Below are 57671 nucleotides of genomic sequence, written 5' to 3'. Positions count from 1 at the left end.
GGTTATTGAGGATACGACTGGAGCTTCCATCTTTTCTCCTTCGGGAACCACCCAGGTCCCTTCACGGGTTTCAAATGTGGAACGCAGGTGGATTTTGACCTTGTATTTGGCTGCCAATTCAACGCTTCGAAAATGAAGCACCTTGGAACCAAGGCTAGCCATTTCCATCATCTCTTCAAAACTCAACAGCGGAATCTCTCTGGCCTCCGGAACCATCCGTGGATCGGCCGAATACACGGCTGGAACATCTGTATAGATCTCACAGGCTCCCGAACCGAGAGCTGCAGCCAAGGCCACGGCAGTCGTGTCAGATCCACCTCGCCCCAATGTGGTAATCTTATCCCCCTCCGTTACCCCTTGAAAACCGGCGACAATGGGTATGACGCCTTCGTTCACGTAGGACAGGAGCTTATCTGTATTGACGCTCGTAATACGGGCCTTGGTAAAAATCGAGTCCGTATGAATGCCCAATTGGTGGGCTAAGAGGGGAACGGCTTTGGCTCCACGCTTTTCCAGGGCAATGGCCAGCAAGGCAATCGACACCTGCTCTCCTGAGGCGACTAACATATCGTAGGCTGGCCCACGGTAAAATGGGTCGATGTCGTTCGCGAGGCGAACAAGACGATTGGTTTCTCCCGACATCGCACTGGCGACAACAATGGGCCTCTGCCCGGACTGGGCATCAGCCAATACGCGTTCGGCCACAGCTTCAATTCTTTCGATAGAACCAACCGATGTACCGCCGAACTTCTTGACCATAATGGGTGAGTGAGCTTTCATGATCTCGGTACCCTATCATGACGGAGCCCTGCGTGAAAAGTTTTATATTTGGCCATAGTCGGCAGAACCTACCCCTGGTCGCCTATCAGTTTGGTAACTCCGGTCCTAATGTTTTGATCCTCGGTGGTGTCCATGGGGACGAATGGGAAGGGGTAGTTGCTGCCAAAGCACTTTTGGCCCGCCTCGCCCAGGGGTCCCTCCCTAAACTGCAATTGACGTTGATTCCAATGTTCAATGTCGATGGTGTTCTATCCTGCCAAAGGAAAAATTCGGCGGGCGTCGATCTCAATCGAAATTTGCCCACTCAGGATTGGTCAGATGAGGTGGCCAGTGACCGCTACGACCCGGGGACTTCGGCCAACAGTGAACCGGAGAACCAAGCTCTGACTCAGTGGCTGGAAACCCATAACCCGCGCCTCATTATCAGCCTTCACTCTTGGAAACCCATGCTCAACACCAATGGTGATTGCACTCGAGTGGCTGAGGTGATTGCCAAACACACCGGTTATGAAATCCATGAGAGCATCGGCTATCCCACCCCGGGCTGCCTTGGTACCTACTGCGGCTTGGAACGGGATATGCCCACCATAACCTATGAAATTGAGCGCGGCTTGCATCCGGACAAAATCGTTGGGATACATGTACCTGCTATTCTGGAGTCCTTAAAAATCGTTGAGTCTGCTGGTTAATTGCGAGGGTATCAAAAATGAATGTGTCACAAATGCAAAGTCTCATTTCTCAAACTTTCGAGGAAATGGATTCAATTAAGAAATTTGACTCTCTTGAAGAAGATCGAGTCGAAGCAATTAAAAAAGCCGTTAAGGGTCTGGACTCTGGTGAATACCGGGTTTGTACCAAGGAAAAAGGCGAATGGGTCACTCATCAGTGGCTTAAGCAGGCCATCCTTTTGTTTTTCAAGCTAAAGAAAATGAAAACCATCGAAGCCGGGGACTTCCGTTTTGTCGACAAAATTCCTCTAAAGAAATGGGAAGGCCACGAGGGCGTTCGAGTTGTCCCTCACGCTCTTGTTCGCCAAGGCGCTTATATCTCCCCAGGCTCCATCTTGATGCCAAGTTACGTTAACATCGGAGCATGGGTGGGGCCAGGGACAATGGTGGACACCTGGGCCACTGTTGGCTCCTGTGCACAAATCGGTGCCAATGTTCACCTCTCTGGTGGTGTCGGCATTGGTGGGGTTTTGGAGCCCGTCCAGGCTAGCCCAGTGATTGTCGAAGACAATGTTTTCGTCGGCAGCCGCTGTATCCTTGTCGAAGGCGTAGTGGTCGAGGAAGGCGCTGTCCTGGGTGCTGGTGTGACCATTACATCGAGCACAAAAATCGTAGACGTCAGAGGATCTGAACCCAAAGTCCTCAAAGGCCGGGTCCCCAAAAATGCTGTAGTCATTCCTGGGACCATTTCAAAAGAATTTCCGGCGGGAAGTTTTGGCGTCCCTGCGGCCCTGATTATTGGGGAACGGAGCGCTTCGACCGACAAAAAGACCTCCTTGACAGAGGCCCTCAGAGATTTTGAGGTTTCGGTTTAGGAGCCACCGGGATCTATCTTTTTGCTACTCAGCAGGTGCCAGTAGCTCTTCCAGAGCCGCCCTTAAGGTTTGGACAGGAACACCCCAAAAAGTAGAGCTGTCTGGAGTGACTTCTTCGTCTTCAGCAGGCAATCCTGTCGTCGCGACGCCAACGACTTCTCCCTGGGCATTCAGAAAAGGAGAACCGCTAAAGCCATATTTACCATCGTTAGTCGTATAGAGACAGGATTCGTTGCTGGAACACCCTCTCATTTGCGAAAACATTCCGCCCATGATGGATCTGGGTCCCGGCATCATCCCGCCGGAAAATCCCACGCCGACAGCCGGAGCACCGTACAAACGGCCATCCACGGCCGAAGGGTCAAGAACTTGCCCCACCGTCATAAAAAAACTCTCACCATCAGAGTTTGCTTTGCCAAACTTCTCTCGCCCTTGTGTCTCGGCTGGAAATCCGGCCACAAACACCTTTTCACCGATTGCAGGCAGAGAGGCTGCCAGCTTTAGTGGCTTGCCAATAGGATGGCTCAATTGAAACAATGCCCAATCATCTTCTGATTTGAGATCATTATCCAGGTGTTTCTGATCCAGCACCTTCCAGTTCATGACCATCTTAATGGTCTTTTGATCTGCCAATTGACCCCAGACCACCTCGCCCTTGCTGTTTACCAAGGCAAAGGGGTGATTCATCTTCCCATACATGGTTTTTTCGATGGAGACATTAATGGGACGTGAAAACTTCGCAAAATATTTGCGGATGGTGACCAAATGGAAATCCACGTTGTGAAAAACTGTCGCCAGGACGTTATCGCGCTCCAGGACAAAGGCAGTTCCTCGGACGTAGGTGGCATCAATGATACAAGGTTCAAGTTTTAACTCCAGACATCCTCTCAATTGAGAAACAATCACAGCCTTTTCATGTTCATCTACACCCGTCATTTTGGAGACTTCCTCAATGGTGGCCGAGGGATTTTCGAACAAACGAAATTCATGAGTCCGGGGAGCAAAAATCTTAAAGACTGATTCTTTAGCTGCTTCAACTTGGGGGAACTCAGGCAAGGTCTTCAAAAAACCAACCTCTGCAAAAGCCAACTGACTCGAAATCATGATGCCCAAAAACAAGATCGCACGTGATGTAAGAACAGAAAATAGCATGGCCAATCCTTTTAATTTAAAAACTGAGAGTGTCATCGAGTCAGGTAATCAGCAACCTGGGTGCCACCCAGGCTTGACCCCAGATGGAATCTAGAGGTTTTGAGACCGCGCCTGTGCCCCAAATCGGCCAAATGACCAATTTTACGACCTATTTCCGCCCATAACGGAGGAGCTCTGAGGACTGGTAGGAGGTATTGACCCGAGCCGGGAGGTAAGAACTCAAAAAAGCCACTACGACAGCCACGCCAAGAACAAAATAGATCAATTCAGGAGTCACTTTTACCGGAATTGAAGAGTCATAATAGATGTCTGGAAGCATCTCGATAGGATATTTGTCGAGCAAATAGCAAGCTCCCAAACCAAGTGCCAAACCACCACCCATTCCGAAAAAACTCAGAATCATTCCAACCCGGGTGAACACTTGCCGCGTTCGCGCCTGACTCATTCCCATGGCCATGAGAATTCCCAAATCACGACGTTTTTGGGTCAGCAACAACACTAACACTGTGACGATGGAAAAACACGTGATCAGGGCACTCAAGGCCAGAAAAATGGTCATGGCCAGCTTTTCCATCTTGAGAGCAAAGAACAGAGCTTCGTTACGGGAGACCCAGGTGTCCACGTCAAATCCACGCTTCCGATATTCCTCTGCCATGGCATTAAAGTCGTAAGACTCCGGAAGGCGAATTTCCAGAGCCACCTCGCGACTCACAGACTTGCGAAAGCGATTGAGAGTGTGAGCCGGATTATAAAACATCATCTTGCCGTCCACATCAGCCACCCGTGAGGAAAGAAGAGCTCGAACGGTGACCTTCTCATAGACAGGTGTCTCCCCTGCCGGTGCCAAAAGACTTTCTGGTGGGATCACTAGAATCTGATCGCCCTCAAAAATCCGCAGGGTGTGAGCCAAATCCACCCCCAAGATCACTTCCCCCCCATCCAGATGGGCGAGCCTTTGCACCAGCTCCTTTTCACTTTCCGCTTTAGCTTCTTGTTTTTTTTCAGTCTCGTCAGGATTACCCTCAATCATGACAAAATCTGAGTAGGGACTCTTGCGCTTTTTGCCGGCGTTTTGAATATCGAGAAAGATTTTCTCCAGGGAATCCCCATCCATTCCCTTGGCCACGGCACCACCAAAGGTCCCTTCAAGAGTGCGCAAAATGACATCCTGACTTTCAACAATGGCGCCATGAGCTCCAGGAAGTTGACTGACTTCAGCCCGAAGGGCGCCAAGGTCCTCCCGATTTTTGCCAATGCCCTCATGTAGACTGCGGGTGGAAACCACCAAGTGAGGTTCGACTGCCAGCAGTCTCTCACGAATGGTTCCATTAAAGCCATTCATGACTGAGAGGACGACGACCAAGGACAGGACTCCAAGGCCGATTCCAACGATACAGATCCAAGCAATGGTGCGTACTAGGGACCCAGCCCGTTTGGAAAAGAGATATCTGGTAAAGAAGTTCCAGGTCATTGCCTTCCACTATCTCTGACCTGATGGGTTTTTTCAATCATTGACTAGGATTTTGATCTACTTTGGCCCCTTTTTGAACCAGGCCATCACCCGTGACCACCAACTCCCCGTGGACGGATGTTGCCCCTTTGGTCCGTAGAGTCGAAGAAACTCCTCCGGCGGCAGATGGTCGGTCACCGGCCCCTTGTTAAAGTTCGCCAACAGGAGCTTTCTATCCTCTTCGGTCAATGCGAGTACGTGACGAAGAACTTCAACTGCCTGTTTGACGGATGCCAGCTGAGGGTCTTCATCAAAGCGAACAATCTCACTACCCTCCACTCCGCCCGAGTGATTCTCATCCTCAAGGACTACACCCGTTTTGACTCCCTCAAGAATGTTCCATTCAACCACCTGTCCACAAAAGCTGATTTGTTGCTTGATGATGTTTTCCCGTTCATCCAACCAAATAAAAAGATCTGCCTCCTTCGCACTATGAAGCCAGCGGCTGGTCACATTTTGGCTTTCCGTCTTGATGACGTCGACAGCCACTTCTTCCAGACTCTCGCCGATGTCCTGAGCGTTGAAAAACAAGATGGTGGGACGGCCCTCAGATTCACCAGACATTCAATTTCGCCCTTCTTCTACTTTGCCTTCTCACCGCCGGCAGGCTTACGGGACTTGGACTCCTCTTCCCGCACATCTTCCACGTTGCCGCGCAGGAAAATGGACTTCTGCATCGCCTTGAGCAATACCACAGCTTCATCCAGGGCTTCAACCGCGCGACGGCTGGTGCGTGGCAAGTCAGGTGCTACCTCCTGAATTGCAGGAGCCAATTTTTCGAATTCCTTTGCCAAGGTACTGAGGCTGGCAATGAGTTGGCCCATCTGCTTACCCATTTGGGGGGCTTCCTTGGCCATTTCAGGCAAAATCACCTTCATCTCGCGGGTCAAATCAGTCATGCCCACCACCATCGACTCGAAGCGATCATCGCGATTAAGAGTGACCGTCATTTTGGTCATCTCTTTGGCCATCCTGTTCAAATTAACAACAAGAGGCTCCATGCGATCGAGAGTTTTGATGAGAGCCTCTGTCCTCTTAGGATCAGCAAAAGCACTTGAGAGCACCTTAAGACTATCCACCATCCCGCTAAAGCTAGAGAGAAAGTCATTCATGCGCTTTCCCGAGACCAGATCCATCAAATCCATACTGGGTTTGGAAGGAATGATTCCACCCTCGGCCACCTCAGTTTGATCCGACCCAATGGACAAATCCAATACCTTTTCACCAATAATAAAGGGCCGCACCACCTGAATGCGGCTATCGGTTCGCACCCGACGAGAGAACTTTTCCAAAATCCGAAACCGCACCAATACCCGATCGGAAGACACCAACTCCACATCACTCACTTCCCCAGCGCGAAGACCTGACACCTGGACCACAGTTCCAGGATGAATTCCCTCAGCATTGTCGAGAGAGGTTTCATAGAGAACCTTCCGCGAGAACCAGCCCTTTTTAATGGCCACCCCGACAGTGACGGCAATGGAACCAACAACTGCGGCCAGTAGAAAAATCCCCGCTGCTCTTTCAAACCTGTTGAGCTTAACCTTCATGAGGATGCCTTTTTGTGAGTGATAATAAATGCATTCTGAACCACTTCCGTTTCTTCAATTCTCTGACTTCTCATTTCCAGGGTTTTGGTCGCCACTTTGCGGGCAAAGGTCACATCATCGGTGGCCGTGATCACAATGTGAAACTGCCCTGACTCACGACCATCGTGAACGAGTTTACACAAAGCATCTTTTCGCGACTGAGAAAGACCAATCGTCGGTTCATCCAATATCAGTACTCTGGGTTTCATCACAAAGGCACGAGCGACAACCGTTGCTTTTTTGATACTCCCCGACACTCGACTCGGTCGGGAGTGCAGGTGCTCTGAGATTTCAAAAATTTCGGCCAGCTTCTCAACCCATGCCGTCGCCTCATTCGGCGCCATCAGCTTGTGGTATTGGAGAGGAAGCATCAGGTTTTCAAACAGAGTCTTGTTGGAAATCAAACCACCCAACTCAAAACTGTAGCCGATCTGCAAACGATAAGGGAGAAACTCCTCAAAGGACATCTCTCTTGTACCCACACCGTCTATCTTTAGATCTCCTGCTGTAGGAGTCACGAGGGCGGCCAAAATCCTAAGCAGGGAGCTTTTGCCCCCGCCTGAGGTGGATTTGATCCAATAGGCCCCGCCTTTGACGAACTCATAATTGAGACCGACAAAAATGGGTTTGATTTTAGGCCCAAAGGAAAAGCCTAAATCCTCAAGGCATATTGATTCAATCGCACCTACTGTAGCCAACCTAAATGACTCCCAATTGTATGAGTTGGTTGAGATAAAACAAAGTCGTTACACCCAAATTGAAAATCGTTACGTATATGATGCTGTTCATCACCGCCTTGGTTGTGACCTGGGGTACTTCCTCGGGGCCACCCTGAACCAGCATTCCCTGGTGACTACAGACCACAAAAATAATCGCCCCAGAAAAGGTGTTCTTAGCTAGAAATAGCAACACGTCCTCTGCGGCAAAGGCCTGAGCCAAAGACTCAGAGTAAAAGGAAAAGGGAATGTCGTGAATTAAAGAGGTGACGAGAAAACCACCGATGAGGGCGACAACAATAAAGTAGAAGGCCAAACCAAGAACGCTAAGAATGCCACCCACAAGACGCGGAAAGACAATGTAGCTCAGTGGATTGATCCCCAAGACTTCAAGGGCTTCGGTCTCCTTATTGACTTTCATGTTTCCCAGCTCTGAGGCCACTGCTGTTCCGCTACGGGCAATGACGACAAGAGCTGTGAGCAAAGGAGAGATCTCCCGAACAATGATCACCACCAAAAGATTACCGATCATCTCTGCGCCGCCAAGAATACTGAGCTGAAGATTGGATTGCATGATCACAATACTTCCCGAGGCCAGGGCCAATACTGAAATCAGCGGCAAAGCCTGCACACCCGTAAAGTAGATTTGTGCCGAAATCACTGAGATTACGGAACGGATTCCCTGGGATTGATCATAGACAGCGGCACGAACGGCAAAATAGATCATCGACAAAACGCGGATTGTATAGCGAATGATGGCCAGGCCCCACTCCCCGAGCGAATCGATTCGGTTGGCAATGTAGGTGCCCACGACTCTGGCCATATTTACCCCTCACAGTCTCTAAATAAATCGGAAAATTAGGGGCTTATCTTGACCGGGCAAGGGAAGATCAGGACCTGAAAACGGACAGGGGCAAAATAGAATCTGTAGAACTGAGTCAGGACTTTAGTAGGCCCAAAGAGAGTAGAACTCACTCTTAACAACTTCGACCAATAACTCCCCGAAACTAGGCTCGAATCCACCCTGAACAATGGCCCGAGGATAAATGGTCAGGTCCGGAGGGAATACGGAAGAAAAAATCTTAAGCGATCGGTACATGTGGAGACGAGATGTGACCAGGATCAGATCGCGACAATGAAGGGCCTCGACTAAAGGCAAGGTCTGTTGGGCGTTCCCGTAAGTCGTTCCCGAGCGTTTTTCCAAAATCACATCTCGCTCATCAAGAGCTCCGTAGAACACCCACTGAGGGAAGATTTCCTTAAGCGTGGCATGAGGATAAACTCCCGAGATGATCAACTTCTTGATATTCTTTTGCGCCAGCAGATCAAAGCCTTCACGGACCCGACCGGCCCCGCCGGTCAATACCACAGCACAATCGGCCTTGTGATCTTCTTCCCAGGCAGTAGCCGGCTGAGCTTGAATGCGCTTCGACTCCCGAAGAAAGGACCAGGAGGTGAGACCCAGAACCATCAAGCCGGCCACCATCGACCAGGAACGCCAGTTTCTCAGCATTGCAGTCAACGCCGAGCCAGAACCTCAACCTCCACGTTCACACCTTTGGGAAGTGAGGCCACAGCAACACAGGAGCGAGCCGGAGGTTCGGCAGTAAAGCAGCTGGCATAAACTTCGTTAACCTTGGCAAAGTCAGCCATGTCGGTGAGAAAAATCGTGGTTTTCACCACATTGCCAAAGGTCATATCCGCTGCAGCCAACACGGCCTCCACGTTTTTCATTACCATCTGAGCTTGTTTTTGAATGTCGCCGGTGAAGACTTCGCCCGACGATGGGTCAATGGAAATCTGTCCAGAGCAATAGAGGGTGCCATCGACTTCAATGGCCTGAGAGTAGGGCCCCACCGGAGCAGGAGCTCTATCTGTCATAATCACTTTTTTCATTTTCGACTCCTCAATCAATTAAAAGTAAAATGCGATCCCCGCCTTGACCGGATGATCCCCCAAGGTTCGGAAGCGCACCTCACTGGAGATGGATGTCACACCGACCCCGGATTCAAACATAAAGGCTAAGCTGTCAAGACCATAGAGAAAAAACTCCGCGCCAAAAAAGCCACTCAGCTCAAATCCCGATTCGTTTTTACCTGCGGTTTCCACACTGAGGATTCCGGCTCCCGCCCCCATGTAGAAGTTCAAATTGGCTTCCATAAAGATCACCCTGTGCACACGGGCCATAAAGCCAAATCGGGAATTATCCTTGCGAGTATCCACACCCAGGGATGCCGAAAGCCCCAGTTGGGAATTCGGATAATAGCGCACAGCTAGGCTGGGCAGACTTTCGCCAAACTGATCCGAGTAACCGACCCCCAGACGATTCGTCAGTTCTTTAGCTTGAACCTGGCTGCCAACCAGGAGTCCCAGGCCCACCAGTCCCCCTGCCAATATCCGCTGCCACCGTCCCAGATGTTTGATCTTCATTGGTCCACCTCCCTGTATCCCCATTAAAGAGCCTAACTATTGAGTATTTCAAGTTATTTATTGCTTGCCACCGAGGGCCAGGTAGAATATCAATGACTTTCTTGAAATTCCGAGGGCCTGTAGCTCAGTTGGGAGAGCGCCACAATGGCATTGTGGAGGTCGCTGGTTCGATCCCAGTCAGGTCCACCAAAATTTAAAGCCATACGTGTAGTCATAAATTCCTCAGAGTTTAAATTTTTCTAATATTGCGGATTCGCTGTGGCGAATCCTGTGTGGACCTTCCCGATCGAACCAGCGACCGTAAAGGCCGTTAGGCCTGGAAAAGAAGATGACCGAAGATAGCGCGCGCGGATCATTCGGCCGCCGCGATATCGAGGGAAAGTCAATGTGAGCGACCCGAAGGCGCCTAGGCGCATGCCGACAACGGGGCGGTAACAAGCGAAAGTCCTTATTCCAAGAATGTTCCCTTGGACCGGTGGATTTGATAGCGAATGCTGATCATCTCAAATATGTCCTGATGGGAACTTCCCTTAACGCCTATAGGCCCCCCATTCATTTCAAAGGAAAACATCTGGGGCTCACCCGTCAAACCGGCCGGTCCTCGCGGATCGCCACTACCTTGTTCATATGGTTTTTGGTCTTGGCCATCGCCATCATCATTAGATGGCTGGGTCTCCTGCTGATCTTCTTGCGCGATCTCTTCATTGGCCCGCCCTTGGGCCTCACCATCCTCTGGAGATTTTTGATTCTCATCCTTGGATCCATCTGATTCAGCAGACCCTTTTCTAGAACCCAGGTGATCGAGCTCGGCCTTAGCCTGCTCGGTGACGTCCCTTCCAATGGCGTTTTGACTCTCAATTCCGGCCTGAACACCAGCCTGAACCCCCTCCGAGGAGAGGCCCTTGCTTTCCACAACTTTGGAAATCAAGCTGGACAAGGAGGATGAATCCATATCAAGGGGAATTGTACCAATGGGTGATGTCAGGGACTGCCGATCTGCACTTATACCCATACCATACTTGGCAAGAGTCTTTTCAACCTGAGGAAGGTGAGGACTGGAGTTGTTGGCATAATGCTGGATCTGCCCGCGAGAAAGATTTCCATACTTCTTTGTGATATCGACGATTCCCGAGTTGTCACCAACGCGCAGGGACTCTATCGCCGCCTGTCCATTGGCGCGAGATTGATTATCGGCCTTAATGCCAGACATAGTCTGCACCAGGGCTTTAGAAAGTAAGCCAACATTAGGTGGAAATTTGCTGATCGCGCGGCGTTCATCATTGATGGCGTTTCGAAACAAGTTGTCAGCAGCCCGCCGATTGGCGACAGCTCCCACGGAACCCACCGTTTCGATGCTACGCCCAGAAGCATCGATGATTCCTTGGCCTTGTGAATCTAAAGGCTGCAACAACCCGAACAGCGAAATTCCCACCAACCATTGGGAAAATCGAATTCGTGACATATCAAAGGGAAAAAGAGCAATCCGGGCGCCAATCAAAGGTTTGCCGGCAGTTTAAAATCTCTTAATTGTTTCGGGATCTTCGCTATCCTGATCCCTACAGGGTGTGATTTGAAGTTTGCCAAAGGTTTACACCCCTGACTGGTCACCCCAGGAGCGAGGCCGAAGTTCAACAGCTGTCAAAATTCAGAGTTGACGTCAGTTTCGTTGGCAGAGGAAAGGTTTATTGACAGGAAGAACTGCCGTCACACTGGAGGTTGAATGTGTGACGGCAAATTTTGACTATATTGATGTTCCCGAGGAGGAAAACCCGGGCTGTCGCTCAGCTTGAGCGGGTCTTGCAAAATGAGGATCTCTCAATCCCCACGACCTAGGATCATTCAAGCGGGGAATGTAGGATTCAAGCAGGTACTTTTGAAGTTGAGTGACCTGGGCATCCTTTTCGCCCCTGACCTCGACGGCCAGTTCCTGATGTCGAGACATATACTCAAGCAGTGCCGCCGAGTACACAGTGAGACCGTCAGATGCGGAGCAGGGATCGAGAAGGCTTTCCAGTTTGTTGATCTCCATCGACACGATCTCCATTGCCTGCTCAACAACCTCCTGCTCCTTACGAGACGTGACTTGAGTTCGCATCTGATAGAGCTTGGCAAAGTCCATTAATAGCTCACGCAGATGAACTGCTGTCTGATGTAAGCCCTTTCCCTCTAGCGCGAACCTGTATGAACTGCCCTTAGGCTCATTTACTCCCTCTAGCCGACTCCCCTTGCCGAGAACGGCCTCGATAAAGGATTTTGTTTCCTCCCGTTTGCTTGCGACCCTTTGGGACTTGTCGTCCAAAAGTCCCTTTGCTCTAGATTGCAGTTGAAGGTCGCCCTTAAGGTCGGCCTTTAACTCAGCGAGATTTCTCTCAAGCTTGTCGATGTCTTCCAGTTGTTTACCTACCATTTTTTCGGTGTTAGCCAGCAACCCACTCTTTTTACGTTCCATGGTATCGATAATTTTAGCCAATGGCTCTAGGCGTCGGATATTAATCTCCAGGACATCCTTGCCTTCTACTGCAAAGCCCTTCTCCTTACAGACGACGGGTTCTAGCTCCATGCCCATGGCAAAAGAGGCGATCGCAGCGAATACTCCGCAAATAATGATTTGCATAACTCTGATTGTTTTCATCGTTTTCTCCTTGGTTCTGGTTTGTTTGATGAAAGGGCCCGGTGGAGAAAACGATCAAGAGGCGGGCCCAAGTTCATTGAACCACCTTCCTGTTCAGGCGATGTCACGCCCAGGTCAGCCCTTTGTCAAAACTCTGCTAACTCCATTATTTCAGGCACTTAAGCGGTTATTTTAATGAAATCTCGTGCTCTGTTGAGAAAGAATGTCTCCGGTCCTCGCGCTGAGAACGATGCGCACCGTATCCCGAGGAAGATTCAGATGAAAAACATAAGCCAATTGATGGGGGCTGCCATCCGCCCACACCACGGGCCCCTGACTTGAGTAGATTTCTATATGCCCATACGGGCGAAGTTGCTCTAGCAAACTCTCTTGAGCCTCGATCAAGGTCATCTCGACGGCCAATTGAATCTCTGACTCAATAGACTTCAGGTTATTGTTGAACAGAAATCCAGCGCCCGAGTGTTTATTAGCCAGCACCCTCAACCAGGCCTGGTAGACGGGATAGCCTTTGTAAGTCTGCTGACTATCAAATATCAAAAATTGTCTGGTTTCATCCTGAACCGGGAGGCTTGCCACCTGCTCAGGTGGAATTCCCAGCTCGGGGACCAATTTTTGGATGAATCGGCCCATCTGCTCCCGGCTATTACCGATACTCGCCACTTCACCTCCGAGAATTCGCATCACTTTCCCTTTGTCATCCATGCGCACCCTCCATTGCCCCGGCCCCTGGGCGCGAAAGAATGCGGCAATGGATCTCTCCGTGGGATTAGACGAAACCCTTTTGCCAGGCATTTGGACGTTGGATTTACCGCCCATTCCTACCTTCTTGCCATCCTCTCTCCACGTGAGTCCAGATGGCGACTTTAAGGCGTTTGGCTCCCTCTCGGGATTGGACCCTGTGCTGGCTCCTGAGCTGTTCACACTCTGAGTATCTCCCCGCTCCTTTCGCTCGACCTCTGGTGCCTGAAGTCGACGGATGCCCCACAGGACGAAAAGCGTGAGAAGAAATAAAAGGACGAGTTTGATTCGACTATTCATGGCAAATCGACTTCCATTCGTTGGTACTCTTGACGGAATTGATCGACAAACTTTTCTCTTCCACTCTGATTGGCCATAGCCTCAATCACTTCAAAGGCCGAGGTGAATGTGTCGCGGGCGTCCAGACCTGAGAGGTGATCAATAAACAATCCCTCGACATCCTTCTCGATCCCTGCTGCCTTGGCATTGGCGTAAACCTCCCACCAAATTGAGGCATAGACGTTTCCCATGTCGTGGATTTCACCACCGGCCCGCTGATAATAATCGCGGGCTGTCAGATTGCGTTCCTTGGCATTGCCTGGGGCTCTGAGCCCATCAAGGCTATTGACGAAGTACTCGCCAATAATGCCCACTTCACCAAAGATCATAAAGGCATGGATATCCCCACCCCCTTCGTGAATCGCCCCGAGGCAACCGTTTTTGCTGGCACAGTTGCCGCCCACCCCAGCTCCGCGAGTGGCGGCAGCAATGTTGCCATGCCCGGCCTCGTGAACGGCGACGGTGACGTCCATGGCCAAGAGACTTCTGCCAGACGAGGAACCACTGTAACCCAGGGTGATACCCCGCCCATCAAAGTAGGCGTTATTGGACAATTGGGATTGGTAGACGACCACTGGGGCGCGAGTATCGGCCCAATAAAATTTGCCGGCCCTTTCTTGAAAGTGGCTCACCTGTCGGTTCAACCAATAAAAGCTCTGGATCTGCGCCAACTTTTGATCTGCATCTCCGGCAAATGGAAACTTCCAACTTCCGTTTTCAGCCTTTGCCAAACTCCTCGGCGCAACAATTCGAAAGTTCTTGTTACTCAAGGTGGTGTCCTCTGGAATCTTAAGCCCATACTGCATGATCTTGGCTTCGTCGGCAGCTTTGGCATTTGATATGGTTAACCGTGGAGAAAAACTCCCGCCATTGGCAAATACCGGGTTCTTGTAGACCAGGCAGACATTGTAAAGATCGTTTTCCAGGCAATCTGCCGCCTGGACTCCAGCTGGAACCGGGTCATCCCAGTTGAGAATCTCAGGCACAGCTGGGGGCGGCGGTTCTTCAGGGGGCGGCTCAACAATTGGCACCGGAGCGGTTGGACCTTGAGCCGATGACAACATCCCTGAGCCCTGCACCGGCTTGAATCCTTCCCCGCAGCCCAGACTGAAACCAGCGAAAAAAACAAAAACAGTGACCTTCCAACATTCCATGTTTGACCCCCTTTGGCCCCTATTGAGCCAAAGCCAAAGCACCCGCACTTGCCGTGTTCCTCTGTTTAGATTTTAGGATTTTAGATGGGGATTTGGTCCTGATAAATTCTGGGAGATACCAAGCCAATGGCCAAACAGAAGCGGACGGGCGAGCACATCAAGGGCCGGGAGTGGCGCACCGGGGAAGATGGCGTGTTAAACCACTTCATCCGATGGCTCCGCTCCCCCTTGTTAGAACCATCCATTGGGATTTCCCCAGAATGGCTCAGGAGCTGGCATTCAAAAAGGGCCTTTACCCATTCCAGATGTGATTAAGCTCTTCTCCACGCGTACTCACACCTTGAACCGACAAGTCCAATTTCTATTTTTCTCCTTCCGAAGAAAGAGAAAAGCACCATTAAAACTCAACTGATCGAAACCAGAAGAGTTCCACTCCAGAGATCCTCGCCCCGATTTGGGGCTTGGCGATCTCATCCGCCCCGCTTGTGAGCTTGGCGATTGGTTTCGTTGAGAACCTCAACTGAAAACAGCTGACGCCCTTAACTTGTCCAACCACTTTTGCTAAGGCTGGAGTACCTTACCGACACACAAGTGGTTCCGTGCTTTCATCATCACTCACTCCCGACATGTTATCCTTCCGCCCTTATAAAAGACTGCTGACCGCACTTGCCCAGTTCTTCGTCAGCAGGACTCGCCTTCGCCATCGTTCAGCTGGCTCGGCCCTTTTATGAGTCTCCAGTCGTTCGTTCTCAACTTTCGTCGACTCTTGGGTTTTTGAGGTTCGCTTTCGCTATAACCTGCCGGGTTGCCAAGTGTCCAATACGAACCCCTTGAACACTTTGTCGATCAGCCTCTCTCTGAGTAGTCACCTCCCCAAAGAGTGATCCAGGCTAAAACAGCAACCGAACAATTCTGTTTGCAGAGCTTTCATCTGCTTGAGTTCTGACTAGCTTCGCTGCCGTAGAACGTGAGCAAGAATCTAGTCTGCTTTCCCGAAAAAATCATGGCGGATGTGTCAAGTAAATGTGGTGATTTCGCCACAGAATTCAGATCCGTCAGCTCAGATATTCAAGCTCGTGATTAACTCCAATCGTCGGGACTCAACTCGCTGCCGATCGTGAGCTTCCACAAATACCAAGGGTCCGTCTCCTTGAAGGGCAATGGTGCACTTGAAGTAGGGATCTCCCTCTGAGTCGGTTGTCTCGATCACATCAGAGACGGCAACCTCTTGGACTGAGGCCCTGCGAGCTTCCACCCACCATAGGTGACGCCTGAAAATGGTGACACCTTTCGAATCGACAACCACAGTAATCAGGGGCTGAGAAAAGGCCCAACCGCAACCACCCAAGCCAAAGACCCAGAATACAAACAAAAGGGAAACGGCAAAGGGCTCTTGTCCGGGAAAGCCCCCATCGCGATAAAAGACGTAGGTGAACAGAGCCAGCAAGCCCATCCACAGGGCCATAAAAATTTGCGCAAATAATGGAACCCGGTTTGCGATTTTCATGCAACATTAAGCCTAGCAGATCTCTTTTTGGTTTCCAGCTCAGCCTGATCCCGACCCACGACAGCAAACCTGATCCTAGATGCCTCTTGCCCATGAGACCACTTTAGGAAAACCTTTCCCATTCGGAGAGATCGAATTGGTAAAAAAGTGGAACTGAAGATCCTAGTTGATTGATGCGTCACGCTTACAATAGAGCGGTGAATACGTCATACCCATGACCCCACCAAAAGGAGAATCCTATGTCTATGCGCTCGATCTCAACCTGGCTTATTTCACTCACTGCACTTTTGACCCTCTCATTGCCATCTTGGGCGAGCAATTACCCACCAGATTACCCCTTAAGTAGCGACTGCCAATCCGACGGGGAGGTTGAAGTGTGCCGATCGATCGGTTCTGATTGGGTGGCGATGAAGGTTTACTACCGTGGCCCTTTGACTCAACCTGGCTTACAGAGTGGCCTCTCGGTTTGGGCCAAACTCAATGGCCATGATGGATTTTTTAATATGGAAGTCTACCCCGGTTCCGCAAGTATTCACCCTTTGGCCAAGGCCACCATGTCCCAGTCGGGTTACGATTGCAGCCTTTTGCCCCGCACTTCAAGTGTGTGGAACTGCAAACAGCCAACCCCGGAAATGCAGCACCTATTGTTTTGGGCAAAACCTGAGCACGGCACTCTAAACGCCAATGCCTGGGATGTGGAAATTGCCATCAATCTCAATGGTACGGAAATCTGGGACAATAACGGCGGAGCAGGAAAGAACTATCGTTTCCGTTTCGAACCCTACGGATACACTTGGTGAGAGACTCCGCCCGACGCCCCTCGGCTAGCTAGCCTTGAAGTCCTCTTTGCGCAGGCCGTACTTATTCATGAGTTTGTTGAGCTGCCGAACGCCAATCTGGGCTCGTTCGGCAGCAAGGTTGATTTTGCCGTCACTTGATGCCAAGAGCTCAATCAGGTATTGACGTTCGAAGTTCTCCACGGTTCGATGGCGGGCTTCTGCCAAAGGCAAATCCAAATTCAGGGGCAGAATCGCCTGTTCTTGATCATTTTCGAACAATTCCTTTGGGAAGCTCTCGGTAGTGATCAGATTGGACTTCTCAATAATGTAAGCCCTCTCCACCAAGTTCTCTAACTCGCGAATGTTCCCGGGCCAGTGGTACTTTTGCAGAGCCCCAATCAGTTCAGACTGAAATCCCGCAATGTTTTTCATATAGGCTCTTTGCAGTCGCGCCAAAAGGGTCTCCAACAGGGCCGGCAAATCCTCCACCCGATCCCTTAGAGGGGGGATCAGAATGGGAAACACGTTCAATCGGAAGAACAGATCCCGACGGAACTTTCCCTGAGCCACCATTTCTTCCAGGTTTTCATTGGTGGCCGCTACAACTCGCACATCCACGCGAATATCAGACTCACCGCCGACCCTTTGAAAGATACCGTCCTGGAGAACCTGCAGAAGCTTGATCTGTGCGTTTGAAGAAAGAGTTGAAACCTCATCGAGGAAGATCGTTCCACGATCGGCCAACTCAAATTTGCCCATCTTCCGCTTAACGGCACCGGTAAAAGCCCCTTGCTCGTGTCCAAACAATTCACTTTCAACTAAACCTTCGGCGATGGCGCCACAGTGAACATGGATGAACTGTTTATCTTTGCGGCTACTATGCCGGTGAATCAGGCGAGCGAGAACACCTTTCCCCACTCCAGTCTCACCCGATAGTAAGGCCGTTGAGCGAGTGGGTGCCACATCGCGAATCTTTTCAAAGACTTCAACCATGACTTCGCTGGAGGTTTTGACGAGCTCCAAGGAATCAGGATCCCAGAACTGATCACGCAGGTAGTTCAGTTCTGCCAGACGGCGCTCCTGCCGCTGGATTTTTTCAATGAGCAAATCCATTTCGATAGGATCAATGGGATAGGTTAAATAGTTGTCCGCCGATGCCTTGACCAGATCCACCACTTCACGAACTGAGTCCGCACTTGTGAGCAAGACAAACTTGGACTCAGGCTGATGAGCCCTGATTTCCTCCATCATGCCGCTTTCGTTGGCTCTGGGATTGCGCAGGAACTCCATATCAAAAAAACAAATGTCGAAGCGACCGACCTTCATCTCTTCCATGGCCGACAGGCGATTGCCGGCAAGGACCACCTCATGTTTTGTAGCTAAACTCTCACGGGCAGCCCCAAGAGTAGCGTCATCCGAACTGGCGAGTAAAAACCGCATGAAACCAAATCCTCCCTGACCTGGATCTCCATTTTACTCCCGGCCTGATTGCCCTGACAATGAAGTCCCCCGTGACCCCCTAGATCTAGGTCCTGGTTTTCCGCAGAATTCGGAATTCCCCGTTCCCGATTCACCCCAAAAACCAGATCTCGTGGTTCCGATTGACCCTTCTTCTCCAACGAGATCAAACCTGCCCATGGCCCCAACTTTGCTGATGTCTCTCATTGATGCAAATTAAACCCGACCTCCAATCCATTCAAGGTCTCGTTAGCGGTTTTCGCTGGAACGAAAAGGGTGACGTGATCGAATTCCAAATATGTTCCCCCAATGAAACCGACTACCGGGTTATCCCCGAGGGACCTGGCCTCCATCTCTCCCCATTCCTGCGACAATGGGTCCAAGTCATTGGCGAGGTCATCCAGGATGAGAACGGGGTCCTCATTCGAATTCATCAGGTCATCCCTGGGAAAACCCGCGTGTCGAGGCAAGTCCGATGAGACGAACACCTGACGGCGTATCTATCTACCCTAGGAGATCGGAACTGCCAGTTCCGAAGTTTCCAGTGAGGCCCGAACTCAATCGATTTGAGTTGGCATTACAATTGAAATCAATGTTTGTTGACGAACCCATACACCCAACCGGAGGACAGGAATGAAGATTTCCAAACTTTGTGCATTAACACTTTTGTTGGTGGCCTTTTGCACACCTAACGTTTACGCCCAGGATGAGGGCGATGACCCCTTTGATGATGGCGGAGCGGCGGTGGAAGAGTCCGCACCGATGGACGGTGGGGAAGGCGAAGACGCATTCGCGGAACCTGCTCCTGAAGAAGAGGCCCCAAAGCCAGTGGCAAAGCCTGAACCGGCAAAACCCAAGCCTGCGGCCAAGAAAAAAGAAATGAAAAGAGCTAAAAAGGAAGGCAAAAAGAAAAAGGTCGCCAAAAAAGGCAAAGGCAAGAAAGCCGGCAAGAAGAAAAAAGAAAAGAAGGACATCTGATTCTTTTTGACGCTTCGGGACCTGCCATCCGGGCACTGTTTAAGGTAAGAACTCCCTATGGAGTTGAACCCTTTTAGCTTTGCGCGGATGGAAGCCCAGGCTCTGATCAACCTGACTCAGGGCCTAAAAAAACTGGTTGCAAAACACCTATGGGCCAAGATTCTTTTTGGCCTTTTTCTAGGCCTGGCGGTGGGCCTGCTTCTTAGCCCCAACTTGAACCTCGTCTCACCTCGCATGGCAGAAGTGACAACCTCCTGGCTTGCATTGCCGGGTCAGCTGTTTCTGAGTCTTGTACAGATGGTGGTCATCCCATTGGTTTTTGCCTCGGTGGTTCGCGGGGTCGCAGCAGGCGATAGCATTGAACAACTCAAGTCTCTTGGACTCAAAGTGGGGCTCTACTATTTGTTCACCACAATTGTGGCGGTCTCGATCGGCCTGGCGATTGCTTCGGCGATTCAGCCCGGACGCCATATGGACAAGGAAACCGTAAGTAAGATGCTGCCCCAGGACTCCAAACAAAGTGGCCCTGATGTCACAAATGGAATTACCACCCCAAGCCTCAAGGAGATTATCCCCTCATTGATTCCGCAAAACCCGCTGGGAGCTATTGTCGGGGGCGAAATGTTGCAGATTGTGCTTCTCGCACTCTTTATGGGTATAGCCTTGATGAGTCTTCGTGAGGATGTGGCCCGTCCTCTTTTGGAACTTCTCAACTCCCTGCAACAGGTTTCAATGGTCGTTATCCATTGGGCGATGTACTTGGCCCCCATCGCTGTTTTTGGTCTTATGACTCGACTCATGTATCAAGTGGGCCTCGATGCCTTGCTGGGATTGGGAATCTATGTGGGCACAGTCCTACTGGGACTGGCCTTGGTGATGGTTTTCTACATGGTTTTGCTTACCTTTATGAGCCATCAAAATCCCTGGAATTTTCTCGGTCAGATTCGTGAGGTTCAGTTGCTCGCTTTCTCAACTTCGAGTTCAGCTGCGGTTATGCCGCTGACGATCGAGACTGCGCAAAAAAAGTTAGGCATCCGCCCCTCGATTGCCCAATTTCTTATTCCTCTTGGAACGACGATTAACATGGATGGAACTGCACTCTATCAGGGAGTGGCCACTGTTTTTTTGGCGCAGATTTTCCAGATAGATCTTTCTTTTGGTCAAATGATTCTGGTGGTCGTCACCGCGACTGCGGCATCGATTGGCGCACCTGGTACACCGGGCGTGGGCATTGTGGTCTTGTCCATGATTCTTTCCAGTATTGGTGTTCCACCTAGCGGAATCGTTCTCATTATGGGAGTCGACCGGGTCCTAGATATGTGCCGAACCATTATCAACGTCAGTGGGGATTTGACCGCCGCATCCATCATGGACCGATTGGTTCCCAAGATTCAGGAGTCGGGCCAAAGGTCACCCAAGAACTCCTGAACAATCTCCACGTCCTTACCCGTTGCCAAATGAAGAATGGCGTCGCCCTGATTGACCAATGGTATACTGGTCACCCCAATAATGACTCCAGGTTTTTTAGCCACAATCTCTTCCCGATCCCGGTCAAAGGGGTCAGAAACCACACCCAGGATTTCCCCCTCCTTCACCAAATCACCCAAATGTTTTTTCAAACGCAAACAACCACTTCGCGGCGCCCTTAGCCAGTGACTGGCTTTGGCGAGAAAGGGCTTTTTGCGGGGTTTTGCATCGGGTAGCGGCGGCAGCATGTCAATCGCCCGCATGACACGCATGCATCCCTGAAGCCCAGAGCGGATCACGTGCTCTTCAAAACGCAGGGCTTCACCGCCCTCAAATAACAAAATTGGAATCTTGTTTTCGAAAGCCATTTCACGCAGAGAGCCATCCCGTGACTCGGAATGAAGAATCAATGGGGCACCAAACACTTCGGCCAATTCCATAGCTTTTTGGTCACCGAGACTGGTACGGATATGGGGCAGATTTTGTCGATGAATGGCCGCCGTGTGCAGATCAATCCCATGGGTGGATTGAAGGATGATCTCATTTAACAAAATGTGAGCCAACCGCGCCGCCAATGATCCATCCTCGTTGCCAGGGAAAGAGCGATTAAGATCGCGACGATCCGGAAGGTACCGAGACTTGTTATTAAAGCCAAAGACGTTGACGATCGGAACGGCAATTAATGTGCCTCTCAAATGCGCCAGATCCTTTCGTCGTAACAATCGACGAATAATCTCCACACCATTGATTTCGTCGCCGTGAATGGCTCCTGTCACAAACAAGGTGGGACCCGGCTCCTTGCCGCGAATCACCTCTACCGGCATCCCAACGGTGGTAAAATCGTAAAGGCGCGCCACCTCTATGACGAACCGCTTGCGTTCACCTGGATTAATTTCTTTTTCCGCAATCACCAATGGTTTCATCTGCGTCAGGCCCCAAAATACTTATTGCCGGTGGAATGTCCCAGCAAATAGGACTTCCCCGGGTGAACTAGAAAGCCCTTGCGAATGGCCTGCCGGCCTAAAAGCATACGGAAACCCATGATGTCCCGATTCACCAGCGTAATTTCAATCATCCATTCCACATCGCCCAGGCGAATGGGGGTTTCAATCACCGGTCGCACAGAAGATGTTCCCGTTGAACTGGTCACTCTGCGCTCCTCGATCAAATGGGCCCGACACCGTCGAACAGGCTTTGAACTATGCTGCTTGGGGTGAATATTAAATTCCACATATTCCTGACGACCGACGCGAATCTTCTTGATGTCGGTCACATGCAGTGCCGATGTCCGAGCGCCCGTATCCACTTTGACTTTGATTTGTCTGACTCCCAGTTCGGGAAGCTCCAGCCATTCCCGCCAACCAATAATGGGTCTATTTTTCACTGGACGCGCCAATTATCCTCCCAACTTCGACCTTCAAAGGGGCTGTTGCCGAAGTGGGCTGCGCTGGTTCTTTGACAGGTACTTGTCTGATCAATCTAGGCCGCTCTCCCCTCCTCGGTCACCTTATAACTCATGGCGTCGCCAAGGGCATCCTCATAATATATTGAAATGAAAGGCCTAATTCCATTTGCTTTTCATTCTAATATTTTTTAGAATATTAGAATGAATGCTGGTGAGCATGGATTCAAAAGTCAGATCTACGACCAACTCTCGCGTATTGGCAAGGCCGTGGCTCACCCAGGAAGACTTGAACTGTTGGATTTGCTCAGTCAGGGCGAGAGGTCAGTTGAAGCTCTCTCCCAGCAGTCCTTGCTTGGGCATAAGAATACCAGCGCCCAACTCAAAGAGCTGCGCACCGCTCGCCTGGTCCGGTCGCGAAGAAAAGGTAAACACATTTATTATCGTCTCGCCGATGACTCCGTGTTGGCTTTCATCCATTTACTTAGGCGGCAGGCTGAAAAGCAGTACCCCGAGTTGGATTCTCTGATTCGCAGTCGCCTGCCTGAAAACCAGGATCTTCTCCCTACTCATCGGCAAAAGGATATGGTGGCAAAGGCGGCTACTGGCAAAGTTGTCTTAATAGACGTGAGACCTGAGGAAGAGTACCGCGCCGGACATTTGCCTCATGCCCTCTCCATTCCTATCAAACGACTGACTGAGAAAATTGCTGATCTCCCCCGGGGTAAAGAGATGGTGGTTTATTGCCGCGGCCCCTATTGCGTGTGGGCGGCTGATGCGGTCCAGCTCCTGCTTGAACGGAGCTTTAGTGCCTACCGAATGGAAATGGGCGTGGGAGAATGGCAGCTAATGGGCGAAGCACTTGAGATCTCAGAGGACAGCGATGAATAGCGAAATCCTAGTCGCCTACGACTGGATCATCCGGTTTGGGTTTTTTCTCAGCATTTTCCTGGTGATGGCCTTTTGGGAGTGGCTCCGCCCCGCCTTGAATCGTAGCTACGGTCGCTTGCTCCGTTGGCGATCCAACTTGGGAATTGTCGCGCTAAACACCTTGATATTGAACTCTTTGGGGGTGAGTTCGGCTCTGGCTTATGCATGGACTCTAGAAAAGACGGGGCTTGGCCTCCTCAACAAGGCCGCCTGGCCCCTGTGGGTGACTGTTCCAATGACCGTCATCTCTATGGACCTGGCCATCTACCTTCAACATTTGCTTTTCCATCGCGTGCCAATTCTTTGGCGCCTCCACCGCATGCACCACGCTGACTTGGATTTTGACGTCACAACAGGAGCCCGCTTTCATCCTATAGAAATCGTCTTGTCCATGGGTATCAAGCTAACTGTTATCTCTCTGATTGGCCCCCCGGTGCTCGGGGTTTTGGCCTTTGAGGTGATTCTTAACGGGATGGCCATGTTTAATCATAGCAACATCACATTACCAAAGATTGCAGACGGACTTCTGCGCCTGATCGTGGTGACTCCTGATATGCACCGTATTCACCATTCGGTAAGAGTCAGGGAAACCCACAGCAACTATGGATTCAATCTTTCGTGGTGGGATCGGATTTTCCGAACATATATTGACGAGTCGAAAGACAAGGCGAACATCAGCATTGGCCTGCCCATTTTTCGCCATCCTAAATACCTGAAACTGCGCTGGATGTTGGCCATTCCGTTTATGAACGAGGTACCTCTCCCAAACCAAGAGATTCACGAAACTCCGAAGGAGTCTTACCAGTCTGGCGCTTAAAGGCTGAATTAAAAGTGGACTTAGAGTTAAATCCCACCGAGTAAGCGATGTTCAAAATAGACTGGCCTTTGAACTCATCACTCTTAAAACGACGAATCACTTCGTCGACTCGATAGCGATTAAGGATTTCATAAAAACTCATCCCTAATCCCAGATTAAGAACTTGAGACATATGATGGCGAGGAACCTGAGTGGCCTTAGACAGGGCGCTCATTTGGAAATTCGGGTCCAAATAATCATCTGAGCTGGCAAAGAAATTCAATGTCCTTTCAACCATCTCTTCCAGATGCTTTTGGTTGAGCTGAGAAAACTGGTACTTTGAGGAAGGAACATCATCATGAACTGCCTTTGAATCTAATGCGTGTTGGTTTGATTGCTCCAGCTGAACGTAGGAAAGAAGAAGCTGCTCCACCAGCTGTTTTCTCTGCAGCAGCAGGAAGTCAACAATAGGAATGGCCAGCCACGGCACTAAGATGGCGGGCACCATTTCATCAATGCTGGTTAGGCCAATCCTCTCCAATGGCCGGGCCAAAACAAAAACGTTAAACAACACACCGGCAGAATTAATGGTCGCCAAGAAGACTGCCACTCTTTTGTAGCGACGGCGATCCAGTATAAGGGACAACCCCACAATCACCAAAACCAGCCAACGATAAGCGATTGGGTGCCCGATCACCACCGTCTGCATAAATATCACAACCAATGTTGAACCGAGAATGAGTCGATCCACCCAGGCAAAGACCTTGCGCCGAGACAAGGGGATCGCGATCAGGAAAGACGATAAAATCATCAGGTCCGCCCACATATCCGAGTTTTCAACTGAAAGAGTCCCCGTCACGGACTTGAAAACCAGCTGCAAGGAGGACACAAAGATGCCCACTCCAAGAATGATTCTATAGGCGCTGTCTCTGGCCTGGTCGATTTTCCCTTCAAGGCTCATGATTTACCCCGAACATCTGAACCCCAAACTAGGACTCACATTGACCAAGGTCAATTGAAGTTTTCTTTACAAAACGAAGACTCTTTACTGGCTGAGGAAATCCTGAACAAAGGGAGTTGCTGGATGGGCTTTCACCTCGCCGGGCGAACCTACCTGGACGACCAGCCCGTCTTTCATGATCACCATGCGATCACTCATGGAGGTCGCTTCAATTTGATCGTGAGTAACGTAAACCACCGTGGTCTTGGTTTCCTGTTGGATGCGGCGAATGTCCTGGCGCATTTTTCCTCTCAGTTTGGCATCTAGATTCGACAGCGGCTCGTCCAACAGCAGAACTCGGGGCTTCATCACCAGCCCTCGGGCCAAGGCGACTCTCTGTTGCTGCCCACCGCTCAGTTGGTTGGGCATACGCTCCTCCAGCCCGCCCAATTCGACCATGGTTAAAACCGCGTTCACCCTTTCCGCGATTTCACCTTTAGCCACACTTGCCACCTTTAAAGGATAGGCCACATTAGCGAATACATTCATGTGAGGCCAAACCGCGTAGCTTTGAAAGACCATCCCCACATGGCGCTTCTCCGGAGCAACGAAAATTCCCTCGTCGACCGAGGAAACGGTTTCGCCATCAATGAGAATCTTTCCTTGGGTGCTTCTCTCCAAGCCTGCAATCATCCGCAAGCAGGTGGTTTTTCCGCAGCCCGAAGGCCCGAGAAGGGCGACAAACTCCCCATCTGCGATCTCAAGGTTCACCTGACTCACCACTTGAATTTTGCCATAGGACTTACCTAAATCCTGCAAGGACACCGAACTCATAATCCGTACTTCCCTTTAGAAACTGTTTTTACAATCACATTGACGGCTGTTACGCTCATGACAATCACCAGGGCCAACACTGCGGCCCCACCGCCCGAAACGTCAGCGTATTCCTGAAGTTGAAAGAGCAAAGTCCCGACTGTTTCCATCCCTGGCCCTGACAACATCACCGTCATGGTCAGTTCACTAAATACTGGCATAAAAACCAGAAACCAAGCGGCCACCAAAGAGGGTTTAAGCAGTGGCATCCAAATGGTCCTCAGACTCTGAAACCAGCTTGCTCCAGAGACCCGCGCCGCCTCGCCGAGGCAGTCATGAATCTGACTGAAACCATCGCCAGCCGTGCGCACTGAGAAATTCAAATACTTGGTCACATAGGCCAACCACAACAAGGCCAGAGTATTGTAGAGGCTCGGCAAAACTCCGAACAGACGACCGGAAAAAGTCATGATCAAAGCCAGGGCCACCACGGTGCCCGGAATGGAAAAGGGAATGGCGCTCATCACTTCCAAGAGGGACCTTCCCCGCACCCTCGTCTTCTGTTGGATATAGGCAATGAGTGCTCCCAATAGAGTGGCAGCCGTCGCCGCACCGACACCTAAACGAAGGGAGTTCCAAAGGGCACGGCCGGTTTCATCCATCTCCAAAAACACCCGACCAAAGTTGGCCAGACTGAAGTTGTCTGCGCTCCAAACTCCAGGCACACGAGATAGGGCCGTGAGGAGAACACCTCCCACCGGCAAAACAAACAACACAAAAAGTCCGCTGATCATCATGATGATGATGGGCCCCTTCCATCGGTCTAACTCGATGAGGCTTGCTCTGGCTGCCTTCCCCCCCACCATTTGAAAACTCAATCGGCGATTTAATGCCTGGTTGAAAACCAAAACGGCAATGGCCAACACCAAAAGCACAAGAGATAGGGCGCCCGCCTGATAAATGCCGTTGAGCGATCCCATTTTCTGGAGAGTGTAGATTTTCGTCGTCATTAAAAAGATCCGCGCCGGACTGCCAATCAAGGCCGGCACCCCGAAACTAGCGGCCGAGGCCAGACCGACGAGCAGGGCTCCGCTCAAGAGCGAAGGCAAAGCCAGGGGCAACATGATTTGGCCGAGCACCCGTAAGGGCGATGCACCTGAAAGGCGCGCGGCCTCGATCAAAGAACTATCCATGCGATCAAAGGTGGAAAGCAGACTGAGGAGCACAAAGGTGTAGAGAAAACTGGCCATCACCCAGATTAAGCCCGGATAGGTGTAAATATTCAGCGACCCTTGACCAAAGATTTGGGTCAAAAAGCCATTAGTGGGGTTGGCCAAATAAATCCAGGCTATGGCGCCAATGTAGGGAGGAATGGCGTAGGGCAAACAGTAAAGGGAACGGAACAAACTCGCCTTTGGGAGATCGGTTTGGGTCATCAGCCAGGCCAGGGGCAGAGCCAGCAGAACACTGATCCCCGATGTGGCCAGACTCACAAACAAGGTGTTGCTGATGGCTTTGAGTGTTGAACGGTTTTGCACAACGTAGAGAAGGGGCTCTAGATCAAGTGTTTGGTCAGGTCCCGAAAACAGCACCTTCCAAAACAAGGTCAAAAATGGATACACACAAGTGAGAACCAAGAGTAGGACGCCGAGTCCCAGCACCACGGGTGCCGACAACAAACTCTCACTCATCCTGACTCTTAATCCCCTCATTCCATTCCCTTAGTCGAACATAATTTGCGAGAAACGCTCTTTAATGTCCTGGCGCTCTTTCACAACTTTACTTAAGAACTCCTGAGTCCAGGGGAAGGCACTTTTGCTGATGTCAGAAAAAGGCGGAGCCCCTTCTGGTGGTGCCACAGATGCAAGCGGAGAGTACATATAAGACCGGGTCATGGCCTCCTGCCCTTTTTTGCTGTACAGCCAATTCGCCAGTTTTTCTGCCCACTCGCGACTTTCTCCTGGTTTCTTGGTGATCGCCATCACATTGGATTGGATGACCACGCCATCTGCTGGATACAGCGTCTTAATCCTTTTATCCTTCTTTTGTAGGCGCAGCAGATTCTCCATTAGCACCCAGCCGATGGGCCTTTCTTTACTTTGGATGCGGCGGAGGACACCGCTGTTGCCCCCTTGAGATATAGTCTCATTCCGCCTTAAGGCTTCGATGTACTCCCAACCATAGGCATTTTGCAACATGGCCACCGTGGTGAAGTTGGTCCCCGAAGCCAATGGACTTCCCGTCGTCAACTTGCCCTTCCACTTGGGATCAGCCATTTCTTTGAAACTCTTGGGAACCTCATCCTGAGAAAACACCTCACCATTATAAACCATCACCATAACGGGAATACTCACCGTCGAGTAGAATCCCTGGGGGTGCCTCAAGGTATCAGGAACTTCCGAACCATTTGGCGGCCGATAGGCATGAAGGAATCCGCGATCCGAAAGCTCCTCATACCAAAAACGATCAGAAGAAATCAGCACATCGGCCTGGCAGTGCCCAGCAATCAACTCTGCATTGACCTTTGCCGCAATCTCTTCAGATCCGGCCTGATACCACTTGATTTCCACGCCGGGAAGATCTTGATCCAACTGCGTTTTCAAGTCCTGAATAGTGTCTTTGTACATAGAGGTATAAACCCACAAGACTGGTTTCTCCGGCTTGCCCCACTCACAACCCGTGATCACCACCAGCCCACAAAGGAGAATCTGAATTCTCAACCAAATCCTGGCCAAAGCCCTCACCTGACACCATCCCTTTTGCATCACCCAATTAACCAGCCCAGGACATGGATGTCAGCAACAACCCCTCACCAACGCACCTCGTATTCGCACCCTGCGCCATTACAGGAATCCTTTGCCCTCTCGCTGAAGGGACCCTAAACTTTAGGCATGAAACGCATTTTAATCGTCGCCGTTATAGTGGGGGTCGCTTATTTTGTCCTTCAAGACTTGGGCGTTCTAGGCTCGGCCGTAAGGCCGCCGGCAAATCTCCCCGCCAATACCCGCCTGGTGTTTCTCCATGGTGGACCCGGGTTTGACGACTATATGCAAGAGATCTTCTCCGAGCACTTTGCCAATTACGGCATCTTTTACACTCAATCGAAGGGGCCCAACATCAAAGTGAGCCACCTAGTGGGTGAATTGAATCAAAAAATTCAACCGAACTCCAAAACCATTCTTGTCGGCCACTCCTGGGGCGGAGTGTTGGCTCTCGAGGCTCTTCGCTACCCACAGATTGCTCAGAGGGTATCGGGTCTGGTGATCATTAGTTCTCCTCTGCTTGCATCCCAAGAAGCCGAGTTTCAAAGGGCTCTTGCCCAACTGTCTGAGCCCAGTGTGGCCAATATCTTTTTGTCGATTGCTGAAAAGGAATCCTGGCAACCCTTTTTGGCCAAAGTCATGAAGACTTTTGACCGGGAGTTAGCCAACCGCTTTCGCGACTCCTATCTCAATAAGCTCAATTTGGCACCTGTGTTGTCCAGCCTTAGGATTCCAGTGCTGCATATTTACGGTTCTGATGATATTCGAGTCCCCGCTGCGGGACAGAGAGCCTATACGAAGTTCCGTCCAAACTTGCAGGTTTTGGAAATACCACACGGGGGTCACTTTCCATTTCTCATCGATAACCACCGCGCCCAGGTTTCACAGGCCATCTGGGATTTTGTCGGCCAGATTAAATAGGGACTTATTTCCACCTAAAATGCAACCGAGGTGATCGATCCGTTGTCAGCTGACAATCAACTGTTCACTCTCAAATCCAAATGAAAATTTTCTCTGTTAAGAGCTCACTCATCGGTGACATTTTGTGTTACACTGAGCCCAGCTAGATGACTTCCACGATGCGCTCCCGTCACTGGATATCTTGAGGCCTTCCTAGCTGGGTTGGGTTTCTTAGGAGCTGCTCTCGTCTGTTAGGACCCTTGCGGTCCCCATCCTCCAACAAACCCTTTGGGATTCATAGGTTGTCTCATAATGAGACGGCCATGAAGTGCTCTGTTAAAAATGGGATGTCACACAACCGGCGACATGCTGCTAGGGAGGAAAACCTATGCGCAAGCGAACAGTCCACCTGTCCTTGATAATCGGACTGAGTCTCTCATTGTTTTCATGTCAGGACTCATTTGATAAAGTCAGTGAAAAAACCTCTGCCTCGCGAACACAAAATCTTACGATCCAAAAATCAGAAGGCGTAAATGTCAACGAGGCCGACGCTATTTGGATTTCAGCCATGAAGCCGCACGATCCGGCGAGCGACACCCGTGTCGTCAAAATCCACCGCTTGTCACTGAACCTGGAACGCAACTATCCAGTAACCTCCTTTGACCTGGTCCTCGAAGGGCAAGCCGGAAGAGCCGGATCAGGAATTCGCACCTATGTGATCCCCGACGGCTTTTTGATGGGAAAAACATCCGAAGGCATCGTCTCCCTGTTTTTGGCCAGCAAGGACAAAAAAGTGACCAAGATCTTCCAGGAAGGCGGCCATTATGCATCCGGACGGGCCACACCCTTTTCTTATCGAGTGAAAAAGAATGGACAGACATATGAGTTTATCGCCATCTCCTACAGAGAGGCCGGTGACCCCGCGGTCTTCCGAGTCGCTCGTTTTCTAAAGAATGGTAACGACTACCAACAAGTGCGCACCTATCGCTTCCCCTTCGCCACTCAGTATCCACATGGCGTGTACACTGGGGCCTTGGACCCTTGCTCCAAAAAGCAAAACAGCGGAGACTGTGCTCCCCGATTTTTTGGCGGCCGCGTAGACGAGTTCTTCGGCATCGACTTAACCCAAGACGTCCCGCCATCTCCCTATCAGGCCGGCCAGTATGCTAATATCACGGCCTTCCGACCCGACAACGAGGGATGGACTTCTACGAGCCATGCGCCGGGAGGCGGATACGGAACAGTCAACCGGGCAGTTTACTCAATGGCCATCGATGAATTTGGCAACCTTCTTCGCGCTCACTACCCCGACACCAGTTCAGGAAACAACTTTTTGTCTTATGATAAGGTGAATCAGCTGGCCTTTCATGCGCACCGTGCGACTCGCCTGGAGCCCGATGGCACATTGGGAACCAATAATCGAAGTCTGCTCACTGTTTACAAACGAGAATGTTTTAGTTCTGAGCCCAACTGTGATCCAACGGCTACCACCAACGTCCGAGCACGGCTCTTTCGTGATGTGGGAGAACAATTAGGGCCTACTTCAGACTTGGGTAACGGTTGCGTCGCGGTGTTGAGTTTTAAACGCCCCCAAGAAGAAGGCGGCAATACCTGGTTCACAAAGGTCTACAAAGCCTGCATCCGTGACAGCGCCGACCTGGACCGAGGCCTAACAGTCAGCCTTCTCGGCAGTGTTGAGGGCGCCGCCTACATGTATAACGACTTCACAGGCGCCACCTTATTCGATCGCCCGGTCTATCTACTGTTTGACTTTGCTGAAAAGGGGTACCCCAGCATTAAGGATGTGAAATACCATTGGGCTCCGCGTGTTGGGTTTTCTTCGTCGCCGGTGGGATTGCTCGCCTATTACCGTTGCTACGCCAAAGGCAATAAGCCAGCCGGAGACGTAGGGTTCCAGGCTTTTACAATTGGCAAGGGCATTCAACAGCATGATCTCCCTGGCTGTGGCGGGTCTGGCATCAGTCAGGTGGAGTTTAAACTGGAGCGAGACCCCTCAAGCTCGGTCCGTTTTACTCGCTTCCAAAACTTTAACGTCACGGCTAGCGACAAATAGCATTGCGGTGGAGAAATTGAAAATGACAAAATTGAAAGTTACAATGATGTTCACCACCATGGGCGCAATCGGATTCGCCATGGGAGCTTTGTTCGGTTCACCGTGGGTTCAGGCCTCCAAATCCGATCGCTCGCCGAGTTCGATCGTCATCGCCGAAAAGAGCATTCCAGTTGCAATCCCTGAGTCTTCAGCCAAGGCCTTGCTGGCAAAGACTTACCATTTCAATGATACTGGTGATCTTTATCTCAACTTCTGTGCCGTCTACCCTGATTACGTGGTCAAACGCTATTTCAAAAATAACAATTTTATGTTTGAAGTCTCTGAAAAGATCGCATTAGGACCTCGCGTTCCAGAAATGGTCAATAACCTTTGGGACGCAAAGGAGGGTGATTTGTCCTCCGGGAACTACAGTTGGGCCTATCTTCGCGGGCAGGTGAAGCGCAATCTTCCTCTGGATCACATTGAGGGCAAAGAGGCCAAGACTCTGCGTAAAATTCTCGGTTCCATTTGTGGAAGCTGAACTTTACATGACATGAGACTGAAGTGGAAAGGATTTCTGGGACTCTTCCCCGCCCCCCCTTCCCTCTTCCTCACCCTGACCGTCATGACCGGAATGACCCGCCTTTTTATCAATTAACGACTGAAGCTCCTGAGAGGCGAGGTTGCCGTTTTTGATACTAAAGACGTAGGCGTGCTTTTCGGTCTCCACCCACAGGCTCTTCTGCCAAATGAAGGGGTGAAAAACGAAATGACGCCAACCCAGCTTCCACAGCAAACCCGGACTCATCAGCACCAGCCAGTAGGGCACGGCTTTGACAGCTTGAATTTTATCGAATGGAATCAGGAACGAATAATAGGTCAGACTTTTGACCACCAGATTGTCCCCTTCAACCATTAATTTGCGGGGGAAAAAGCTGAGTGTTCCAACAAACAAACCAACGCCAATGAGAACCTCAGCCCAGGGTAATAAATAGCCGTTAAAAATCACGTTGTGCCGCCATTCCACCAACTCCGGGAGATAAGTGAGAATTACGTGGCGAAGGTGACCAAAGACAAACAAAGCTGTACCCAACGCACAAATTTCAATCACCTTTAATCCAGGGTACCTCACCTTGCGAATCCACCGAACCCCTGCATGATCAAAGGGCTTCAACAGTACCCAACGGCAAATCCAAAGACTGATGAGCAGCAAAGCAAAGCCAAATACCCACTCGTCGTAGCGAAAAAGGACATTGGGAACGTCCAGATATTCAAGCCTTCGCTCCTTCGCAAAATGCTTCACCAGTGCCTGATTCATGGTTTCACGGGTCATTTCGGTCAAAACCCGGTAAGGAGACGCAATATCCTCACCATAACGCTTCTTGTATTCCCGCCAAGAAGCCGCCAAGTAGTGGAGCGACTCGCTGTCCGACTCCACCAAACCTAACTGGCGCATTGTTAAATCCTTGGCTTTGCGAAACTCCTCATCACTCAATCCTTCATTGCGGACCCTTCGGAAAGCCTGGCGAACGGTATTGCGGATTTCCTTGTAGCCTTCACGTGGGGCCTCCAACTCAACACTGGCATAGCCCACTCCCCACTCCGTGAAATAGTTAGGGAGCACTGTATAGGTTTGTCCCTTGCGGTTGCGGATCTCCTTCATCAACTCATTGCCGATATACTTAATAAAGACATTGACGGCAATTTCTTCTACATAGGTGGTATCATACAAAAGAGATCCCATCTGAATATTGGGCGTACTCCCAGAGGCCAAACTGTGAATCAGATGAGGTCGCCCACGCGGATGGGGCACCCCCGGGCGAGGAGGCATGATGCCTTCCCTATCCTTTTCCTTTTTCCAACCCTCGAGCAGGCTCTCTTTGACAAGAGTCGGATCAAAGGCTCCCGACAATATCAGTCGAGCATTCCTTGGATAATAATAATTATCATAGAATTTCTGTACCGACCTGAGATTCAGCTCCTGATTTGCCAGACGCACCTCTTCTTCACTAAAAGGATTGGAGTTCAAGTCTAGGCCAAAGTTGTATTCATAAAAGTCCTTGGACTTCAGGTAACTCAAGGTCAGGTAATAGCTCACATCAAAACCCAAAAAGGCATGAAGGGGGTGGGGCTCGCCGATTTCCAGCTGCACTTCTTGCCTCGACTTTTCCAAATCCTCCGGACGAAGACTGCGGTTGAGCATCATTTTTGCGAAAGTTTCCACCAACCAGGGCCCTTCCGCTTGAGGGACTGTGGCGAAATAGTAAGTTTTTCGCTTGGAGGTGACGCCATTACCCTCTCCCCCTCGTTCCTGAATAACTTCCAAAAACGACATATTTTCCGAGAGATCGGGGTGACGAAACAAACTATGCTCCAGCAGGTGGGCCACACCTAGATTTCTCTTGCTCTCGACACCGTAGCCCACATCCACTTCGTAATAGATTTTCACTGTGCGTGCCGCCGACCCTGGGGCAAGAATGATTTCCAAGCCATTTTCAAGGGTCATGAACTCAATTTGGGAATAGGGGTCTGGCTGTTGAGGCATTTCGTCCTGGGCCAAACTTAAAGATGAACAAAGTCCGACGACGAGACTCATGGTCATTCGAATGAGCATATCCCAATTACTATAATTCTTCACAATTACCCCTATGCGGCCTCTTGGCCTTCTCCCTCAGTGCATTTGCGTCGCGGAAGCTGCAGACAAAAACATGTCCACTCTTCATCTTCCCGGTAATGAAACAATACGCCCTTGTGTTGATGGGCGATGCCCATGGAAATACTCAATCCCAATCCCGTATTGCCAACGGGTTTGGTGGAAAAGAAGGGATTAAAGATCTTCTCCTCCACTTCTGGCTGAATACCCGGCCCATTATCCATGACCTCAATGGCCACCACCTCTGAGCTGCTTTCGTCGACCCGAATCTTGATTTGCTTATCATCCTGATCGTTAAGAGCGTCATGCGCATTGTTCAAAAGATTCACCAGGATTTGTACGATCTGCACCGGGTTGCACTTGAGTTGCGCCTGATCAGTAGGGGGAATATGTTCAATGTGGATTTCGGCTTCGCGAAAGCGAAAGAAACAAAGGTCCAATGCTTGATCAATCAGCTCGCCAGCGGTGGTCTCTTGATGTTCCAGACCTCCTCCATCCCGGGCAAAGGTTCTGAGCCCCTTGATCACCTTAGCCACCTGTTCAACTGTCTGTCGGGATCTTTCCAGTTGAAATTTCACCTCAGTCATTGGGATAGGATCGGAATCCAAGTAGCTTTCAATCAGATCAGCGTTGACCATAATGGTCGCCAACGGCGTATTGATTTCATGGGCGATGCCTCCGGCCATTTCACCTAGAGCGGCATATTTGGAGCTATTAACAATCTCGCCCGTGGATACCAGTTCCATTTCCATTTCTCGAACATGAACCAAAAGAGAGTTGAAGGATCGGGTTAAAGCACGGATCTCACCTGCCCCTTGCTCCGGTAACCGACGATTCAGGTCTTTGCTGGTCTTCATATCTTCAGCAAATTTACGAAGCTCTACGAGAGGACGAATGACAAAGCGATAAAGCCAAACCCCGGAAGCGAGAGAAAACAAGGTCAGGCACAAAAATGTGCCGGAAAAAAAGACAACGAAGTTACGATTGACCTCACTGCGAAACATCTCACCTTTTAGGCTGGCCCATTCCAATTGATCGGGAACGATGTAATCATGGCCGACAAGGAAGGCGATCGCCACCAAGACCAAGGGAATAAACAGGCTCCAGATCAAAACCCGAATACTAAATCGACTACCTGTAGGGCTGAGAGTCTCCTCAATCAGTCCAGTCAGATCTTTGGTCAAGTCTCCTGAGTGCTTCATATCACTTGCTTTTCGGAAAAATCACCGCTTCAGGCAAGACCGGGAATTTCAAAACTTGCTTTGTTTTGAGTGAGACCGAAGTCCAGGGGACAAATCAGGGACTGAGCTTGAGCTTACGAATGATGTGATTGTACTGATCGGAGATATAGAGATCCCCATTGGCATCAAAGTCCACTCCACCGGGGTAGTACAAGGTTGAGTTGATTCCAGGAACACCCTCCTGCTCGAAGCCGGAAGGGGAACCTGCTCTTGGCGTTGCTTCCAATTGACCGGCCACAGTGCGGATCTTTCCGGTGGTTAGATCCACACAACGCACATTGTGGCGCCAGGTATTACTAAAACAAAGCGAATTTCCATCAGGACTGAGGTCGAGTCCCATGGGTCGATAACAACGGGCGCTGGTCGAGAACACGTCCTCAGAAGCGCTTCCCGTCAGGCCATTGTTGCAGACCAATGTACTCACCTTGCCGGGGTTTACTGTCACAATTCCCACAGTCACCGGAGCCACAGTACGATTCCAGTAGCGGATCTTGTTGTTCCAAGAGTCGGTGACAATCAAGTTACCAAGACTGTCAACCGTGACATCATGAGGCCGATCCATAAGTAGCGAAGCCTCATCGATATTGGTTGGACCCGAATCCCCAGACGTACCGCAGGTTCCAAGAATCGCCGTCATGTTGCCCGCTTCATCCAGCTGGCGTATGCAGTGATTCTGGGTGTCCGCCACGTACATGTACTTGTTGGCCCCGTCATCATAGTAGGTAATGCCGTTAGGATAATTCAATTGGGCAGACAAAGCCGGCCCATCCGGACCGTTGCCGGGGCCATTAGATCCTCCCAATGGATCTCCAGCAACTGTGGAAATCCGATCGTTGAGAATAAAGGTATTAAAGAAGGCTTTAAGAATTCCGGAGCCATTCCAAATGCGGAAGTTGTGCCCATAGGTATTGAGGTTCACGACACTACCGTCAGGCAAAATCTCTAAGCCATTGTGCATGCTATTGTTAGAGTTGAAGGCTGTGCGCAAATAGGCGTTGGTGGGGACATCATCCTCAACCGTTGTGTCACCGTTACCTCGACCAATGATGGTTGAAATCAAACCATAGGGGTCCACATCGCGAATGCGGTAATTACTGCGGTCAACAAAATAGAGATGTTTGTTGGTGTCGTTGAATGCAAGACCACCTGGGTAGTAGAACAGGTGTTCCAAAGTTGGCTTGGCCACATCTCCATAAAACCCCCAGCGCGCTTTTCCTGAACCAAGGCGATCCACCACTTTTTCATTCACCAAATCAAAACTTCGTAGGCGATAATTGGCATAGTCACTAAAATGAAGGATCGTATTGTCTAACACATCCACACTGATGTCATAGACATCATTAATTCGTGCATTACTAAAAGTAATGTTCGATCCATTGTAGCCACCAGAACTGAAGAGAATATTGGCCGCCTGACCATTGTTGACTGTCTTGCCATCGAAGACCTGAGCCACACCCGTATCGTTCGCTACCATGAGGCGCTCGCGCCCATTGTAGCGCATGGTAAAGTAATAGAGATTACCAATTACAGCAATATCGGAAAGGGAGCCCAAGGCCAGAAGTTGTGGCGCATTGTTCTCCTGATAGTTGTTTCCTCCCGACCCAATGATTGTGCGCACGGTGTTGGCGTTCACCGTGACTGGGGTCGATCCGGCCCAAAAGGTTTTGCTCGCCCCGGTGGTGTTGATAAAACGAATTCGATGGTAGTCCGAGTGAACGACATATATGCCATCGGCATTGACGAATAGGTTCCAAGGCCGATCAGCTCCGGCGGCTGTGGGAGCACCTCCCTCGCCGTCATAATTGTTTCCGCCATCTCCGTAAACTACCGTGGCTGTGTCGGTATTCAGGTCCCACTCTCGGACCTGATCATTGCCATAGCAGGCAATGTACAGCTTGTCTCCATAGAGATGCATCCCCATGGGGTTGTTGCAGTCATGGTTATAGGCCGTATCTCCCGGAACCGTACTCGTTCCATAACCCATACCGCCAAATATAAAACCATTGGCATCCACATACTTGACCCGACTGCCCGAGTACTCCGAAATAAACAATCGACCGGAGGAATCATGGTAAGCACAGCCTCGTGGCGAATAAAGGCCCTCAGAAAGCGCCAGGCCATCATTGCCACTTGCCGCCTCACCTGATCCCGCCACCACCTTCATGGTCCCAGCTGCGATTGTGACACCATGTCTGGTAATGTCGGAGCCCGAAACATTGTAAAACCACATAATGTGATTGTTGTAGTCAGCCAGGTAGTAGTTCCCGGCCGAGTCTTGACAGTGGGCGATGGGTTGAATCCTCTCATCATAAGCCGAAGTCGTTGGATTGATGCCGTCACCAATGTTGGGATTCCCCGCATAGGTGCAAATTTCCCCTTGCGCCAGCTCATTACAGGCCATAGGAAAGTGATTCACTTCAGCAGTAAATGTCACCGAGTCCGTCGCCGACCCATCGCTCGCCTGGACAATAATGGTTTTGGCCCCCACATCGGCCGATGCCCCGGTAAGAACAGCCGTCGCTCCGGAAGAAACTAAGTTTGGCGATACCAGTCCATTGAGGAGCCAAGTGTAAGTGATCACATCACTGTTGGGATCAGTGGCACTGACAGCCAAATTAATACTGGAGCCCACTGACACCTTGGGGGTTCCGGTCACCAGATTGGTCAACACCGGAGGTCCATTGGACTTCACCGACCAGGTCACTGTTTCGGTTTCCACCCCATCATGGACACTGACCACGAGAGTATGGTTGCCCAAATTCCCGTCGTTAGCAGCAAAGTTGTAGACCTGCCCATCCCCGGACTGCATTGTGGTGCCATCTAGGATCCAGGTGTATTTGATCACCCGACCAGCTGGGGTTTTGGCCGAAACGAAATAATCCTGGTTATTGCCCTTCTCCACCACTGTAACTGAAGAGGTAGGAACCGAATCGATAATCACCAATCGATCCGTGTCTACCTCCACCGTGTTGCCGGAATCGTCATCGACAAAACTAAAATCATCTTTTGAACGTTTACAAGAAAGGGCGACCGAGGCAATAAGGGTTGCCCCAATAAACCACCTCAAGTGGTGTGACATTTTCAATTTCCGGATACGCCCCATTTCGATCCTCGTCACATGTCTGGTCTAGTTAATTATCGGTTAGTTTCCCCCAAAATTAAAACCTTAGACGGGACGGTGTCGTCTTGGATTCCCAAATTGATCCGCCCTTTTCCCGTCTTAGACGAGCTGACCTCTCACATTGAGAATGTGGACGAAAAGATGAAGTTTCCCTAATAATTACGGCCGAAAAATCCGCCTTAAAACGGATAGATGAGGCCAGCCACCACAGTCATTTCCGTGGCCTTTGCAATCCCCGCGCCCTGAAGTTCCACAATGCGCAGCTCAGCTTTGAAGTCAAATTCACGCATGAGGCTACGCTCCACTCCCCCATACATGGAAAATCCGGCGTAAGTCGACTGCACAGATTGGAACTGTCTTTGGGAAAAACCCAAACCAATATAAGGCCTCCACAGAGAGTCGATCACCATACGCGAATTTTCAGCGGCGGCCTTTACTGGAGTGCTTCCTGAGACCGGGTAGTAGGTCACCCCCCCATCGACTCCGTAACCTAAATCCCCGCCAAAGGTGTCACTCATAAGCAGACTGTAGCCCACAGTGAGATCAAGCTGCCGAAACACAGGAATAAAATAATTAATTCGATAGGCACCAAAGTTGGAGAGCTCTGAGCTCCCAGAGTTGGTTTTCGCTGAAATGGAAAACCACCCAGCCATGATATCAAGTTTGGAGGCAGAGGCAGAAAACGAAAGGCTGACGGCTGAAGCCACTAACGCGATTCCAACAAAGAGGTTTTTGCCCCTAGGCCACATCGCGCTTATCGTCCTTTTCCTCAACTGTTGTTTTGTCTTCCGCTTTCTCTTCAGCCTCAGGGCCTTCCTCTCCAGGAGCCACGGAACCCCGGGCCGCCAGAATAGTTCGCTCAAAAAGGAAATCCGAATAATAGCGGGCAACCCTCTCTCGAGCCTGGCCCACAGCTCTTGGATCCAACTTCCCAGAGTCCAAAGCTTTCAGCTTTTCGATAAAAATAAACTTCTGTTTACTGGAAAAGTGCTGATCCACATTGCTCCTGTCACCTCGGGCAACATTGAACAAAGCGAGCGCCCAGTCATCCAAGTTCACACGAGCAACAAAGTCTTCCATATAGTCGTTTTCATCGAGAAGAACTCGGTAAAATGGAGGGCGAATCTTATGGATCATGGCGTCTTCCGGAGAAGCACGGTAGATTTCTCTCTCCGCCACCACGTCCGAGGTGTTCAAGTATGCAATCAGATCCTTCTCTTGTTTGTACTTCTCCAGGATTTCAAACTCCACGGGCGGCACCAGTTCGGTTGCCTGCACCAGGAGCATTTCAATGTGCTCTTGATCGACTCGGGTCGGCTTGTATTTCGGATCCAACACCGAGGCCCAACTTCCCGGAAATGCCTGCCGTGCAGTTGGCACCGAGATATTTTTGGGCATGGGATGCACAATGGCCATGGCTATCTCTTGATCGATCTGACGGAGAAAGCGAATGCGCGTTTGTTCTTCCATGCGCCACACCTGAATCAACAAATTCTCCCAGTCCTTGCCTTTTTTAGACCTCTGCACCCGACACAAACGCTCAAGCATTTGCAAACACAAGGGAGTCAATTCTCCGGGATCGGTAAAGGCCTCCATCCAGTAATCGCCCTTGCCAAACGAGAAGAGCTTTCGCTGCATATCCATGGGAAACTCCGCAAGCAGAGCTCCCAGGGCCTTGTGGTCCTGCTGGGCAAAACGATCCAACGTCACCATATCCTCAAGCCGTGGAAACTCATCTGAATAGAGAAGCTCATGTACACGGCTACCAATGACTTCACGAATTTTAATGGGGTCGGTGAACCTAAAGTCACCACCTGACCCTGAGCCACCAAGAGTGTCTGATTTCTCCACCACCGCGGTTGAGCTCGGTGGAGCCACCGTGGGCTGCTGGTTTTGTTTACCCAAGGATGCCTGCAAATCGGAGAACACCCGAGTCATGCGTCTCAACGAAAACCGGGTGATTATGTATAAACCAAGAAGGAATACCACAATCGCCGCAAGACCAATGGCCGCATAGAGTGAAAAATTGGGGAGCCCAGACCAGGTTCGCCGGCGGATTTCCACTGTGTCCCGCGCTGGGATCAGGCGCAAGGTTGAAGTCAGAGTCTCCTTGATCTCAGAGAGTTCTTCTTCCGTCACCGTCGAAGGCACGGAAATGATTACCTGAACGGACTGGATTCTCTTACTCAGTACATATAGGCTGGCATTAGGATCATCCCATTCATCGCGGATTTCCTCATCTTCAAGCAAATAGTAAGGCAAAGCTTCTTCTTTGGCCGAATAATTCTCCCCGCCCGCTCGGCGTAGAGGCACAATACTGACCACCACGGAGAAGGGAACATGAGGAAACCGGGCCTTTAAAAAGTCCATGGCCTGGGTCTTATACTGGTCTTCAAGCTCTGCGACACGGGGATGTCGAGTGTCGGTTTGGGCAAGAAGGATTTGCGGCAGTAGAAGTGCGCAAAGAACCAAGACTTTAATTAAAGTTTTGATTGTCTTCATCCCTTGCCTCCATCTACTTTTCCTTTTGCTTTACCCACTGTTTTTGTGGCTGGCTCGATGACCAACACTACTTTTCGAGCTAAATCCCTTGGGTCCCGATTGCTCCAATCGATACCGGCAGCCTTTAACTCCTCTGGAGTGATCTCAAACTCACCAAGACCCGAAAGCTTCATACGGTGAAGAGGAATCCCCCGTGTTTGCAACACCCTCATGGTGGCCACTGAGCGCAAGGCCGACAACTCTAGATTGTCCGAAAACTTTCGCGATTTGTAAGGGATCACCGGCCGATTGTCCGTAAATGCTCTTATGCCCAACAGGTACTGACCCGCAAAAGGAGTGTAGAGCTTAGCAAACGCTGTCAGGGTTTTTACTGCATCTTCACGTACAGCAATCTTTCCGACCTCAAAGAAAGAGATCCCAGGGAACTCGACAATGACCCGTTGCCCGACCTGATGAACCTTAGCTCCCAGTTTAGCCAGCACTTTTTCATCCACATCGCTTGCTTGTTCTTCCCCAATATGAAGTCGAACACCCTTGGAGGATTCCTCTTCTGATGGCTGAGCCATGGCTTCCAGGTTAGTGATCAGGGACTTCTGCAGACGTTCCTGCTGTTCGGCCTTGGGATCTACAGTGAAATACAGAACGAAGAAGCTCAAAAGCAGGGTAATCATATCGCCATAGGAAATGGCCCACGTTCCTTCCGTGTCCACTTCTTCTTGCTGGCGATGTAAATTTCGCTTAATCGTTCTCATTTTACACTTCTTGTCTTTTCACTTAGGCTGCCTCTTCAAAAACAGCTGCACCAAACCCTGAGGTCAAATCAATACGCTGGTCCTCATCAACAAATGAGTTGAGCATCTCCTGGGCCTCAAGAATCGGAGTTCTATCAGCAGCCAGCAATACAGCCTGAATGGCAAGCTCTGCCAAGCGCTCATCCATTTTCCCATAGCGGTTAATCAATTCACCGGCAGGATTGACAAACAGGTTGGCCACCATCAAACCGTAAAGTGTTGCCACCAGCGCAATTGCCATGCGCACACCGGTTTCCTCGGCCGTCATTCCTTCAGACACACCTCGCATCAGGTGAACCAGACCAAAAACCGTTCCGGCCAACCCGAAGGCGGGAGGGTACTTGGCCAAGGATCTAACCATGGCACTACAGCGAAAGTTGCGCTCGTTGGCTTGGTAAACTCTTTCCTTTAGGATGGGTTCAATCTTGTCCGTCATGAATCCAAGGGAGATCAACTCCAAGCCATCTCGTAAAATCCGCTGCTCAATGCGGGACGGATCTGCCTTGAAATCTTTAAGCCCATTGCTATGCTTTCCAATGATGTCCAAGCATACCTGCAAAAAGTCTCTTTGCGAGGGTGTCACATGTACTATCAATGACCTAAGATTGCGAAAAAAGTCGCGACGAATGTCCCAAGGGGCGATGATAGTGGCCACAGACATTGTACCACCCAAAACCATCCAAAAAGCCACAAAGTCATAGTAGCTGGTATAGGCCTGCTGCAGGTGAATAATCACCGCAACAACACTGGAAGTAGCTATGAGTAGGCCTAATACATAATACATACTTAATTTCCTGCCGGCGCTCGAATTGAATAGATCGACTTTAGCTTATTCACCATTCTTTGCGTTTCAGAGTTATTAGGACTTAGCCGCAAAGACTTCTCGTAATTACCTAGAGCCGACTCCAAATCCTTCATCAAATAATAGGCATTACCTAATAAATCGTAGACCACGCTGGAGTTGGGAAAACGATCCGAAAGGTTGAGCAAGATTCTCACCGCTCCCTCATAGCGCTTGGCCTGAATAAAGGACTGGGCCTGGGCCACATTGCGGGCCACTTCTTCCACAGCTGCGTCTTGTTCTGTGCAGGCGACTGGCGCCTTATTTTCTTTCATCGCGATATCAAGTTTAACATTGGCGGCGAATAGGGACTTGGGAACCAAAAACTGCTCAGTAAAAAAGCCTTCTTTTTGCACCAAAAGTTTGAATGAATCACCCGGGTGGGCAAACAGGGCCTGGCTTTCTACTTTTAAGGGTGTTTTCCCAAGTTTCGCAGGTTGTTGTCCCGGATAGACAGCAAAGACCTCGGCTTCGTCGGGACTGGTCTGCACATTGAGTGTGGCCGTCTGACAACCAAAGAACACCGGCACCACTCCAATTAGTAGATAGAGCATTCGCGATCTGAATGAAGTTAAACTCATTTTATTCATCCGCATCACTGCTTTCCAGTTGATATTTCTGCACTTTCTCAATGCAACCTTTCGGCCTTCCTGATGAGCCGGTTAAATCCAGATCAAGAAACTGGACCAAGGCCCAAGAGTGGGACACAATTGCCTCGGTTCTACCTTGGCCAAGGTCGGGGCCGGATGCTAGACTCCCCTCATGGTGAAGAATATTGTTTTTGATTTAGGCGGCGTCCTGGTTGATTGGAACCCCAGGTATCTCTATCAGCAGGTTTTCAAATCGGCGGACGAAATGGAGTATTTCCTGCAGTATGTCTGCTCCTCGGAATGGAATGCCCGACTGGATGCCGGACTGTCATTTACTGACGGCATTGAAGAACGCTGCCAGGCCTGCCCCCACTACAGCCGTGAGATCAGACTCTATTGGGACCGCTGGCCCGAGATGGTCCAAGGGGAGATTGCCCTTACAGTGGAGCTCTTTCGCCACTTTCAAAAGGTGGGCTCATTCGGCCTCTATGCCCTTAGCAACTGGTCTTCTCAAACCTTTCCCCTGGTTGAAAAGCGCTTTGGTTTTTTGGGCGAGTTTGATGGGCTTATTTTAAGTGGCAATGAAGGTGTGGTAAAACCTGACCCAAAAATATTTGAAATTCTTCTGAACCGATACGATCTCAAAGCCACCGATTGCCTGTTTATTGACGATAGCCTGGAAAATGTAAAAACTGCCCTGGACATGGGCTTTCTCGCCCTTCATTTTCGCGACCCCGGCACCCTCAAGATCCAACTCAAACAGATGGGATTACTGGGTTCGGTCTGAAATAATTCCACAGACCCGAGGCTTCCTGTCTAACTTTTATAAGCACAAGAACCTGATTTGACGCTATGAATCCGGGTCCATTACTTTCGGGAAAACCACCCAAAGTAAGGAGAAAAACCATGACTCGTCTTGGTGTTCTGACCTGTCTTGGAGCCGCCCTCTTGTGGCTCAACCCCGCTTCCGCCTACCAACAAGGCGGACACTACATCAAAGCTGAAAGAGGACTTCCATCTGACTACGATCCAGGCCCGCCCATCAACTCAGAATGGGCCAGGCTCTTTGCCGAAACTCCCAATTACCGGGGCATTGGCGAAGAGGTGCTGGGGAAAGACGGTCAAGAAAAATTTCGCTGGATCTTCGGCCCTATGTGGTATCGGGGACGGCTCGGACAAAATGAGGTGAAGGCATTTGTGGTTGGCCAAGAAGGGGCTCAGGACGAAAACGTCACTAACCGGGCCTTTACTGGATCAACTGGAACCAAGACGCAAAAATTTTTGAATTTCCTCGGCGTGAAACACAGCTACTTGTTTTTGAACACCTTTGTTTACACCATCAACGGGCAGCTGGATCACGAAGATGCTAAATTCAAATGGATGGAACAAGACGTGGAAAGCCCCATTGTTGACTATCGTCACCGTCTGTTTGACTACATGGTGGAACAAAATCCTGAGACCTTGTCCTTTGTTATGGGAGTGGGAACCGGAGGTAAGGCTTCCGTCGCCACTTGGGTCAACGCCCGCGGAGGACGCTGTTTTGCTTCCAACAACTTGGCAAACTGTGACACTTCCGGAATGAAGGAATACTTCAAAAACAAGTACACCCGTGACGGCAAAAAGGTTTCAGTGAATTTGAAGAATGATATTCTAGTTATCGGTGTCCCTCACCCCGGCGGAGCCAGTCCTCGTAACGGTGGTTTGGCGGCTCTGCAAAATATCATTAAGGGATTCACCACTGCAGCCCGCAAGGTGGGTCAGTTCATGAAGGACAATCCTAAGTGGATGGCAGATATCGATGAAGGTCTCGGCAGCACTCGTGATGAGTTGATGCAAGCTCTCCTGGAAGGCGAGTACAAGTATGGAAATGCCCCCGTTCCCTTTCGTGATTTTGCTTTTGGTACCAACTGGCGTATGGGTCAATCGGGCACTTCTTCAAATCGCCAAACCCAAAAAGCCATTCAAGTGTTCTCTCGGGCCGGAAAGTACAATGCTGACGGCCACAAAGTGAGCTACCCCAAGTCGGAGCGCCCGAGCGATGTCGATTCAGGCTTTGTTAAAAAGGGAACAAAGGTTGTTGGCCTCAAAGGCATGGCCCCCGGTGACGTCCCCTACGAATCTCCAAAGGCCGATTTCATGTCTTTTGATCCGGGCCCCTGCGGCTTCGGCAAAAAAGCTCCTATTTATTCCTGTGATCTCTCTGAGGCCCTCCAGAAAAACTGGCCGGACTTTTATGCTCTCTCTGGATTGAGTGTGCAACCCATGAATCATCCGTCGTTTGGACACGGACCCATCTACCGTGGCCGCCTCAATCAGGCTCGGGTACTCATCCTGGCTGACCAGTATTCCCATGATGGATTCTTCTCTGGCCGGGCATTGAGCGGAACCGTGGGGCAAAAGCTCCAAGCCTGGCTTAAGGCATCTGGGGTCGCCAGCGACTATGCCATCCTCCGCAACCTGCCAGTTGATACTCTGGGTATGGAGCAAGACCAAGTTGCCTCCATTGCTCTCCATGGCGATGTTATGAAAAAACGCATTCACATAATCAAGGCGATACTGGCCGCGAGCGAGAAGAACGGCAGGCCCACTCAGGCGGTTGTTACTCTCGGCCCTGTAGCAGAGCAGGTGGTTCAGGCCCTGATGGCTGAAGGAATGCCCCTGGAGAAGTTGGTAAAAAAATGGGTCAAACTCAGCTCTCCTGAATCACGGTCCTTTGCCAAATCCTGGGACGCGAGTTCCACAGATCTCGCCAAGTTGATCAAATCAAAAAAGGAAGGCACTTATAAGGGTGAACTCATGACCATCGCCCGCGAAGATCTTCCTTCTCACAGTCGTTGGTGGATGGGCTCCAGCGGAACGCGAGCTGAACGTGGGGACATTGTGAGCGGATCAGATGATCCCTACAAGAACTACTACAAAGTGACTGCCCCTTACTGGTCCACCAAACTTCAGCCTGAGTCTCTTGAAGGCGTTAGCTTTAAAGGCCAGGATATGGTGACCTATCTGAGCAAAAAGCTGGAAGACATCAGCCCCTCTGGACGCGATGGCAACCGTTACGCCCAATTGGATGATGCCCACCAGTACTACCGGGTTTGGGAAGACGACAAAGATCTGAACGTCCACGAATTCTATCAGATCCCAGCCGATGGTTTAAGTGCTGCCGACGTCATGCAGATGATGCAGCTGGAGCGCCTGGATCAGGCCCGCTAGTAACCCTCGTAGTTGATTCTGTTTTGGCAAAAGGGAGCCCTTCAAAGCTCCCTTTTGCTTTCAAGCAGCTTGGAGAGGAGGCCAAAGTGAGATAGGCTCAGCCTATGAGCCTACAGCCCAAGAGTCCTCACAAGATTTTGATCATCCGCTTTTCAAGCCTTGGAGACATCATTCAATGCCTGACGGCTGCTGATCACTTGGCGGCACGCTTCCCTGGCGCCCCCATTCACTGGGTAACCCGCAGTGATTTTGCCGAATTGGTCGCCACTCACCCACAGCTGCAGAAAACCTGGTCTCTGGATCGCAAAGGCGGATTGTCGGCCCTGCTGCGGCTGGCTCAAGAGCTGCGCCGGCAGAATTTCACTCACCTATATGATGCTCACTCCAATGTCCGCAGCCATATTCTCAGTTGGATTTTGCGCTTTCCGGGCCCAGGCCGCATTCCCCATTTTTTGCGGCGAGGGAAGAGCCGCCTGAAGCGATGGCTGCTTTTTCGCCTCGGCTGGAAGCTGCTTCCCTGGCCCTACCATGGGGCTCAATCCTTTGTGTGGCCACTTGGCCCATGGGGCATTAAATGGGACACAAAGCACTCCCATGGCCTGAATCTTACTGATCTCAAGCCAGACACTCGACAACTTCTCAAATGGCCTGCTAGCGAATGCCTTTTGCTGGCTCCCAGTGCTGCGTGGGAGATGAAGCGCTGGCCGGTGGATTACTGGCAGACTCTGATCGCGCACCTTCCTCAAGCGAAGTTCATGATTCTGGGAGGCCCCCAGGATCATTTCCTGGATGAAATTCAGAAGGTTGCCCCCGAGAGAGTTCAGAATCTGGCGGGCCTCCTAAGCTGGAATGAATCCGCCCGCCTGGTGAGTGAATGTGGGGGCCTTGTAAGTGGAGACACGGGCCTCCTTCATCTGGGGGATTACCTGGGCCGCCCCACTTGGGCATTGATCGGCCCCACCGCCTTTGGTTTTCCCAGCTGGCCCAACAGCCACACCTTTGAGGTGGACCTCCCCTGTCGCCCCTGCACCAAGGATGGCCGGGGCGAATGTCGCATCAAAGAAGTCAGAAAATGCCTGATTGACATCAAACCCGAATCGGTTGCAAGTGAACTCAATCAACAATTAAAGCTTCAGGTATAAGTGTGTCAGTAAGTTGGTATTTTTGGCCTTTTTTTATTTTCTACCGCTTTGTCGGGCTGCCTCTTCTATTGAGCCTGTTTTTTACACTCGGTTTTTGGTTCTCATCTAAAATCCGCCGGGGAATGAAATTGCGCATGGAAGCCAATCATCGGCAACCACCCAATTGGCTTGGGAAGAAAAGGCCGATTTGGCTCCATGCCTCTTCCGGAGAATTCGAATACGCCAAGTCCGTCCTCCGTGAAATCAAACAGCGCGCCCCACTGACCCCAATCCTTGTTACCTACTTTTCCCCCACCTATCAGAAGAACATCGCCAACACTCCCGAAGTGGACTGGGATGAACCCTTACCCTTGGATACGACAGCTGCCTGTCGTCAGTTTCTCAGGCGTTTTAATCCTCAGGTCTGCTTGATTTCACGTACTGATTTGTGGCCGGAAATGCTTTATCAGTGTGGCAAGCGAAACCTTCCCGTCTATTTGTTTAGCGCCACTTTCTCGGGCAAAAAGGCCCGGGGTATTTTCAGCAGACTCCTGGCGCGTCTGTTGCTTCCATTGGTTTCCGAAATTTTCTGCGTCAGCGAAGACGACCGATCGGAGATTTTGCATCTCCTGCCCCAAGCGTCCGTGACTGCAGCCGGGGACACTCGCTATGATCAGGTTCTCTTTCGTCTCAGCCACAAAAAAGATCTCAAAGAGGAGCTAAAACCAGCTGATCCTCTACGAACCATGGTTGGCGGCTCGACATGGCCGGAAGACGAAAAAGTCCTGCTGCCTGCGCTGGCTCCTTTTATTAAGGATCATGGCCTGCATTTAATTCTGGCGCCTCATGAGCCCACAACTGAGCACCTCAAATCCCTCACGAGCCAGCTCAAAGACTTAGGCCTGACCAGCTGCCGTTACTCCGAGGCCGACCACTACCCTGAGGGTCACGTTTTAATCATTGATCAAGTGGGTATTCTAGCTGACCTCTACTCCTGGGGCCGCATGGCCTTTGTGGGAGGCTCTTTTAAAGGTTCCGTCCATAGCGTGATGGAGCCTCTTGGTTCAGGCGCCGTGACCCTAGTGGGACCGGACCACCAAAACAACCGGGAGGCCTTGGAGTTTAAACACAAGGAGCTTGGAACAAATCTTCACATGGTTCAGGTTTGTGCCACCCGGGATGAAATGGCTCGCGTAATCGACCTTCTATTGGAGTCCAGGGACCAAATTCCCCAGTGGTCAGAACGTATTGTTGATGGAGTGGCAAATAAAAGTGGGGCGAGTCATGCTTTCGTCACGGCATTGTTCACGAAAACTCAACTCGCCCCTGATTGAGAGAGACTCTCTTCAGAGAGTCCAGGAATAACAATATTTAATCTCTCCCCTCTCCCTCGCCAACCGGCTTTTTCTTCCAGCCATTGGCAAAGGAGTTATGAGGTCGGTCCTCAAAGGGGTACTCTAGCTTATCCTCTTCGGTACTTAGGATGGAATACAGGCCAGGAAATGTCGGGTGAATTTCCCGATAGGTATTCATCATGTGCTGCAGAGCCCAGCCTTCCTCCTCAACCACAGCATCCAGTTTCCAATTATAAGGCACTGCCTTAAGCAGGGCTACAAAAGTGTGGAAATCGCGAACTCCACGCAGACCCAACAGCCATGGGTGGTTATAGAGATCACTGGAGTCTAACTGGTCACCTTCAGTGAAGTGCTGAGTAAAGTAGTAATAGCGTTCCCTCACGGCAATGGGCTTGGTTTCCTCTTCACCCTTACAGAACATAAGGCCACGGGTGATCTCACTTAATACTTTGCGATCACCTTCAGAGTCTCCTCGCGAGCCAAAGTAAAACATCGGGATTTCATTAAATCGGTCAGGATGCATTCTAACAATGGCGCACTTTTCATATCTAAGGAGCTCCAGATCCATCGTCGCCTGCTGCATGACCAGGAAGGCCTGTTCACTGATAGAGGTCCCATCCGATCTGCTCTTGGATTCATCACTGGATAATCGCAGGGCCGCCGGACTCAAGATGGCTCCTACATAGGGAATTCCGTTGAGTGGTCCAAGAAGGTTATAGGACTTTCCGAAGGAAAAAGACTCCGAGTGATTCAAACTAAAACTTGCGCCCACGTTCAGGTTCATGGACTTACCACCCTTAAAGCGGTAATCGCCCGTTTGGTAGATCTTGTATTTTCGCTCAACAATGAAAGTGGGTGTGTGCTTGTCGGGCCGTCTCTCCCAGCTGAGTTGATTACTAATGCATTGCCAAAAGAGGTCCTGGCGAAGGTGTATCCCGCCGGCCGCATTAATCCTTGGACCTTTGCTTTCCTTCCATACCTGTTCTGCGCGAGCTGCAATCCAGTTACACAGCCTTGATGTCAACCTCACATCAAGAGCCTCACCGTCAATGACACCCAAAAGTTCCTCTGCCTCAATCGGTTTGTTGGCAAATCGCCTAACGTTGATCTCGTTAATAAACTGATCAATCGGCATCATCCCTTCGGTGGTCCGCGAAAGGCAGTTGCCCTTCTCTGGAATGTTATCGTCTACCGTTTTGCATTTATCCGTATCAAACTTGATTAAGGGCTTATCCTTCAGGGAGATATAGGTGAGATTGTAGTCACGAACAAAAGTATAGAGCAGTGAGGCCACGGAATTGCGCGCACGGTAGTTCTCCTCAAGCTTCATCATATCCTCGATCACCCGATCCACGGCCTTGCGATAGAGGTGCTTGATGGAACCAAAGAAAGGGGAGTCCCGATACTCGGTGTCCTCTTTTTTGCCACCATGAAGGTCCGCCAATTCCTTTTTAATGCGGTCACAGTCATCACTGGATGGGCAGTAGATCTCATCCAAGTTGTCTGTCGGCCGCATGTAGGAACTGTTGGAGTTCAAAAGCAAAGTAACAGGACCAGAAAACACACGAGGCTCTAGACCCGAATCCAAATCTCGCAAACTATCCAGGTCGACAATAGGAGCCGTTGGCATATAGGTCAGGTCATTCTTCTTGTAGGCCTGCAAGGTCTTGTCTTTTACTTTACTAAAAAAGTCTGCGGGCAGGTCCTTCAACTCGTCCATTTCATCATAAAACTTGGCAAAGTCGTCCGGTGTGGACAGCCGTCCCGGCTTGTTCATTTCCAGTTCAGACAGCTCGCGAACATAATTGTAAACAGGACGCATTTTAGCGGCCATAAAATTTCGATATTCAGCCTCAGACCCGCCATTTTCAGCCTTCAGCTGACGTTCTTTCCCCAGCTTCCTCAACTCTTCATGGAGGATGGAAACCTTAGTCAGCTCCTTCTCGTCAATGGTCTCCAGTTGGACGAGCATATTCGAACGAATGCGCATCAGCCGCAGATCCCGCATGGCAATTTCCACCGGAGTGATGATCTTCCCGTCCTGCACTCGAACCAGCTTCTTCACCGCGGTGATGTACTGCTTCTTTTTGACTTCCTCACTGAGTTGCAGTCTCGTTTCACCTGAATAGGGATCTCGACCGATGGAAACTCCTCGTGCCGCTGGATCCAAATAGTCCTTTTGTACGGCAGCCTTAAGCAGATAGATCCCATCCCGCAAATGCTCCGTCGCACGTCGTCCATTCACAATACTTGAGTACCTCAAAACACTCGGGTCCACCCGCCACAACAGCATCTTCTTCACATTGAGGTTCATGAATTCGTCGATTTCATAGCGGAAGCGAAGTGTGTGGTAACTAAACTGATTAATGAAAAACAGTGACGGAATCTTCTCGCGCCCTTTGCTACTCCCCTGGACGGTCCCGACTTCACGCAATGAATCCACATACTCGTCCGTCAAAACCCTTCTGTCGCGTCCAAAGGTGGCGAACAAATCCCAAGGATTAATAGCCAAGGTGAGCTCTTTGGTGAACCCACTGGAGACGTGTTTAATACGAACAGTTGGGAACAGGAGTTCTTCAGGCTTATAATATTTGTGAGTCACATGACCTATCCAGGTCAAACAGCCCTCATGATTGGTTTTTGGTATCTCCCTACACGACTTGGATTCGTCTGGTTTTTTTCCACCGGCACACCAAGGTTTTTTCGAATCATCCCCTTCTGGATAGAAGGATTGATCCAGAGCCACATAGCGACTGTCCGGGATCTTTTCGACATAAAACATCTCATCGCGCACTCGGTTTCCACTCACAATGTTGCGCACACAGGCGACCACAGAGTACTCCACTGTTCGCGTGGTGGCCGTCTCGCCTGGTTTGATTGTCTCAAATTTAATTTGCATTGTGGAAAACTCAAAGGGCTCAAGCTTAAAGGCCTGATGGGCTTCCATGAGCTTTTCATAGTTGGCCGTATCCTTAAGATAGGCATCAAAGTCAAACCTTTCGCCTTCGGCATAGGTTTTGGGGCTAACCCAAAGGCCCTGCTTACCCTGCAATTGTGTGTAATCCCCAATTTCATAGAGACCCTCGAATGCCTCAATTTCTTCAGGGGCATTTATGGGAACAACTCGCAATGCCAGCTGTAAATTTCCCCTTGCCACCCGCCTGGTGATTTGGGCATTCAAAAAAACACGCAAATTGCCATCTGCCTCATCCACCTCTCCCACCGAGGGCGGAATGTCCGGCGTGAGGATCAAGCTCTGATCCCTATCGCGGCCCAAATTGGTAGCCACGATCTGAGCGTAGACCCGAAACTTTCCTGCTTTAATGGGATAGGGGCTGGGATCCCCTTGTAAACTGCGAAGCTTGACCACTGGCTTCATGGCCAGGTGGATCTCAAGCGCCACTCCTTTATCCAACTCCTCAATCTGCTTCACATAGGAAGATACATTAGTCATCCACAGTTGTTTCGCGGCATCCGCCCTTTTTGACCCTTCTTGCGAACCTGCCGGCTGCTGTTGGCCATTGCGGCCAGCTAAGGCTTGCCTGACCTCTTCTTTGCCGATGACTTTGATCTCTTTTGGAATTTCTCCGCCAGTTTTCACCCAAACAATTTCAGGATTTCCCGTTCGACGGAATCCCGCCCAGGGGTTGACGGCGATTTTTATTTTGCGCGGACCCTTATAGATGCCCAGGCCCTCGATTGTACGCTCCAGCTCCAGGTAGTTCTCGTCCGCATAGAAGTTGGGGACAGGGATTCGCTCCTGCCAATGAAGGCAGCCGTTCTCATCTGTCCATGGTTGCACTTCTGTCTCGTCAACTTTCACCTTAAATTGAATTCCCAATATCTTATTGCGTGAGCCACGATCAATCAAACAGGCGTAAAGATCGTAGTAGCGAGCCATGGGGATCTTCCAATCCTTAGTGACCTCTCTGGTGGGAAGAGCACTTCCGCCAACCGACACGACCAGGAAGTTGGTGTTTTGCTCCTCGGGACTCTCATTCATAGCCTTGAGTTTGGCTGGATCGTGAGGGCTGGCCTTCCAACAGGAGCTCAATCCCAGGAACAACATGAACAATGCTAAAAGAGGAAGACGCTTAAAAATCCACATAGAGCGTCTCCACCTTAAAGAGGACCGAATCCAACTTCTCCTGATTGGGAGTTGCATTGATCACGTCACTACTCATGTATTCGGCAACGATCCTAAAGTTGTAGGGCCTAAAGAAGATCTCCAAGCCAAACCCATCACCTTTGCGGTTGTTATGTCCCCGGGCTCCACTGTTGTAGCGGGCAGGGCTGGTATCAGACTCATTAAAGAACTGGAGATAATAAGGACTCACCACCGTTCCGAGAATTCCCATGTCGGCACGAACAAAAAACTCCTGACCACGATTAAAAGTGGGGTCCGCTTTACTATTCTCCAGCAGGTATCCACCTGCGCGCAGCTTAAAAGGCTTGAAGTAGCACAGACAGGCCTCGCCGCCACCGACCCAGCCGTCGAATTCAAATTGAAAAAAGCTGTTCCCCGGGAGGTCTCCCAGCGTTTGATTTCCCCATCGAGAACTTTCATAGGCCACAACCGAAGGAAGATCCTTAAAACTGTAATGACTCGCGAAGCCCTTAAGCTCAACGGCTTGCCTAAACTCAAAGCCAGCCTTCACGGTTTCAGTCAGAAAGGTAGGAGTCTTTTCCTTTTCCACTCTCATAGTTTCAAACGAAGTTGAGGTGGGAATAGTCTGTGCAGCGACAAACTCCACATAATTCTTTTTCCCGCCAAAGCGCAAGCCTTCCGACACTCCCGGGAAGGCTCGGTCAGAGATCAGCAGAGGTGCATTCAAATGCCCCTGACTCAAAGCTCCTGCCTTGATCTCCAATACCTTCACCGGCCGAAATCGAGCCGCCACTTCGTAGGGAAGGATCCCCGACTGGCGAGAATCATTAAATCGAGACTGGACCTGGCTGGTCACCAATTGCAGTTTGGCATCAGCGTACAGATCAAATTTGTCAGTGAGTTTGTAGGTCATGCGCGGTCGAAAGACAAAGCCCACCATGGTGCCTTCGTCCTGACCTTCAGAGAATGACTCTCCCCCCACGCCAATGGCCCAATCGCCACTTAAGCGCTTCAGGGAGGAAGACTCCTCCATTTGAACCCGGGATAGCGTCTCTTCGGACCGGGCGGTCCCTCCAAGGGCAGCCACCAACGTTACCACAAAAAGGCTTCTCCACAGGCATCTATGAAAAGACCGGTCCCTAGCCGTCTCCGTCACGTCTGCCGTGAGGACGGTAAAAACCCGTTCCCAATAATGCCGTTTTATAGCCCTGCTCCTCTCTCAATCGGTTGCCCCCAAACGGGGAGCACACGGGCCATTCTAGTGCAAGCTCTATACACCTTCTTAACATGACGTAAGGTATTGATAAGACAGGTATTATTACACGATTACAGGGCGCTGCCGGGTGGCTAAATAGCTGACAAAAGGACGCAAATTGTTGGTTTGAAAGGAATCCCATGAAATCTTTGGATACCCGAAGTGGGACCATCAAGCCTCGGCGCGGCCACCAACTATTGATGAAAGGCGAAGGATTTCCTGACATTAGATCCCATAGACAGGGCCGGGTTTGACCCCACCCTCAACTCCTATATAGGCTAGTCCATTATTTTCATGCCCAGGGATCGCAACCCGACAAAAGGAGTCCGTACATGGCCACCAAGTTTAACCCGATGAGAGAACTTCCTAATCCGCCTGATTACAAAAAAGGAGATGTTCTCGTAGTCTTCGGTGAACTCTTTACGCGTGGTTATGCCAATGGGATTGTCGAAGAGGCACAAAAGCGAGGGATGAAGGTCATTTATTCCACCGTTGGCCGCCGGGATGAAAATAGTCAATTGCGACCCCTCACTGCTGACGAACTCAAAGAAAAAGACCAGCCACTCATCAATGTCCCGCTTGAAGCCGGATTTGATATGGAGCCTGCCAAATCCGGAGTTCGCCCAGTGGATCAGCTCGCGGGGAAAAAGCTGAGTGAGTGGGATAAGGTGCCGATGAATTTTCAGCAGATCGAAGAAAGCCGCCTAGCTGGCATCGAAAGCTTTCGCAGTCGGGTTCAGACTTACATGAAAGAACTTGAGTCCCACATTCCTGACGGGGCCAATGTGGTCTTTGCTCACACTATGGCTGGTGGAGTGCCAAGAGCCAAGATCGTCATGCCGGCCATGAATCGCGTTTTTAAGGGATCAGGAGATCGCTTTGCGTCCAGTGAAGAGTTTTGGAACTCCGACATGGGTCGTTTTTGTGCCCTGAGTTTCGAAGAAGTGACGGCCAACACATTAAGACATTTGATTGATCTCAGCACACCACTTAGGGGAAAGGTGGAAAACAAAGGCGGGCGAGTCTCCTACACAGCCTATGGCTACCATGGCACCGACATTCTGATTGAAGGCGAATACAAATGGCAGTCCTACTCCCCCTACCTTCAGGGCTTTGCCAAGGTTTTACTTGAAGATGTGGCCCAAGAGTACTGGGATAAGGGGATCAAGGTATCGGTCTTTAACGCCCCGGAGATTCTCACCAATTCTTCAAGCATCTTTCTCGGTGTGGAAGTCTCCCTGTACCCCCTGATGGGCGCCCTCAAAAAAGAAGGGTCCCAACACCCGAGAATCAAAGCCATCCTACAAAAATGCCAGGACGTCCTTAAAGAAGGGCAGAGCCTCGACGAGGTTCTCCGTTATACGGACAAATACTTTTCATCAGACATAATTGCCAACAAGTGGAGCAAGTACGACATTTGGCCCCAACACAATGGCCCTGAACAAATGGCGCTCATGCGGGAGACCAGCACCGGCCTGATTGAAATGCACCAGGACAGCAAAGTTCTTTTAACGGCTGAACTCAGTGAGGTGGTTTTTCGCGCTTGTGGGGAATTGATGTTGGCAGAAGCGGCCCATCCCACAGCACCGGTCTGGTGGATCGGCCACGACATCGTAGCCAAACAGACGGCTACTCAGTAAAAGGATTTTGGCTTCACTTGAAGAGCCAAAAACCCCAGCCCTCCCACAAGTATCGCCAAAAGAACAATCCTGAGCCCGAGAGCTTTCCAGCTCCAGGGCTTCATGTAACCGGCTGAAGAGCCATAATAGCCACTGACAAACACCATCCCATTAAGCAGCAAAACCCACCAGGGAATCTCTAGATAGTAATAGGCAAAAAGAGCCAGCCACCCAAACCAGGGGCCCACCCATCCGAGGAGATCCCCTTTGAGATCCGCCAGACTCAAGACAACCAATAGGGATAGAAAGCCGAGAGCCGTACAAAACCCTCCCACAATCTGCGCCTGGGAGGCGCTCCCCCAGACCAACATCAGCCAAGCCAAAAGAGACAGGCCGGCGATTAGAGATAAGAGAAGCTCAAGAGGCCTTTCCCCCCTCTGTCTGGCTCCCTTGTGTCTTTCCAAGAAAGAAACCCACACTCCATAACACATCAACAAGATGAGCAGCATACGGCCAGACACTTCCAATGGGGCCAACAGGACAGCAATAAAGAGTCCGGCGATCAGTTGCCACACCCAGCCGAGCCGCGCATACCTGAAGCCCATTGGCCACAACAGGGCCAGCACTGGCGTGGCCACGAGCAGCCAATCATTTCCTGTCATCGCCTGCCAGCTTGGAAACCCAGAGAGTGCACCCCATGCAGACACAAAAGCCGCCGCCGGCAACACTCCCACCGCCAAGGCCTTTAAGGCTTCCCGTCCGGAGAAGAAGCCTCCCGCAAACATCACCACTGAAACTAAAAGGGGAAGCAAAACACTCCCCCACAATACCTCAACAATCAAAAACCCATCCCCTCAATTCTTACCTCCACCAAACAACACCTTCCACTGAAACTTGGGAAACACTCTGATCCAACACCTCACGGCAGAAATCCAGATTGAAGTCCCAAACTCCTTTCACCTTTTGAGCGACCGAACTCCGAAGATCAATATGGTTAAAACCGAGTTCGGCTTGGTGCTGCGCTCTGAGAGAGAGCGCTGCTGCCAAACGTATGTCTGGGGTTTTAAGCTTATTGATCGAAGGGGTTCGGGCTCTCAATGTCAAAAGAGGACCGCTGAGATCAATAACTGCTAATCCCTACATGACACCTTCAAGCGCCAGCGTCACTTCCACTTCATCACCCAATCCGCCCGGCTTGGCCATGTAGTTCATGCCGAAGTCAGTGCGCTTGAGGGTAAAAGTGGCCATCCCTCCGGTGCGCATTTTACCCCAAGGGTCTTTGCCAGTCTTCAGGCGGTTAAACACAAAAGTGATGGGCTTGGTAACCCCATGAAGGGACAGGTCTCCTGTTACTTCATATTGGTTTTCTCCTGATTTACCCACCTTGGTGCTCTTAAAAGTGATGGACTTGAATTTCTTGGCGTCAAAAAAGTCCGCTTTGCGCAAATGATCGTCGCGATCTTTATTCAAAGTGTTAATGCTGGCAGTGGCAATCTCAACCGCGACCTGGCTCTTGCCCACGTCTTTGTCGTCAATGGAGAACTCACCCTTGATGTCAGAAAACATCCCATAGGTGTAGCTAAAACCCAAATGATTGATTTTGAACAACACCTGGGTATGTCCGGGATCTAATTTAAACCTTTGCGCTGTTTCGCCCGGGACAGCCAGGGCACTCAGAGAAATCAAAAGGGTGATAACGCTCAGACCAATCCTCAACATATCGACCTCCTCATCGCTGGTGAGACCTTCAATCATAGACACATTAAGAACAATTTAAGGAGCCTTTTCGCGCCGCTCTAGTAGACGAAGATATCTAGCGTAATGAACTGTTACTCTCAGCGTCTACTCCGCAACCAGTTCTCGGGCTCAAGGTAGCTCCCCAAATGAGGGTAACAC

At 50.5% G+C, this 57671-nt stretch carries 50 protein-coding genes and 1 tRNA gene (1 of these 51 running past the window's edge); 16 read left to right on the top strand and 35 right to left on the bottom strand.

Going from position 1 to position 57671, the window contains the following annotated elements:
* Nucleotides 1-780, bottom strand: partial view of an aspartate kinase gene (locus H6624_03710; protein ID MCB9083421.1) — the 5' portion only. The gene continues 441 nt to the left of window position 1, outside the view; the window shows 780 of its 1221 coding nt (coding positions 1-780); the start codon lies at nt 778-780; its stop codon lies off the left edge, out of view.
* A gap of 32 nt (nt 781-812) precedes the next feature.
* On the opposite strand from H6624_03710, the gene H6624_03705 reads away from it, so the two are divergent.
* Together H6624_03705 and H6624_03700 are read left to right on the top strand one after the other, a co-directional pair.
* Complete coding sequence (locus H6624_03705; GenBank protein ID MCB9083420.1) at nt 813-1469, top strand: succinylglutamate desuccinylase/aspartoacylase family protein; 657 nt, start codon at nt 813-815, stop codon at nt 1467-1469.
* 32 nt (nt 1470-1501) lie between these two features.
* A complete protein-coding gene (locus tag H6624_03700) occupies nt 1502-2323 on the top strand; it encodes a 2,3,4,5-tetrahydropyridine-2,6-dicarboxylate N-succinyltransferase (GenBank protein ID MCB9083419.1) in 822 nt (273 codons plus the stop codon).
* Between the two features lie 24 nt (nt 2324-2347).
* On the opposite strand, the gene H6624_03695 is transcribed toward H6624_03700, so the two are convergent.
* From H6624_03695 to H6624_03655, 9 genes are all read right to left on the bottom strand, one after another.
* On the bottom strand, nt 2348-3475 hold the full coding sequence (locus H6624_03695; GenBank protein MCB9083418.1) for a trypsin-like peptidase domain-containing protein: 1128 nt from the start codon (nt 3473-3475) through the stop codon (nt 2348-2350).
* A 148-nt stretch (nt 3476-3623) separates the two neighbouring features.
* Nucleotides 3624-4946, bottom strand: coding sequence for an ABC transporter permease (locus tag H6624_03690; protein MCB9083417.1), 1323 nt, complete (start codon nt 4944-4946; stop codon nt 3624-3626).
* 57 nt (nt 4947-5003) lie between these two features.
* The gene (locus H6624_03685) at nt 5004-5549 is read right to left on the bottom strand and encodes a hypothetical protein (GenBank protein ID MCB9083416.1); all 546 of its coding nucleotides are present in this window, start codon (nt 5547-5549) and stop codon (nt 5004-5006) included.
* Between the two features lie 17 nt (nt 5550-5566).
* Nucleotides 5567-6535 carry an MCE family protein gene (locus H6624_03680; GenBank protein MCB9083415.1) on the bottom strand — a complete coding sequence of 323 codons (969 nt, stop codon included), beginning with the start codon at nt 6533-6535 and terminating at the stop codon, nt 5567-5569.
* Nucleotides 6532-7272, bottom strand: coding sequence for an ATP-binding cassette domain-containing protein (locus H6624_03675; GenBank protein MCB9083414.1), 741 nt, complete (start codon nt 7270-7272; stop codon nt 6532-6534). The genes H6624_03680 and H6624_03675 overlap by 4 nt, the downstream gene beginning before the upstream one ends.
* 1 nt (nt 7273) lies before the next feature.
* A complete protein-coding gene (locus H6624_03670) occupies nt 7274-8017 on the bottom strand; it encodes an ABC transporter permease (protein ID MCB9083413.1) in 744 nt (247 codons plus the stop codon).
* Between the two features lie 219 nt (nt 8018-8236).
* Nucleotides 8237-8803 (bottom strand): YdcF family protein, encoded by a 567-nt coding sequence (locus H6624_03665; protein MCB9083412.1) that lies wholly within the window; start codon nt 8801-8803, stop codon nt 8237-8239.
* A gap of 5 nt (nt 8804-8808) precedes the next feature.
* Nucleotides 8809-9186 carry a RidA family protein gene (locus H6624_03660; GenBank protein MCB9083411.1) on the bottom strand — a complete coding sequence of 126 codons (378 nt, stop codon included), beginning with the start codon at nt 9184-9186 and terminating at the stop codon, nt 8809-8811.
* An 18-nt stretch (nt 9187-9204) separates the two neighbouring features.
* Nucleotides 9205-9720: an organic solvent tolerance protein gene (locus tag H6624_03655; protein ID MCB9083410.1), complete on the bottom strand. Its 516-nt coding sequence runs from the start codon at nt 9718-9720 to the stop codon at nt 9205-9207.
* Nucleotides 9721-9833: 113 nt separating this feature from the next.
* Here H6624_03655 and H6624_03650 point away from each other — a divergent pair.
* Nucleotides 9834-9909: transfer RNA gene (locus H6624_03650), tRNA-Ala, on the top strand.
* 259 nt (nt 9910-10168) lie between these two features.
* On the opposite strand, the gene H6624_03645 is transcribed toward H6624_03650, so the two are convergent.
* The 5 genes from H6624_03645 to H6624_03625 all read right to left on the bottom strand — a co-directional run bounded on the left by H6624_03645 (nt 10169) and on the right by H6624_03625 (nt 16090).
* Nucleotides 10169-11131 carry a hypothetical protein gene (locus H6624_03645; protein ID MCB9083409.1) on the bottom strand — a complete coding sequence of 321 codons (963 nt, stop codon included), beginning with the start codon at nt 11129-11131 and terminating at the stop codon, nt 10169-10171.
* A 330-nt stretch (nt 11132-11461) separates the two neighbouring features.
* Nucleotides 11462-12352 (bottom strand): hypothetical protein, encoded by an 891-nt coding sequence (locus tag H6624_03640; GenBank protein MCB9083408.1) that lies wholly within the window; start codon nt 12350-12352, stop codon nt 11462-11464.
* A 171-nt stretch (nt 12353-12523) separates the two neighbouring features.
* Complete coding sequence (locus H6624_03635) at nt 12524-13390, bottom strand: hypothetical protein (protein MCB9083407.1); 867 nt, start codon at nt 13388-13390, stop codon at nt 12524-12526.
* Nucleotides 13387-14583, bottom strand: a complete 1197-nt coding sequence (locus H6624_03630; protein MCB9083406.1) for a M36 family metallopeptidase — start codon at nt 14581-14583, stop codon at nt 13387-13389. Before H6624_03630 ends, H6624_03635 begins: the two co-directional genes overlap by 4 nt.
* A gap of 1060 nt (nt 14584-15643) precedes the next feature.
* Nucleotides 15644-16090: a hypothetical protein gene (locus tag H6624_03625; protein MCB9083405.1), complete on the bottom strand. Its 447-nt coding sequence runs from the start codon at nt 16088-16090 to the stop codon at nt 15644-15646.
* Between the two features lie 239 nt (nt 16091-16329).
* On the opposite strand from H6624_03625, the gene H6624_03620 reads away from it, so the two are divergent.
* The gene (locus H6624_03620; protein ID MCB9083404.1) at nt 16330-16890 is read left to right on the top strand and encodes a hypothetical protein; all 561 of its coding nucleotides are present in this window, start codon (nt 16330-16332) and stop codon (nt 16888-16890) included.
* 24 nt (nt 16891-16914) lie between these two features.
* On the opposite strand, the gene H6624_03615 is transcribed toward H6624_03620, so the two are convergent.
* Nucleotides 16915-18309, bottom strand: a complete 1395-nt coding sequence (locus tag H6624_03615) for a sigma-54-dependent Fis family transcriptional regulator (GenBank protein ID MCB9083403.1) — start codon at nt 18307-18309, stop codon at nt 16915-16917.
* A 221-nt stretch (nt 18310-18530) separates the two neighbouring features.
* Entirely contained in the window at nt 18531-18761 is a 231-nt protein-coding gene (locus tag H6624_03610) for a hypothetical protein (GenBank protein MCB9083402.1), read from the bottom strand.
* Nucleotides 18762-18960: 199 nt separating this feature from the next.
* On the opposite strand from H6624_03610, the gene H6624_03605 reads away from it, so the two are divergent.
* Both H6624_03605 and H6624_03600 read left to right on the top strand, forming a co-directional pair.
* Complete coding sequence (locus tag H6624_03605) at nt 18961-19305, top strand: hypothetical protein (GenBank protein MCB9083401.1); 345 nt, start codon at nt 18961-18963, stop codon at nt 19303-19305.
* A 57-nt stretch (nt 19306-19362) separates the two neighbouring features.
* Nucleotides 19363-20733 (top strand): dicarboxylate/amino acid:cation symporter, encoded by a 1371-nt coding sequence (locus H6624_03600; protein ID MCB9083400.1) that lies wholly within the window; start codon nt 19363-19365, stop codon nt 20731-20733.
* Here H6624_03600 and H6624_03595 read toward each other — a convergent pair.
* Together H6624_03595 and H6624_03590 are read right to left on the bottom strand one after the other, a co-directional pair.
* Nucleotides 20697-21695 (bottom strand): succinylglutamate desuccinylase/aspartoacylase family protein, encoded by a 999-nt coding sequence (locus H6624_03595; GenBank protein ID MCB9083399.1) that lies wholly within the window; start codon nt 21693-21695, stop codon nt 20697-20699. The two genes, H6624_03600 and H6624_03595, sit on opposite strands and share 37 nt — an antisense overlap.
* 5 nt (nt 21696-21700) lie before the next feature.
* Nucleotides 21701-22168: an ATP-dependent zinc protease gene (locus H6624_03590; GenBank protein MCB9083398.1), complete on the bottom strand. Its 468-nt coding sequence runs from the start codon at nt 22166-22168 to the stop codon at nt 21701-21703.
* Between the two features lie 210 nt (nt 22169-22378).
* Here H6624_03590 and H6624_03585 point away from each other — a divergent pair, with 210 nt between their 5' ends.
* Both H6624_03585 and H6624_03580 read left to right on the top strand, forming a co-directional pair.
* Entirely contained in the window at nt 22379-23065 is a 687-nt protein-coding gene (locus H6624_03585) for a metalloregulator ArsR/SmtB family transcription factor (protein ID MCB9083397.1), read from the top strand.
* A complete protein-coding gene (locus H6624_03580) occupies nt 23058-23921 on the top strand; it encodes a sterol desaturase family protein (protein MCB9083396.1) in 864 nt (287 codons plus the stop codon). The genes H6624_03585 and H6624_03580 overlap by 8 nt, the downstream gene beginning before the upstream one ends.
* Here the strand turns inward: H6624_03580 and H6624_03575 are convergent.
* The 4 genes from H6624_03575 to H6624_03560 all read right to left on the bottom strand — a co-directional run bounded on the left by H6624_03575 (nt 23848) and on the right by H6624_03560 (nt 28388).
* Nucleotides 23848-24861: an AraC family transcriptional regulator gene (locus H6624_03575; GenBank protein ID MCB9083395.1), complete on the bottom strand. Its 1014-nt coding sequence runs from the start codon at nt 24859-24861 to the stop codon at nt 23848-23850. The genes H6624_03580 and H6624_03575 overlap by 74 nt on opposite strands.
* Before the next feature lie 84 nt (nt 24862-24945).
* Nucleotides 24946-25674 (bottom strand): ABC transporter ATP-binding protein, encoded by a 729-nt coding sequence (locus H6624_03570; protein MCB9083394.1) that lies wholly within the window; start codon nt 25672-25674, stop codon nt 24946-24948.
* The gene (locus tag H6624_03565) at nt 25671-27344 is read right to left on the bottom strand and encodes an iron ABC transporter permease (protein ID MCB9083393.1); all 1674 of its coding nucleotides are present in this window, start codon (nt 27342-27344) and stop codon (nt 25671-25673) included. The genes H6624_03570 and H6624_03565 overlap by 4 nt, the downstream gene beginning before the upstream one ends.
* Nucleotides 27345-27374: 30 nt before the next feature.
* Nucleotides 27375-28388: an extracellular solute-binding protein gene (locus H6624_03560; GenBank protein ID MCB9083392.1), complete on the bottom strand. Its 1014-nt coding sequence runs from the start codon at nt 28386-28388 to the stop codon at nt 27375-27377.
* Between the two features lie 156 nt (nt 28389-28544).
* On the opposite strand from H6624_03560, the gene H6624_03555 reads away from it, so the two are divergent.
* The 3 genes from H6624_03555 (at nt 28545) to H6624_03545 (ending at nt 31909) form a co-directional block, all read left to right on the top strand.
* Complete coding sequence (locus tag H6624_03555) at nt 28545-29336, top strand: alpha/beta hydrolase (GenBank protein ID MCB9083391.1); 792 nt, start codon at nt 28545-28547, stop codon at nt 29334-29336.
* A 367-nt stretch (nt 29337-29703) separates the two neighbouring features.
* Nucleotides 29704-31389, top strand: a complete 1686-nt coding sequence (locus H6624_03550) for a hypothetical protein (GenBank protein MCB9083390.1) — start codon at nt 29704-29706, stop codon at nt 31387-31389.
* Between the two features lie 22 nt (nt 31390-31411).
* On the top strand, nt 31412-31909 hold the full coding sequence (locus tag H6624_03545; protein MCB9083389.1) for a hypothetical protein: 498 nt from the start codon (nt 31412-31414) through the stop codon (nt 31907-31909).
* Between the two features lie 3 nt (nt 31910-31912).
* Here H6624_03545 and H6624_03540 read toward each other — a convergent pair whose 3' ends face one another.
* The 8 genes from H6624_03540 to H6624_03505 all read right to left on the bottom strand — a co-directional run bounded on the left by H6624_03540 (nt 31913) and on the right by H6624_03505 (nt 43098).
* On the bottom strand, nt 31913-34006 hold the full coding sequence (locus tag H6624_03540; protein ID MCB9083388.1) for an insulinase family protein: 2094 nt from the start codon (nt 34004-34006) through the stop codon (nt 31913-31915).
* A gap of 8 nt (nt 34007-34014) precedes the next feature.
* A complete protein-coding gene (locus H6624_03535; GenBank protein ID MCB9083387.1) occupies nt 34015-35223 on the bottom strand; it encodes a HAMP domain-containing protein in 1209 nt (402 codons plus the stop codon).
* Between the two features lie 94 nt (nt 35224-35317).
* Nucleotides 35318-38341, bottom strand: a complete 3024-nt coding sequence (locus H6624_03530) for a hypothetical protein (protein ID MCB9083386.1) — start codon at nt 38339-38341, stop codon at nt 35318-35320.
* Nucleotides 38342-38562: 221 nt separating this feature from the next.
* Nucleotides 38563-39090: a hypothetical protein gene (locus H6624_03525; GenBank protein MCB9083385.1), complete on the bottom strand. Its 528-nt coding sequence runs from the start codon at nt 39088-39090 to the stop codon at nt 38563-38565.
* Nucleotides 39091-39121: 31 nt separating this feature from the next.
* Nucleotides 39122-40885: a hypothetical protein gene (locus H6624_03520; protein MCB9083384.1), complete on the bottom strand. Its 1764-nt coding sequence runs from the start codon at nt 40883-40885 to the stop codon at nt 39122-39124.
* Nucleotides 40882-41637: a hypothetical protein gene (locus H6624_03515; GenBank protein ID MCB9083383.1), complete on the bottom strand. Its 756-nt coding sequence runs from the start codon at nt 41635-41637 to the stop codon at nt 40882-40884. The genes H6624_03520 and H6624_03515 overlap by 4 nt, the downstream gene beginning before the upstream one ends.
* A 22-nt stretch (nt 41638-41659) precedes the next feature.
* Nucleotides 41660-42460 carry a MotA/TolQ/ExbB proton channel family protein gene (locus H6624_03510; protein ID MCB9083382.1) on the bottom strand — a complete coding sequence of 267 codons (801 nt, stop codon included), beginning with the start codon at nt 42458-42460 and terminating at the stop codon, nt 41660-41662.
* A 2-nt stretch (nt 42461-42462) separates the two neighbouring features.
* Nucleotides 42463-43098, bottom strand: coding sequence for a tetratricopeptide repeat protein (locus H6624_03505; protein ID MCB9083381.1), 636 nt, complete (start codon nt 43096-43098; stop codon nt 42463-42465).
* A gap of 181 nt (nt 43099-43279) precedes the next feature.
* Between H6624_03505 and H6624_03500 the strand changes: the two genes are divergently transcribed.
* The 4 genes from H6624_03500 (at nt 43280) to H6624_03485 (ending at nt 48772) form a co-directional block, all read left to right on the top strand.
* On the top strand, nt 43280-43894 hold the full coding sequence (locus tag H6624_03500) for an HAD family phosphatase (protein MCB9083380.1): 615 nt from the start codon (nt 43280-43282) through the stop codon (nt 43892-43894).
* 119 nt (nt 43895-44013) lie between these two features.
* Complete coding sequence (locus H6624_03495; GenBank protein MCB9083379.1) at nt 44014-46317, top strand: hypothetical protein; 2304 nt, start codon at nt 44014-44016, stop codon at nt 46315-46317.
* A gap of 104 nt (nt 46318-46421) precedes the next feature.
* A complete protein-coding gene (locus H6624_03490; protein ID MCB9083378.1) occupies nt 46422-47459 on the top strand; it encodes a glycosyltransferase family 9 protein in 1038 nt (345 codons plus the stop codon).
* A 122-nt stretch (nt 47460-47581) separates the two neighbouring features.
* On the top strand, nt 47582-48772 hold the full coding sequence (locus H6624_03485) for a hypothetical protein (GenBank protein ID MCB9083377.1): 1191 nt from the start codon (nt 47582-47584) through the stop codon (nt 48770-48772).
* Between the two features lie 37 nt (nt 48773-48809).
* Here the strand turns inward: H6624_03485 and H6624_03480 are convergent, their stop codons facing one another.
* Both H6624_03480 and H6624_03475 read right to left on the bottom strand, forming a co-directional pair.
* Nucleotides 48810-52901 (bottom strand): hypothetical protein, encoded by a 4092-nt coding sequence (locus H6624_03480; GenBank protein MCB9083376.1) that lies wholly within the window; start codon nt 52899-52901, stop codon nt 48810-48812.
* Complete coding sequence (locus H6624_03475) at nt 52888-54000, bottom strand: hypothetical protein (protein ID MCB9083375.1); 1113 nt, start codon at nt 53998-54000, stop codon at nt 52888-52890. The genes H6624_03480 and H6624_03475 overlap by 14 nt, the downstream gene beginning before the upstream one ends.
* A gap of 488 nt (nt 54001-54488) precedes the next feature.
* Between H6624_03475 and H6624_03470 the strand changes: the two genes are divergently transcribed.
* The gene (locus H6624_03470) at nt 54489-55796 is read left to right on the top strand and encodes a hypothetical protein (GenBank protein ID MCB9083374.1); all 1308 of its coding nucleotides are present in this window, start codon (nt 54489-54491) and stop codon (nt 55794-55796) included.
* Here the strand turns inward: H6624_03470 and H6624_03465 are convergent.
* Complete coding sequence (locus H6624_03465; GenBank protein ID MCB9083373.1) at nt 55790-56617, bottom strand: hypothetical protein; 828 nt, start codon at nt 56615-56617, stop codon at nt 55790-55792. The two genes, H6624_03470 and H6624_03465, sit on opposite strands and share 7 nt — an antisense overlap.
* A gap of 295 nt (nt 56618-56912) precedes the next feature.
* The gene (locus tag H6624_03460; protein MCB9083372.1) at nt 56913-57494 is read right to left on the bottom strand and encodes a polyisoprenoid-binding protein; all 582 of its coding nucleotides are present in this window, start codon (nt 57492-57494) and stop codon (nt 56913-56915) included.
* Nucleotides 57495-57671: the final 177 nt, after the last annotated feature.

The organism is Pseudobdellovibrionaceae bacterium (assembly GCA_020635075.1).
Classification (GTDB): Bacteria; Bdellovibrionota; Bdellovibrionia; order Bdellovibrionales; family UBA1609; genus JADZEO01.
This window is presented reverse-complemented; position numbering and strand designations above follow the sequence as displayed.

What these genes read in the sequence shown, in the direction of transcription:
- H6624_03700 (MCB9083419.1), top strand. Translation starts at nt 1,502, where the DNA reads ATGCAAAGTCTCATTTCTCAAACTTTCGAGGAAATGGATTCAATTAAG.
- H6624_03695 (MCB9083418.1), bottom strand. Translation starts at nt 3,475, where the DNA reads ATGCTATTTTCTGTTCTTACATCACGTGCGATCTTGTTTTTGGGCATC.
- H6624_03690 (MCB9083417.1), bottom strand. Translation starts at nt 4,946, where the DNA reads ATGACCTGGAACTTCTTTACCAGATATCTCTTTTCCAAACGGGCTGGG.
- H6624_03685 (MCB9083416.1), bottom strand. Translation starts at nt 5,549, where the DNA reads ATGTCTGGTGAATCTGAGGGCCGTCCCACCATCTTGTTTTTCAACGCT.
- H6624_03680 (MCB9083415.1), bottom strand. Translation starts at nt 6,535, where the DNA reads ATGAAGGTTAAGCTCAACAGGTTTGAAAGAGCAGCGGGGATTTTTCTA.
- H6624_03670 (MCB9083413.1), bottom strand. Translation starts at nt 8,017, where the DNA reads ATGATCTATTTTGCCGTTCGTGCCGCTGTCTATGATCAATCCCAGGGA.
- H6624_03665 (MCB9083412.1), bottom strand. Translation starts at nt 8,803, where the DNA reads ATGCTGAGAAACTGGCGTTCCTGGTCGATGGTGGCCGGCTTGATGGTT.
- H6624_03660 (MCB9083411.1), bottom strand. Translation starts at nt 9,186, where the DNA reads ATGAAAAAAGTGATTATGACAGATAGAGCTCCTGCTCCGGTGGGGCCC.
- H6624_03655 (MCB9083410.1), bottom strand. Translation starts at nt 9,720, where the DNA reads ATGAAGATCAAACATCTGGGACGGTGGCAGCGGATATTGGCAGGGGGA.
- H6624_03640 (MCB9083408.1), bottom strand. Translation starts at nt 12,352, where the DNA reads ATGAAAACAATCAGAGTTATGCAAATCATTATTTGCGGAGTATTCGCT.
- H6624_03635 (MCB9083407.1), bottom strand. Translation starts at nt 13,390, where the DNA reads ATGAATAGTCGAATCAAACTCGTCCTTTTATTTCTTCTCACGCTTTTC.
- H6624_03630 (MCB9083406.1), bottom strand. Translation starts at nt 14,583, where the DNA reads ATGGAATGTTGGAAGGTCACTGTTTTTGTTTTTTTCGCTGGTTTCAGT.
- H6624_03625 (MCB9083405.1), bottom strand. Translation starts at nt 16,090, where the DNA reads ATGAAAATCGCAAACCGGGTTCCATTATTTGCGCAAATTTTTATGGCC.
- H6624_03620 (MCB9083404.1), top strand. Translation starts at nt 16,330, where the DNA reads ATGTCTATGCGCTCGATCTCAACCTGGCTTATTTCACTCACTGCACTT.
- H6624_03615 (MCB9083403.1), bottom strand. Translation starts at nt 18,309, where the DNA reads ATGCGGTTTTTACTCGCCAGTTCGGATGACGCTACTCTTGGGGCTGCC.
- H6624_03610 (MCB9083402.1), bottom strand. Translation starts at nt 18,761, where the DNA reads ATGAATTCGAATGAGGACCCCGTTCTCATCCTGGATGACCTCGCCAAT.
- H6624_03605 (MCB9083401.1), top strand. Translation starts at nt 18,961, where the DNA reads ATGAAGATTTCCAAACTTTGTGCATTAACACTTTTGTTGGTGGCCTTT.
- H6624_03600 (MCB9083400.1), top strand. Translation starts at nt 19,363, where the DNA reads ATGGAGTTGAACCCTTTTAGCTTTGCGCGGATGGAAGCCCAGGCTCTG.
- H6624_03595 (MCB9083399.1), bottom strand. Translation starts at nt 21,695, where the DNA reads ATGAAACCATTGGTGATTGCGGAAAAAGAAATTAATCCAGGTGAACGC.
- H6624_03585 (MCB9083397.1), top strand. Translation starts at nt 22,379, where the DNA reads ATGAATGCTGGTGAGCATGGATTCAAAAGTCAGATCTACGACCAACTC.
- H6624_03580 (MCB9083396.1), top strand. Translation starts at nt 23,058, where the DNA reads ATGAATAGCGAAATCCTAGTCGCCTACGACTGGATCATCCGGTTTGGG.
- H6624_03575 (MCB9083395.1), bottom strand. Translation starts at nt 24,861, where the DNA reads ATGAGCCTTGAAGGGAAAATCGACCAGGCCAGAGACAGCGCCTATAGA.
- H6624_03570 (MCB9083394.1), bottom strand. Translation starts at nt 25,674, where the DNA reads ATGAGTTCGGTGTCCTTGCAGGATTTAGGTAAGTCCTATGGCAAAATT.
- H6624_03565 (MCB9083393.1), bottom strand. Translation starts at nt 27,344, where the DNA reads ATGAGTGAGAGTTTGTTGTCGGCACCCGTGGTGCTGGGACTCGGCGTC.
- H6624_03555 (MCB9083391.1), top strand. Translation starts at nt 28,545, where the DNA reads ATGAAACGCATTTTAATCGTCGCCGTTATAGTGGGGGTCGCTTATTTT.
- H6624_03550 (MCB9083390.1), top strand. Translation starts at nt 29,704, where the DNA reads ATGCGCAAGCGAACAGTCCACCTGTCCTTGATAATCGGACTGAGTCTC.
- H6624_03545 (MCB9083389.1), top strand. Translation starts at nt 31,412, where the DNA reads ATGACAAAATTGAAAGTTACAATGATGTTCACCACCATGGGCGCAATC.
- H6624_03535 (MCB9083387.1), bottom strand. Translation starts at nt 35,223, where the DNA reads ATGAAGCACTCAGGAGACTTGACCAAAGATCTGACTGGACTGATTGAG.
- H6624_03530 (MCB9083386.1), bottom strand. Translation starts at nt 38,341, where the DNA reads ATGTCACACCACTTGAGGTGGTTTATTGGGGCAACCCTTATTGCCTCG.
- H6624_03520 (MCB9083384.1), bottom strand. Translation starts at nt 40,885, where the DNA reads ATGAAGACAATCAAAACTTTAATTAAAGTCTTGGTTCTTTGCGCACTT.
- H6624_03515 (MCB9083383.1), bottom strand. Translation starts at nt 41,637, where the DNA reads ATGAGAACGATTAAGCGAAATTTACATCGCCAGCAAGAAGAAGTGGAC.
- H6624_03510 (MCB9083382.1), bottom strand. Translation starts at nt 42,460, where the DNA reads ATGTATTATGTATTAGGCCTACTCATAGCTACTTCCAGTGTTGTTGCG.
- H6624_03505 (MCB9083381.1), bottom strand. Translation starts at nt 43,098, where the DNA reads ATGAGTTTAACTTCATTCAGATCGCGAATGCTCTATCTACTAATTGGA.
- H6624_03500 (MCB9083380.1), top strand. Translation starts at nt 43,280, where the DNA reads ATGGTGAAGAATATTGTTTTTGATTTAGGCGGCGTCCTGGTTGATTGG.
- H6624_03495 (MCB9083379.1), top strand. Translation starts at nt 44,014, where the DNA reads ATGACTCGTCTTGGTGTTCTGACCTGTCTTGGAGCCGCCCTCTTGTGG.
- H6624_03490 (MCB9083378.1), top strand. Translation starts at nt 46,422, where the DNA reads ATGAGCCTACAGCCCAAGAGTCCTCACAAGATTTTGATCATCCGCTTT.
- H6624_03485 (MCB9083377.1), top strand. Translation starts at nt 47,582, where the DNA reads ATGAAATTGCGCATGGAAGCCAATCATCGGCAACCACCCAATTGGCTT.
- H6624_03480 (MCB9083376.1), bottom strand. Translation starts at nt 52,901, where the DNA reads ATGTGGATTTTTAAGCGTCTTCCTCTTTTAGCATTGTTCATGTTGTTC.
- H6624_03470 (MCB9083374.1), top strand. Translation starts at nt 54,489, where the DNA reads ATGGCCACCAAGTTTAACCCGATGAGAGAACTTCCTAATCCGCCTGAT.
- H6624_03460 (MCB9083372.1), bottom strand. Translation starts at nt 57,494, where the DNA reads ATGTTGAGGATTGGTCTGAGCGTTATCACCCTTTTGATTTCTCTGAGT.